Here is a 57671-nt window from a genome sequence, read left to right as displayed (position 1 = left end):
TGGAAAGATATTTGAAGGCGTCGAAAAACTGGCCGCTCTGAACCTGCAGGTCATCAGGGCCGCGTTGGCCGAGGCGCAGGAGAACATGGCGAAGGTGTCCGGCACGACGGAGCCGCCGCAATGGTTCACGCTGCAAGCAGGTTTCGCCGGACCTTTCGCGGAAAAATCGCTGTCCTACGGCCGGCAAGTGTTCGACATCGCATCGACCACCCAGGCTGAGATCGCGCAACTCGCACAGACGCAGTACGAGCGATATAACAACCGCGTGCAGGCACTCGTCGATGAAGCGGCGAAGAGCAGCCCCGCGGGTTCCGAAGCAGCGATCGCTGCGTGGAAATCCACGATTGCCGCCACCACGACCCTGTATGAAACGCTGCAGAAAACGGGGCAACAGGCCGTGCAGGCGGTCGAGAGTAATTTTGAAGCAGTCACAGCCACAGCATCAAAGGCCTTGCGAAGCAACGCCGAGCAAGCTCCCGTAGCCGGGGGCGCGAAGCGATAGAGCCGACGCGGGCAGCGATGCCCGTGGTGAGGTTCATGCACCATAGGTAGGATTCCTCATGTGGAAGGATTCGAGTTTCAAATTGGTGGACTGAACATAGTGTTGCTCCAGATGAGCATGGCGACGACTTTTTAGGAGGACGATTCGATGGCAAAGCAGATCGCGGTGGTGACGGGTGGAATGGGCGGACTTGGCGAAGCGATCAGCATCAAGCTGCATGACGCCGGGTATGCGGTCGTGGTCACCTGCTCGCCGGGCAACACCGGTGCGAACGAGTGGCTCGCCCGAATGGAAGCGCAGGGACGGCAATTCCTCGCCTACACGGTCGACGTCGCCGACTACGACTCGTGTGAAAAATGCATGGCGCAAATCAGAACTGAGGTCGGAGCGGTCGACATTCTGATCAACAACGCCGGCATCACGCGGGACGCCAGCTTCAAGAAGCTCGACAAGATCAATTGGGACGCGGTAATCCGCGCCAACCTCGATTCGGTGTTCAACATGACAAAGCCGGTGTGCGACAGCATGGTCGAGCGTGGCTGGGGTCGCATCATCAACGTCTCGTCGATCATCGGCTCCAAGGGCGGCTTCGGCCAGACCAACTATGCGGCGGCGAAGGCCGGCATGCATGGCTTCACGAAATCGCTGGCGCTCGAGGTGGCGAAGAAAGGCGTCACCGTCAACACGATCTCGCCGGGTTATATCGCAACGAAGATGGTGATGGCGGTGCCTGAGGACATCCGCGAGACGAAGATCATTCCGCAGATTCCGGTCGGCCGGCTCGGAGAGCCCGACGAAGTCGCCGCACTCGTGCTGTACCTGTGCTCGCGAGAAGCGGGTTTCGTGACTGGAGCCAACATTGCAATCAACGGGGGGCAGCACCTGCAGTGAAGCCGATGGTTCTGCAATGGAGGTTGCAATGAGTGAATCAGTGGGAATCGTTATGGGTTGGTTCGTGCTGGCGATGGCACCCGTGTTCGTCGCCGCTCATTATTATCTGGAGCAGATGCGTCGAAAGCGGCTTAGGCAGCTGGATCACCGTCACTACTGGCCGCACTGGCGCAACGCCCGGCATGGCGATGCGCCAGGCGAGTCCACGCACGCAAAGACTATTTAGCAGCGGTACTGATCGTGCGAGTCACGACGACAACCGACAGCCGGATCGCGTCGGTCAACGCACGCGCGGCAGGTGAGGGTGTGCCGGCTGCTCGCATGGTCAGTCTTATGTCGCGCCGGGTGTTGTGCAACTGCAGGGACTTGTCGTTCAACGCGGGTGTCTCACAGCGGCATGTCAGTTTTATCGAAAGCGGCCGCTGCGTGCCTATCCGGATGTGCAAGCTGACTCGAAGTCTTCTCAGTGCACCTTCCCGGACCCATCAGAACCGGTGTCGCAAGCCAATACTCACGATCGCCTGAGACTGTGTGTCCGACGAGTGGCTGTTGCCCTTGTCGCTGACTGACGCGGTCGCCGCGACCGGATTGCCGAGCGCATCCAGCGTGACGCCGGACGCGTGCTGATAGCCACCTATCAGATAGACCGTGGAGCGCTTCGAGACGTTGTACTGCGCGCCGAGCGTCACGTTGTGATATTGCGCGCGCTCATCCACACCCTCCACTTCGCCGCCACGTGTGTAGCTATAGCCCGCGAACAATTGCACGGACGGCCGGATCGTCCACTGGCCGAACACGCCCGCGATGTTGAACGTCGCATGTCCGTTGAACAACGAATCGGCGCCCGAGCGATATTGCACGTTGCTGTAGTTCACCCCGACGATAGCCGGACCGAAATCATACGTCGCGCCTGTGGCGATGATCTGCTGCGATTGCGCGCTCGCGTAGCCCTCATTGATCGACGAATTGAACACGCCATCGTCCGTGCCGTTCCATTTGCCGTATGTCGAGTCCTTCGTGCCGCTCTTGCTGTTGTCTGAACGCTCGTAGCCGACGCCCACATGCAGCGGCCCGTTGCCGTACGCCGCGCCCACACTCCACGTGTTCTGCTGCTTCAGGCTGCCCGGTTGACCACCGAAGCCATACAGCGCGCCGAACGTAAAGCCCGAGTAGTTCGCGCTCGTGTACTTGACCGAGTTGTTGACCCGCGCGGTCTGATCGAGATCGTCGATATCGCCCGGATGCGCACCGTAGCCGCCGACCACGGCGACCGGCGCAACCGGCGAGACGAAGTCGTTCAGCGAGGTGTACTGGCGGCCAAGCGTGACCGTGCCGTATTGCTGGCTGCCGATGCCGACGAACGCCTGACGGCCAAACAGCCCGCCGTTCTGGCCGGTCTTGCCGTTCGTGATGTCGAAACCGTCTTCAAGCAGGAACATCGCATTCCAGCCGCCGCCGAGGTCTTCCTGGCCCTTGATGCCAAAGCGGCTGCCGGAGAGGTTGCCGCTCGTCAACGCGACGTTCGAGTGGCCTGTGTAGGCGCCCGTGGTGCCGGTGCGCTCGTTGCTGCGATACGTGATACCCGCATCGACGATGCCGTACAGCACGACGGAACTCTGCGCGGACGCGATGCCGGCGAAAGACAACAGCAGGGGTGCAGCAATCAATTGCTTTTTCATCGTAGTTATAGCTTGGTTGAATCGTCTATCTCAGGTCGCCTGAATGGCGATCTCTCTTTGTTCCGCGTGCACGCAGTCCACTCCTGAACAACGGAGCAGACCGCGTGAAGCGGGGGAAGCGGCGTGCGCGATCCTTGCCACTCGCTCTGATTGCGGACGCGTTGCAAGGTGTTCTTTATCGCGAGATGGGAGCGCGCCATGGCGTCCACGGGCAGTCGTCGGATCGCGGCGCCATGGTAAATGGAACCGGTTCCGAAGTGTTTCTACTTTTTTACAAAAAGCCGTTTCATGAAGTGACGAAGTCTCGTTTTGCAAGAAATATCGCTTTTAAATCATAGGTATTTTTTAGGCGATGTGGCCCTCGGCGGGGTTGACGCCACGCAGATGAAACTGACGCGAAAAAGCGACGTTTCGGGATGCTCCCTCGAAGAGATGCCTTTTCGCCGACAGGCCCGGCGCCGCTCGCCGATACTCGGGGCTTTTCCGAACGGTGCTTTTGCGGATCACCCAAGGCACGTCACAATCGAGGTATTCACCGTCAGGCGACACCATGGAAAACCTCCTCAAGCGACTCGACCTCACCTCATTGCGCCTGTTCGTCGCCGTCTGCCAGGAGCAGAACATTGCGCGCGCCGCCGAGCGCGAGTTCATCGCGTCTTCCGCCGTGAGCCGGCGCATTGCGGAGATCGAGGCGCTGATCGGCTTGCCGGTGATTCAGCGCCAGTCGCGCGGCATTACGGTGACGCCGGTCGGCGAGACCGTGCTGCGCCATGCGCTGGCGATCATCGGCAACATCGAGCAGATGAGCGCCGAGTTGTCGCGCTTTTCGTCGGGGGCGAAGGGGCGGGTGCGGGTGGTCGCGAATCTTTCGTCGATCGTGCAGTTTTTGCCCGAAGACGTGGCGGCATTCGGGCGCGTGTTCCCGGAGGTGTCGATCGAACTCGAAGAGGAGAACAGCGCGGAGGTGCTGCGTATCGTCGACGAACACGGCGCGGACTTCGGCATCTGCAATCCGGTGGCGGGCAGTGAAGCCTTCGAGCAGGCGCCGTATCGGGAAGACCGCCTGGCGGTGCTGGTGCCGGGCGGCCATCGTCTGGCTTCCGCTTCACGCGTGGTCTTCGACGAGTTGCTCGGCGATAGCTTCGTCGGCCTGCGCAGCGAGAGCGCGCTGACGAAGCTGCTCGCGCAGCAGGCGGCCGGTGCGGGACGGCAGCTCGACGTCAAGATCCGCGTCAGCAGCCTCGATGCGCTGTGCCGGATGGTCCACGCTGGTCTGGGCATCGCGATCGTGCCCGAACAGGTGGGGCTGCTCTACGTGAATGCGCTCGACGTGCGGTTACTGTCCTTGAGCGACGCCTGGGCGGTGCGGCATCTCATCATGATCTTCAAGTCGCGCGATCAGTTAAGCGCCAGCGCGGCGGCGCTGGTGGGGTTCCTCGGCAGCAAGCCCTAGCGCGCGGGTCGCCTCGCATCGTTCTCCAAACAAGACGTCTGCGTTGCTGGACCGGCACTTCGGCATCGCCGGCGCGAGCCGTATAGTGAGCGCAAGGAGAGTGCATATGAGCGATACGATTCGTCTGGACGGCCGCGTGCTGTACCTGTCCCAGGACCCCGCGGTGATCGAGGCACAACTCGCCGGTGAAAATTTCACGCGCGCCACGGCAGGCCCGCTGCGCGATGACGTCTCCACCGACGAAATCACGCCGGTCACCGTCATGCTTACCTATGACGAACGCCTCGGCCAGTATCCGTACGTCGGTTTCAAGGCGGGCGAGCGTCTGCCGATCGGCCGCAATGCGGTCAAGGACGGCGGCTTCCAGGTGACGGTGGCGGGCAAGCGCTACGGCAAGGGTTCGTCGCGCGAATCGAGTCCGTTGGCGGAGTTGTCGGCGGGCATCCGCCTGATCGTTGCCGAGAGTTTCGAGCGGATCTATCAGCAGAATTGCGACAACATCGGCATTCTCACGACCACCGATTTCTCCGTGCTCGATCGTTTGATTGCGGGAGAGGCGGTGCCGATCGACGCGTTTCTCAAAGGCCGCGATGCGCTTACGCAGCAGATCATTCGCAGCGGCGGATTGCTCGCGTACAGCAAGTTCGCGGACTGGCCCGCGCCGCGTGTGCGGGAGATGGCTAACGCCGCGAATGCGGTAACCGCTGCAAGCGTCGCCGAGCCGAAGACGCTGGTCGAGAAGATCATCGAACGCCATCTTCATCCGGGCATTGACAGCGCGCGGCGCGGCGAAGGCGTCTTCATCGCCGCCGACTGGCGCTTTAGCCACGATTACTTCACCGGCATGTGCGCGCATCTGATGCATCGCGCGTTCGGCAAGCCCGCGCCGCTGCACGCGCCGGATCACATCATCGCGTTCCAGGATCACCTGGTACTCGCTTCGCAAAGTATTCCGCACGTCCGCGACGGATTGCTGCCGGGCGTTGCCAATCTGATGGAAGGGCACATGTCGTTCTCGCGCGACTATCCGGTGCGCTCGCATGGCGCGCTCGACAACGCGCCGGGTTCCGAAGGCATCTGTCATGCGCTGATGGCCGAGCAGTACGCGTTGCCGGGGCAGGTTGCGTGCGGCACCGATTCGCACACGCCGCATTCCGGCGCGCTTGGCTGCCTCGCATTCGGTGCGGGCGCAACGGAAATCGCCAATAGCTGGGTGACGGGCTACGTGCGCTGCAAAGTGCCAGAAACGTTGCGCATTGAAATCGACGGCGCGTTGCGCGATGGCGTCACCGCGAAGGACGTCGTGCTGCATCTGTTGCAGATGGACGCGATCCGCTCGGGTGGCGCAATCGGCCTCGTGTTCGAATACGGCGGCGCGGCAGTGCGCGCGATGTCGATCGACGAACGCGCCACGCTGACCAATATGGTCGCCGAGCTGGGCGGCTTCACGGGCATCGTGGCACCGGACGAACGCACGGTGGCGTTTCTGAAGGAGCGGCGCGGCGTCGATTTCGCCCTTGAAGACTGGATGAAAAGCGATTCCGGCGCCACGTATCGCGACACGATTCGCATCGATGCGAGCGCCATCGAACCGATGCTCGCGCGGCCGGGCGATCCGGGCAACGGCGTGCCGGCACCGCAACTGGAGCAGGACGTCGCGATCGATATTGCGTATGGCGGCTCATGTACGGCGGGCAAGCGCGAAGACTTCGACTTCTATCACGAGGTATTGCGCTGGGGCGTGGAGCAGGGCATGCGTGTGCCCGAGGGCACGCGTCTCTTCCTGCAATTCGGCACGATGGCGGTGCGCTCGTATTGCGAGGAGCAAGGCTATTTACCGGTCTTCGAGCGCGCGGGTGTGACGCTCGTGATGCCCGGTTGCGGTTCGTGTGCGAATTGCGGACCGGGCCAATCGGCCAATGCGAACGAGGTGACGATCAGCGCGATCAACCGTAATTTCCCCGGCCGTTCAGGCCCGGGCAAGGTGTGGCTCGCGAGTCCGTACACCGTTGCGGCGAGCGCGCTGGCCGGGAAAATCACCACCTTCGAACAATTGAAGCGCGCCCGCGGCTAGAATGCTGGCCGGACCTTGCGGCCCGGCATCTCAGTGCGCGTGACGCGCGAAAGTACCCAAGGCTGGCGCAAGACCGGCACCGGCGAGCATCATCGTGCATCGCCCGTATGACCCGCATCACCAGGAGACAAACCCTATGGCATCCCCCGATCACGCCGGGTCCGTCGCGCGCAATGCCGGCGGCGCGGCGTCTTCCGCAACAGCTGCGGCGTCCCCAGCGTCCGTTCTGCTCGACGCCGGCAGCATCTCCGCGCGCCTCGACCGGCTGCCCGCCACGCGTTCCATATGGAAGCTGGTGGTGCTGCTGAGCCTCGGCTTCTTCTTCGAACTGTACGACCTGCTGTACTCGGGCTACGTCGCGCCCGGCCTCGTCAAAAGCGGCCTGCTGACCGCGACGACGCACGGCCTGTTCGGCTCGACCGGCGTCGCGAGTTTCATCGCCGCGCTGTTTAGCGGGCTGTTCATCGGCACGATCGCGTGCGGCTTTCTGGCGGATCGCTTCGGACGCCGTGCCGTGTTCACGTATTCGCTGCTGTGGTACACGGCGGCCAACGTCGTGATGGCGTTTCAGGAAACGGCGACGGGTTTGAACTTCTGGCGCTTCGTGGCGTGTGCCAGTGGAATTAAGGGGGTTAATATTGGACCCTCTACCTTTACTGTCGGCCTCCTCGGGCGAAAAAACAGAATTCTTAACCTCTCGATGTTTCCGGGAAATCAGGCCTTTTGATTTCACAATGTGAAGTTTGGTGTTATGTTGCACCGCACTTTTAAATGAAAGTCGAAGACGAGCGGCATTGATTCCCCGCGCTCAATCGCAGTTCTCAAGCAGTGAATAGCGTCGGACATCCGACTATCTGGAAACTGATCAATTATGAGCACAACAAATTTGGACCCAAGCACCTGCATCGTCGATGCAGGTGCAATTTCGGCACGGTTAGATAGATTGCCGCCTACCCGGACCATTTGGAAGTTAGTTATCCTGTTGAGTCTGGGTTTTTTCTTTGAACTCTACGATCTTCTGTACACCGGTTACGTCGCGCCTGGGTTGGTGAAGAGTGGCCTCCTGACGTCCTCGACTCACGGCCTCTTTGGTTCTACCGGAATCGCGAGCTTTATTGCTGCACTGTTTGCTGGCTTATTCGTTGGGACTATTGCGTGCGGATTTCTCGCCGACAGATTTGGAAGGCGGTCTGTCTTTACGTATTCGTTGCTTTGGTACGTAGCGGCCAACGTCATTATGGCTTTTCAACAATCGGCTACCGGTCTGAATTTTTGGCGCTTCGTCGCCGGAGTCGGCATTGGCGTCGAGCTGGTGACGATCGGCACGTACATTTCCGAACTGGTGCCCAAGCAGATCCGAGGGCGCGCGTTCGCATGCGAGCAGGCCGTCGGTTTTACGGCGGTGCCGGTGGTGGCGTTCCTGTCGTATCTGCTGGTGCCGCGCACATTGCTTGGCTTGGACGGCTGGCGCTAGGTCGTGCTGATCGGCGCGCACGGTGCAGTGTTTGTCTGGTGGATCCGGCGCGCGTTGCCGGAAAGTCCGCGCTGGCTCGCACAGCAAGGACGCCTAGCGGAAGCGGATCGTGTGATGACCGAACTCGAAGCGAAAGTGCGTCGCGAGTACGGGCGCGAGTTGCCGCCGCCCGCGCCGCCGATGCCGGTCGCGCCGCGAGGGAGCTTTCGTGATATGTGGGTGCCCCCTTACCGCAGCCGAACGCTGATGATGACGATCTTCAACATCTTCCAGACGGTGGGCTTCTACGGCTTTGCGAACTGGGTACCGACGCTGCTCATCAAGCAGGGCATCACGATCACGACAAGCCTGATGTACTCGAGCGTGATCGCTTTGGCCGCGCCAGTAGGTCCGGTTATCGGGCTTTTCATCGGCGACCGGTTCGAGCGCAAGACTGTGATTGTGGTGATGGCTGCCGTGAATATTGTTTGTGGGCTGTGGTTCAGCCAGGCGTCCGGCGCGGTACTGCTGGTGAGCCTCGGTGTGTGTCTGACCCTGGCGGGCAATATCATTTCGTACAGCTTTCACGCGTATCAGACCGAACTCTTTCCGACCAGCATCCGCGCGCGCGCGGTGGGCTTCGTGTATTCGTGGAGCCGTTTTTCGGCGATCTTCACAGCGTTTCTGATTGCCGCCGTGTTGAAGCAGTTTGGCACCACTGGTGTTTTCGTCTTTATCGCTGGGGCGATGCTGATCGTAATGCTGGCAATCGGGTTGATGGGACCGCGTACGAAGGGTATTGAGCTGGAAAAAATATCTCAGTAGCTTGGAGAGACGAGTCTGTGAAGAGGCTGCTTACAGTGGCCGTAAAAATCGCTCCCGGTAATTGGCAGCGCAGTCTCCGCGAAACAATTGAACGACACGACATCCGGTTCGTACCATCGCCGAACATGGTCGATGCAAAAACCAACAGAAATCGTTCGAAGTGGCTGCTGCCTGGCTGGACCATCAACGTAGCGAGCTCAGTCAGCGGGCTTGGCACGGCCCTGCGAATGGCTGGAACTTTTAAAGATGGTGTGACCAAGCAGCATTTGCTTGGATGCTATGGGCGCACAACAAAGTCTGCACCAATCGCTAACGACGCGTTAACAGACAACAAAGTCTGCTCCAACGGCAAAATACGGGTTGCGGTGCAACATTCGACATAGGAAAGGACTATAAGGGTGCCCGATGTTCCCTGCACAAGGACGCAACGCCGGGTGCGTCGGACGGGGGAGTGGGCGCTGCTTTGAAAACTCTGCGGGCGGCGGATCGCTTCGTCCAGTTTTCTCGAATATGGGGGAGATGCCACGACGCCCGCTATGGTCGTGCGGCCGGCCGCGCCATCCCTTTTGCACCTGGCGTAATCTTGACTCTGGACTGGCAGAAGAGGGCGGCGGTGAGAGTCCTGCGGCATTGGCCGGCAGGGTCCGATTCGTATCGTACGTTCCTGGTTTCCACTTTCGAGCCTGATAAGGGCGGTTGAACATATCGCCCGCGTCCTGCAAACCACCACCTCGTGTGTTGGGAGGCGAAAATGACGAAGGTACCTGACGACTTTCCGCGTGATGTCGCGCCAGCCGCGCTCGCCGGAGCACAGCCGATGCTGGCGGCGCGCATGATCAACGGCCGCTTTGTCGTCGGACTGACCGAAGAAGAGCGATTGGAGCGATGGCAGATATGTGAGGACCTGGCACAGCAACTGATTGTGGCCGCCCGGAAGGACGCCGCAAAGTACCCGCAGAATTCTCACGATGTAGTGCTGGGGCGCATCGGGGACGCTATCGCGGGCAAGGACTGGTGCAGTGTAGTCGAAATGAACTGGATCATTGCCCGGTTGCGCGAACTGCTCAGATGGTGAGCCCTCATCAGCTACCGGGCGTGTGTCGAAAGCCGGGTTAGATTCACCGGACAGTCGCATCCATCTGGCCGCGAAGTAATCCGGCGACACTGATGTCTTCGTCGAGGGCGTCCCAATGCAGACCCGCGCCTGAGGCAGAGATGCGGAATGCGTCCCGTTGTTCAGGTGTCGCTGCTGCCAGTCGCGGGAAACACCGTAGTGGAATTTTGAGCCTGCGACCGTCGCCAAGTACGACGGTGAAGCTGGTGTCGTCAAACAGCAGGTCTGTTGCGAGCCGTGTCATCACGATACCTTCTGCAGTTTCGTCGCCCTGCTTGTGAACCCGCATCATCAGAGGATGGTCGTCGGTGTTCACCGTGAGTAGCGTGAGAGCGATCGAGGTGGTGAATCATAACGCCTGGCGGCGCAGCGATGGACGGCAGGCGTGGCTGCGGTCGGGCGCGCGGAAGGCAACAGCGTTCTCCGCTGGAATGTCCATCGCTCGAGTTTGCCGGAGGAAGGTGTGCCGTCTCGTGGCGGGCGTCAATGGTTCCGATCCGATGCGTCAGAACTGTTAACCGACATGCGCGGGTGCGGCCTTCGCAGGCCATGAATTCACGATATCGGGAGTAATGGTGAAAACGGCATCAGGTTAGAGCCTCGCCCGATTGCCATCCTTTTCAATATCGCCAAACGCAATGGTGGCAATACGACTTATCGCCATTGGAATTGACCCTTCAGCCCGGGGAAGCACCGTGACGAGCTGGGGCAAGTTAGGGTTCGTCTCACAGATGCAGCAGGCGCCCGGAAATGAAGGCCCGGATAGTCAGAGCTATCATACCCTTCATTTCAGGACACTGGCCCTTATAGGAACCGGATGACCGCTCACACAACGCAATCTGTTACCAGTTTTCAACTAATTTTGTGACTACCCGGGCACATTGCCATCCGGTGCACCGTGACGTGGCCGCGCCGCGTGAGTAGGTTCTCCACCTTGCCCATGGCGACCGTGCTGCGGCGCGCCACCGCTCATTGAGTGATAACTTTTGTTGAAACCGCGCATCGGGTTACAGCTTTAGTTGCCGGCGTCGACGCGATAGTTACGACATTAGTTGTGTGAGCGGATGCGCCGCCGGATTGTCGGGATGTGACCAAGAGCCGCGCGGGACGGGGGCGCAAGCAACAGAAGGCGTGGGGCAGACCGAGGCGTGGGCGATGGTCGCGGCAGGGCGATCCTCGGGGAACGCCGGGCCTCCGGCACAGAAATCTGGCCATTGACCTTTCGCGTTCAGCGTCGCTGCCCTTGCTTGTGCCAATTTCGTCAGGCGGCTTCAACACGCGCGCGCCGAGACGACAGGAGAAGACGGGCCGGTATCGGTCTGGACCGGGCGCGTGAAACCCGTCCAGTTGCGTGCCGATTGCGCGGAGGCGCGCCGATCGGGTAGGGTGACGCCATCATCATTCACTCAACGAGGAAAAGACAATGAACAAGCAGGATCTGGTGGATGCAGTCGCCGCGAAGACCGGCGCAACCAAGGCGGCTGCCGCTGACACGCTCGATGCGCTGATCGTCACCATTACGGCGGCCGTCACGAAAGGCGACACGGTGCAGCTGATCGGCTTCGGCTCGTTTTCGACGGGTGCGCGCGCCGCGCGGGTCGGTCGCAACCCGGCCACCGGCGCCGAGATCCAGATCCCTGCAGCGAGGACCGTGAAGTTCACGGCGGGCAAGGCATTCAAAGATGCGGTGAACGGCGGCTGAGACCGTGCACAAGCCCCTGCCGGCGGTACCCAGCCGGCCACATCGCCCCTACCGTTGCCCGACGACAGGGAGTGGACGTGATTGTGCATAGAGCCTGGACCTGGGCAAGTCGGCCTGGTAGCATCGGTGGCGAGATGCTGCGACGTGCCGCGGCCCCTTCGATTCGCTGCACATCAATATAGATAGCCGTATGGAAAAGAAACAATCGCGGAGCAGGCGGGAGCCGCTGTGTCCACCGATCGGTGCGCTGCTGCGCTACCGGACGCGCATCGTGCGCGTGATCGCAGAAGCGTGTGGGCAGCGCGCGATGATCGAGTCTCTCGATACGACGGGCAGGACCTTCATCAGCACCGTCAAGTGGAACAGCCTGCGCGAACTCGGCGCCCAGCTGTTCTGAGTCAGGACGCCGTCACTGGGCGGTCTGTTGGCTACCCCCATTCCCCAGCTGTTCGCTCGACCAGACTGTCCACTTTCAATATGGATACCGGCTTCGTGACCTGAGGGTGCGCCCCATATAAGATCGGAGTGGATGCAGAAATTCGCTGCTCGTATACTGCCGGTGACATCGGTAAAGGAAACAGTATGCGGCGCGTGATCGTTCGGCGGTCGTCAGTTCACGGCAGGGGCGTGTTCGCAATAAAACCGCTCGCGGCGGCCGAGCGCGTGCTGCAGTACAAAGGTGAAATCACGTCGTGGCGCAATGCGGTGCGCCGTCACCAACGTGAAGGCATCGAAGGACACACGTTTCTTTTCGGACTGTCGGATGGCCGCGTGATCGACGGCAGCCGCGGCGGCAACTGCGCACGCTGGCTCAATCACGCGTGCGCGCCCAACTGCGAGACCATTGAAGACGATGGCCGCATTTTCATCCACACGCTCCGGTCGATCGGGGCCGGTGAAGAACTGTTCATTGAATATCTGCTCGCCACTGACGATCCGCTGGATGAAGACGTCCGGGCGCAGTATGCATGCCGGTGCGCCGCGGCGGACTGTCATCACTCGATGCTGGCCGACGATGCGTGAACAGGGTGGCGGAGCAGGTAGTGGGCAGCGTCGCTATCCCGAAAAGCGCCGAGAGCCCGAAACGGGAGAGTGATGGCTTTCTCCAGATCGGCGTGGATGTGGTCTTTCATCTTGATGTGCTAAAACCCACGTTGCGAAAGGGAGTTGGGACGCACACGAAGAAACAGATGTCGCTGGATCTCGAAGATTTGTGATGCCGTCAACGCCAACGCGCGTCGTCGGCAGAATCAGGGGGCGGTCTTATGCAGAAGCGGAAGTTCTCGCGAACGAGCGCAGGGGAAGCGAGTCTGCCGGAGTTGCTGGACCGGCTTGAACTGGCATTGACGGGGATACCCCCTCGCACGTCTCTATGCAGAGCACTGTCGGATCTGAACCGCCGGCTCGGTTCGGCCAGCGAGAAAACTGCTGCACGGGCCCAGTCGATCTGCGTCGCCGCGGCGTCGGCGCCAAACCGTCGTCGAATCTTTGCCACTGTTTTCGTGAGCGTCGCTCGGACGCGCGACTGGCATTGAGCCCTGTGTCGGCAGGCTAGCCGATGTGCTTGACGCCATCCACCAGACCCGATGACGCATCCAGCCAACGCGCGCCTGCTTACGACCACCCAGAAAAGCCAAGCCCCATCATCAGCAAAAGAACTGGGCGTAGCACGTGGCACATGAAAAGAGTTTTGCAGATAGAACCAGTGCAGATGATAAAAGTATTGGATTCGCATCACTTCAATCCCAACCCTGATGCGGTCATGCTTTTCAGCATTCTTTCTTGTATGGCGCCCTGCGGCGGCCTATCTTTAAGTTGCTGCTCATTCAGGAGGCGACCATGGATTGCGGAGCGGTAAGCGTGCACTTTGACAGCCAGCACCTGTTTCTCGATCTGTCGGACGGTCGGGCCGTTCAGTTCCCATTGGACTGGTTTCCTGTCCTGCAGGCAGCCACATCAGCGGAGCGCGGGCATTTTGCAGTTTCTATGGACCGCCAGCAGTTGTTCTGGCCGGAAATCGACGAAGACATCAATGTCCCGGCGCTGCTTTCATACCGGCCCGAGAACGCCGGCTCCTAGCGTTCCACAGTTGAGCGTCTCCTGCCAGGACCTCCGGCGCAGCGTTGCCTTGTATGTCGCGATGTCCTTTCTGTCGACAGCAGCCCTGCGGCCTTGATGAAATCTCAAATGGCAATGGACTTGACGCTCCATTATTCGAAGGCATTGAATGTTCTACGACGCGGCCGATAGGGTCCATATAACGCGTTTTTTTCATTCTGTACACAATGATGGCGACCGGTACTGTGAAGTGGTTCAACGATTCGAAGGGCTTTGGCTTCATCACGCCTGACGATGGCGGCGAAGACCTGTTTGCTCATTTTTCGGAGGTGAAGGCAGAGGGCTTCAAGTCTCTTCAGGAAGGGCAAAAAGTGAGTTTCGAAGTGAAGCAAGGTCCGAAAGGTAAGCAAGCCGCTAACATCAAGCCAGTCTGATACCTTTGCACATTCGCTGTCACTTAAGGAATGGTCGCCGCGACGGACGACAGACTATTCTTGTTTTTCAGTTGTGTGCCCGTTGAGAACGTGGACTGAGGCGCGTCCTTGATTGACCGCGCACGCACAGGATAACAAAGCCACCGCTTTTGTTCGAGAGCACCGCCATGGACCTCGACAGGGTGCTTGCAGTGTTCCTCGAACCGTCACAACAGGTCGTTCCGTGTCAGTCTTTGTGGTGCACTGGTCGCCCTCGAAAAGGGACACCCGCAAAAAAACAAAGCGAGCAGCGCTCGCCTTGGACCTCTTCGTGCGATGGCCGTCGTCGGCCGGCTTATTTTTTCTCGACGGCTTCTACCTGTTCGATGGCTCGTTTAGTCGACTTGGCGGAGGCGGCAGACGCAGCGCTGACATTGTTTTCTGCGGTTTCGACCACCTGTTTTGTCGCCTCCTGGGCAGCGCGGTACGCCGAGCCGACGGTCTCGTTGGCGGTCGCGAAAGCGGACTTCCATGCGGACAAGACGGCTTCACTTCCTGCTGGCGCGTTCTTCGCCAGGCTGTCGACGAACGCTTGCGCGTCGCGCTGGCGCTGCTTGAGTTGCGCTTCAGCGGTCGCCGCGAATTCGGCTTGGGTGCTAGACACAATTTCGTAGACATGGCGCCAGTACGACTGTACTTTCTCTGCGGCCGGTTGCATCTGGCTCGCATGCAGCGCGAACAATTCCTGTGGGTCTTTGGCCGCTAACACCTTGGCCAGGATTTCCTGACTTTCGGCAAGGTTCGATTTGACCGCTTGCACACTCAGCTCGACCAGCTTTTCGGTGCCTTCAAGCGCTTTGGTCAAGAGACCAAACGTCGTTTCGAAACCGGCCTTCTGAATGGCGACCAATTGTTCCGGGGCAAGACTGCTCATCACTAACTCCGTAGGGTGAAGTGGCGAAAGTCCGGGAGACCATCGAACGGAATCACGAACGACGAGTCGCAGAGTTGGAAGCGCTGTTGCGACGCAGCAAAATGCCATTCTAGGGTAGAGCGTGCGAATGTCAATCGCATGTCGCGGTGTGGCGATGCGCGGCGTGTGCGAGCGGCGCCGAATGCCCCGGTGGCGTTGGAACACAATCGCGTTCAGGCGAAAACCCTGGTATCGGGTACGGCCTCACCTGGAGGCCGTACATGGACGCTTACTCTGGCGTGTGCAACGCCGCAGGGGGAAGTCAATCCTTCGAAGCCGTTTCGGAGCTTTGTGGAACGGCATGCGCAAGGTCGTTGCCGCAGGTGCACCCATGGGAGTTCGCTGACTGGGGCGCCACCACCATCGCACCGGCCAAACGCCGGCGCACGTGTTGCAAGCTGCTCGCGCGTTGATACAGAAACTGTGATGAACTACCCTGTGTCTCCGCCATAGCTTGCAAACGAAACCGTCCCGTGTGGGAAGCGCTTTCGACCGTGGTCTTTTGGCACAGTCCATTCAGAGAAATCCTGGCCGGGTCTTTCATTCACGCTGCGGGGTATTGACCGCTTCAAATCGGTAATGCATTTGGGCACGCTTGCCGACAGGGAAAACCGAGGCACGAGGCTTAATGTGGTACAACGATTTTCTGCGAATTATTTTTCGTTTGACACTGATGCTGACACGGAGGAATAGTGACGCAGCGAGCGCACGCCATTCGGGACTCTTACAGGTTGATGAGAGGGGGCAACATGGCGTCACGAGGCTGTCATGACGAACGCGTAGCTTCATCGGGCGCCGCGAATGAGCCGGCGCTGAATTACATAAAAAATATACGCTGAGAGACATTAAACAAGATGAACCGACATACCGAAAATATCGGCCACCTCGAGCGTAGCGTCGGGGACAATCGCCTCAGGCGAGCCCTCGCCGCACGCCTTGACAGGGCATTCAAACGCGCCGGCTTGAGCTCGGCCCAGGCAGCAAAGTGGTTAGGCGTGAGTGAAGACGAAGTGCAGTATTGGCGGCGCGGAATCACGGTTCCGCCGCTAAACGCCTGTACGCGTGTCGCCGCCGGCCTCCATCTCGACGTTCACTGGCTCTGCACGGGACAACCCCAGGTCGCCTAGTCTGCTTTCCTTGGGAATCGCACGGTAAGGAGTCGGTACGCCCTGTGAGTCCCAATAGGTCCAGATACTCACACCCTGGTCGGTAAGATACCGGCTGACGATGCGCCTGCGGGGTATTTCGAAGACCACTTACGAAGCGTTCGCCGCAAAACCGGAGGGTCGATATGACGGCAATTAAACACAATCCGGCGTCGGAGGAGGCGCAGTTCCTGAAAGAATGGGAAATGGAACTGGCGAGGGGCGCTTCGCATATCGCGAGCATGCTGTACGCAGAAAGCATTCACGCGGCGGTGAAAGAAACAGCCCTGCAGTTCGAGATTTCGCACGGGCGTGACGACTTGAAGCTCTTCCTGCGTGCACTTGCCGGGAAGCTGGAACAGCGTGGAAAGCCGGAGGCCGTCGCGGTGCTTCAGGATTTTATAGAGCGTGGGCGTTCATGTGGGACGGAAGAACACGGGGCAACGCCTTCGTCTGCCCGTCGGCCGCTTGCACAAAAGCCACCAGGTACTCGCTCGCAGAAGGGTAAGACGTCAGCAACGACGGATGTCGCAAAAAAGAGAAGCGGCGAGCGTAACTGAAACCGCGGACGAGGTTTGCGCTTAGCCGAGGGCGCAGACAAATTGTTACCTCAATGCGTTTAGCCGCGCGAGGGAGCGCGGCTTGGCACGCGGGCGTTCGGGGGACGCGGCGGCACCTATTTTATGGGATACATCATTGAGCGTAGAAGAATGGCGCAGTACATCCTTGCAACGAATCGGCCGAGTCGGCTGACTTGCACATTCGTTAGCATAACGTACTGGTATGCGGGCCATAGAGGCGACTAGCACTTTGACCTTGGCGCATTGGCAATCGTAGTCGCACTACCTGGCAGGAGTATTTTGTTCCTTGACCGTAACAAAAACTGAGGGCAGAACATGGCAAAGCGAATTGCGTACGTGACGGGCGGCATGGGTGGAATTGGAACAGCGATATGTCAGCGGCTCCATAAGGATGGGCTTACCGTCGTGGCGGGATGCGGACCGAACTCGCCACGACGGGAGCGATGGTTGGCCGAGCAGGCAGAGCTTGGATTCTCCTTCGTTGCGTCGGAGGGGAACGTCGGGGACTGGGAATCGACGGAGGCCGCTTTCGCGAAGGTAAAGAAAGAGGTCGGTGAGATTGACGTGCTGGTGAACAATGCCGGCATTACTCGGGACGGCGTGTTTCGCAAAATGTCGCGTGAGAACTGGAACGATGTCATTGACACGAATCTGACGAGCCTATTCAACGTAACCAAGCAGGTCATCGAAGGGATGGTCCGCAAGGAGTGGGGGCGGATAGTCAACATCTCGTCCGTAAACGGACAGAAGGGGCAGTTTGGCCAGACCAACTACTCAACGGCAAAGGCAGGCATTCACGGCTTTACGATGTCGCTTGCCCAGGAAGTGGCAACCAAGGGCATCACAGTGAACACGGTCTCACCTGGATACATCGGGACCGATATGGTTCGGGCTGTGCGCTCTGAGGTATTGGAAGCAATTGTCCAGAGCATTCCGGTACGCCGTCTCGGAGAAGCCACGGAGATTGCCTCGATTGTCTCGTGGCTTGCCAGCGACGAAGCGGGCTTCGCTACCGGGGCAGATTTTTCGCTGAATGGTGGCTTGCACATGGGTTAATAGTCGGCGCCCGGTGCGCGAAGGGAACCGCCCGAAAGCATATGACTCTAGCTCCGACGACAAGGCGCTAGAGCTTTCTGGCGACGGATGTTGATGGAAGCCGTTAAAAGGGTGGGAAGTTTCCTGCCAAGGCCAGGAAATGCGTCGGCCGCCTAGCCAAGGAGACAGGCGCTTCGATAGTGCATCGAGTTCCTGGATTAGGAGCGCTACTCGAACCTGGATGAGGCAGTGCGCACCTCGTCGACTCCAGCGCATCTGCTGACCCTTGCACATGCGGCGACCCACGATGCGGTTGATCGTGGATTCAACAAAACCTGTAGATATTCTTCGCCCCGCTCGCTGCCAGCTTCGATAGTCGATGAGAGAGTGGAGATTTGCCTGCAGGTAGTAGAAAAGATCCTTTCCTTTGTAGCGAGCCGCTTGAGCTCGCTTCCTCAGCGCAGTTGGGTCACGTTGCTCTCGCAAGGCGAGTAATTCGCAGAGCTTTTCACCCGGCACCTGCCAACGATCCGTTTCACCCGCCCATACCCAGCTTCGGAGGCGCACAAATAGGTCCCACAATTCGAAGACAGAGCCAGCCGGCGTGAGGCGACCGTATGCCAACGGTGCAATCGCCTGATCGACATACTGAAACATTCGGCCGATGTGGGCCCAATCCAGAACCCATTGACTAGCATGCGGAAGAGCCGTCGCAATGACTGCGAGATCCCTCGCTCCATCGGAGAGGACGCAGACACGGTTCGTCGGCTCGTAGCCGCTATCTTTCAGGAACTTGCACATCTCTATATGCAATTGCTTGTTACGCGGCAGAGCGGATGTCCATACTCGAGGTGGCTTACCGACCGGACCCACGGCAGCCACAACAATGGCGATGGACGAAGAGTCTTTGCCACCGTCGCCCCTTGAAACACTCTTGACCTGGCGAACGTAGCCGACATCGATACCGAGCTCAGCCTCTACCTCTGTGGCTTCAGAGGGGCGACTGGGCCGGCTGGCGTTTTGAATGTACCCGCCCACTGAAACAGGGTGATTGCGAAGGGTGACATGATTATCGCGGCCACTCGTCGGCAACAGCAACCGCATGAGTCGCATCACCTGACGATACAGCATCGAGGCCCCGAGGGTTGCGTGCAACCACCGCAGTTCGCCGGCATTTGAGTCAGGTAGGTAGTCCTTCAGCGGCGAGACGTAACATGACTCGTCGGCACCGCAATTGCAAGCCTTCCATCGCTCGCGGCAGTAGAAGACCTTCCCAAACGTGGTCTTCAACTCGGAGCAGTGACTGTCATGAAGTCGGCGCGACAGACACACCACAAACGCGGCATGTTCGCTGCAGCTCGCAGAATTGCTGGATCTGCGCCATTGCAAATTCCTGCTGAACTGTCTGTAGCAGCGTCTTCCCCTCGGCGAGAGACAGGCCCACGTCACCGGATTCGGCTTGCGCAGGATCTCGGTGCAGCCGCGTCAATTCGACTCGACGCAATGTGTTTCAATCGCCATCATCGAACAACGACGAGGCGAGTCCGCAAGTCTGCTTGTCGCAGGCGATGCCGACAATGATGGTCCCTCACCGTTCTTCCATGGTGGTGCCGCCCAGATCGTCAGCCGCCCGCGGCGTCGCATCAAGACCGGTGCCAGCCGTTACTCAGGTGCGTACCTGAACTCTGGCAATGCCTTCAGGGACTCCCTGGTCGCGTCCGGCAGCCGCATCTGCTTGTCGACGACCTGAAGGCTGCCAAACGGTATAGCGACGAGATGGGTTCCCATCCCGAGAAACCCGCCTACCGAGAGAATGACGTAGGGAACCCGATCGGTTGGGCTGACGATCAGATCGTCAATTGTTCCGATGTTGTCCTTGTTGCGGTTATAGACGGGCGATCCGTTGATCCTGGAGGCCCGGTATCCCGTCGCCAGCTGGACGACGTCAACGCGCTTCGTCGTGATGGATTGTGGCGTTCCCTGGGCCCACAGCGTTCCCGTGTTCAGGGCCGCTCCGAGCACAGCCACCGATACCAGCGTGATAACCCGTTTCATCGTGCACCCCCGCGGTTCGAAAGCATATGTTGAGAAAGGCGTCACGCGAGCACTTTGACCCACTACGTGGCGCCTCAAAACCTGTCGGCGCGAACAGCCTACGGCTGCTTCTTCAGTTGTTCTTTTGCATCGCCGTACGCGGCCCGTGTCTTGCCGGCGACCTGTTCGACCTTACCCTTCACCTGGGTCGTTTCGCTTCCCGTGGCTTTGCCGACAGCTTCGTTGATCTTTCCCTTTGCTTCCTCGACGCGGCCTTTCACCTGATCCTTGTTCATGACATTGCTCCTTGAAAATGACGGATGACCGACCTTCTCGACGCGTGCAGGGCACTCGTTTTTCTTATGGGACGGCCCGGCGACGGCTATCCGCGAAGGGATCATCCAGACAGGAATTTCGTGCTTATATCCGGCCCAGAAGCAGCAATACAAGCACAGCGACTAAAACAACGCCTAACAGTCCGCTGGGCATATAGCCCCACGAACGGCTGTGCGGCCAGGTCGGTATCGCACCGATCAACACCAGCACCAGCACGACTATCAATATTGTTCCCAACATGGAACTTCTCCTTCGGACTCCGTATTCAACACAGTCTGTCGCCGCTCTCTCGCCAGACGCACTGAATCTTCTGGCCTTTCGCGAGGTGTCTCCGCAAAATTAAAAGTGATGCTGACCGGCATCCGCACAACCCTGACGAGATCCGCCCTGTAGCGTGAGGCTGGCATTGATTTGCCACGCAGTCGGTACGGTGGTGGACATCGGGGTTTCTTTTTTCCGCCCGGAATTCAGACTGCCGCGTGCCGGGGTACGGCCGCCAGGAGGCATTCCCGGGTTGTCAGTCCGACTGCACTCTGGCCGGCCAGGAGATCGTTCGGCGCGATCCAGATGACGCTCTGCGATACATCAGGCAAAGCGCGGTATTCTGTTCAGCAGCGGTCCGGTCGCGGACGACAATCTCTCGCTTTCGCGTCAGGGTTCAATTGCGCGCCCGCCCTGGTATAGAGCGCAGCCGGATTCCCCGGGAGTGCTGCAGGGGACATTGCGCGTAGCCCGGCGCTGCTCGCCCGCGCAGGAATGATGCGCGTTTTATATCGCCTTCAGGTCAGGCAACAACCGGTCGAACTCCTGTTTCACCACGCTGTAGCATTCGCACACGCGCTTTCCGAGCCCCGGTCGATCCAGCACCTCGATGTGGCCATGACCGTAGCGGATCAGCCCCGCGTCCTGCAGTTTCAGCGCCGCTTCCGTCACGCCGGATCTGCGCACGCCAAGCATGTTGGCGATCAGTTCCTGTGTCATCTTCAGCTCGTGTGACGGCAGGCGGTCCATGCTGAGCAGCAGCCAGCGGCACGATTGCTGGTCGATCGAATGATGCCGGTTGCAGACGGCGGTCTGGGCCATCTGTGTGATCAATGCCTGGGTATAGCGCAGCAATAACCGCTGCACCGGGCCAGCGCGATGGAATTCCTCTTTCAGGATGAGCCGGTGCCTTTCGTGCCCGATCTGTACTGAAGGTGCTTCTTGACCGGGACCCGCAGCCGGATCTGGCCCGGCGGGTCAACGCGTATCCGGCAGGCGGCGCCGGCGAAGTCATTCTCGTCAGTCCCGATGGACAGCTTGAATTCTGGGGCGCGCGCGTGCCAGCAGCAGGCATCCCGTTTCGGAATCGCGCTGTCACTTGAGCGGATCTATTTCGACGCTCGGGACCGGCCCTCAGCCCGGCGCGTTGCATCCTGACGTTAGCCGCGTCCTGAGAAATGTCCGTCTGCGCGCTGGCGCTAGCGATCAGGGTAGGCGGCGCGACCGGCGATCCGGCCGGCGTCGGAAGCTTGGGCTGGATCTTCGCAGCGAAATGGCACCACGCGTGCGGGCGTCCCCGCGAACGACGCCTGGGCGACCTGAAGCGCCTGCTCCTGCGAACCGAAACGCAGCGGATGCGTGATACACCGGTCGCCGGAGGCCAGCACGAAACGCCAGTGCCCCGCGCTTTCCTCATAAACGGTAATGCCCTGGAACAGCATGATCCGATCCGCGCTAAAGAACCCGATCTTATTTTAGGTCAGATGGAGCGACCGATGGTGTCCGACGGAATGCAGCCCATTGCGCAGGCGAAATTACACGGGCTCGGGTAACGTTTGACCAACCGGCCGGCAGCCCAGCGTTGCCCGAACGGCCGTCAATCATCGTCGCGGCGTCCGCCAGTTGCGATGTAGCAGGGTAGAAGGGCCGGGAGCGCCCCTTGCGTCTTGCTGTGGATATAACCGTATTCTTGGGCGGGGGCGTTACCAGGATGAAGACTCTGCTGCTGGTCGATGAGCTGCCCGAATATACCGATGTGTGCCGACTGCTGCTGGAGCAGGAAGGCTTTCGCGGTGCTGGTGGCTCACAGCGCGGAAAATGCTTGGCAAAACCTGCTTGCTGAAACCATCGACCTGGTGCTGTCCGACCACACCGTGCCAGCGATGACGGGGGCGCGACCGCACGAAAGACTCAGGGCGACGCACACACTGGCCCATCTGCCCTTCATCCTGTGGTCGGGCAGCAGTCTCGAGGAGGGCATCTCATTTGACGGCGTGTTTTTTGCGGAACGGGCTCGCGTTCACGATGCGGGTCGCGCACATAAATCGCCGGCTGGATGGCATGCCGTAAGCGAGGCCCCGTTGTTGAATCCATTCGATCTCGGCGACGTCCCCGCTTTTATTGACAGGTCTGAATACGCGAACCCTTGCTGAACCCGCAGAACTGCGCCGAAAAAAAGCCCATCGTGGGGACGGGCTACATAAACGCCGTGCGGGAACCACACCGTACGAACCGTATTTACTGACAGTTTGCGGCAACGCGCCATAGGAAGCCGCGACGCCAACGTTTTGCTTTGCAGAATAAAAAAAAGGGGGCTCGACATAGCCCTTGATAATCACATCGCCCCCCGTTATCGGGAGCTGACCGGCACCCGATTGGCACGCCCTCACGCCTCGCCATCCGTTCTTTGACGTTTCTCCCCAGCTTCGGCCTGACTCGACAACACTTCGCGCTCAACCCTCCAGCCTTGCAACGGATTCGCAGGCCCCGTTGGTCGCTCTCTGGGCGTCAGCGCTACACCTGGCGCGTCACCCAGCCCGTCGGCGGCCTGCGTTCACTACCGTACAAACAGATCTGACGGGTCGCGATATGATAGCTTTAGGGACTGACAACGAGCCCTCTGAACAAGCCGTTAAGGTCGCCGCCAGCTTCTGCCGACCTATCGCAAAATCCAGGGAGGCGAGATGCTCAGGTTGACGCTGTGGGCCATATTTGCCGTGCCGATTTTCCTGGTTGGCCAGCTTGTCGTACTTGCCCTGCTTCTCATCTTCGTAACTCTGAACTGCCTCGATAGACTGACCACACCGCACGCTAAGCGGATCTCTGGCGCCGCCGCGAAGGAGTGACGCCGCGATAGACTGCCGCGCCATTCGCGGCACGGGCAACATGCCGCCATCGTCTATGTGGTAGAGGGATTGAGGTTACGCTTAGATCTGGCCGATGAACGCGCCCAATACCGTACAAACAGATTTGTTGCCCTCGCAGTATGACTGTCTTCAGGGCCGACAGTGGCTCCTGAGACATGCGTTCAGGCCGCCATCCACCCTTCGATGAGCGACCTTTTTTATACCGCAAAGCAGCATGAAAATGAATCCTTTCGGTCGCGCTTGCTGGCTCAGACCGGCTCTGCCTCTCGGCGATGCGCGTCACCAAAGCGACGACCAATCAGCGACGAGCCTTCGTCCCCAAGGTTGAGACCGGCCGGAAAAAGTGGATGCCAACGTTTCGCAAAACGCAGGAACGGCGGTATTGAAGATGAGCGTCCTGGGCATCCAGGACCTGCGCGCTGTCATGACTGATCGGTACCGCGCCACGAATGCCAGAGACAGGTCCTTCCATGTCCGCAATCAATACACGGTTCGGCGCGGTCGATGCTGCTGCTCGGCAAACGCTAGAATCGACGTTCGATACCACGTGACTCTCGGGAATCGGCTGTGGCTCGGTCACGAATCGATAGAAACAACACAGGTTTACCGGGACGCCAATCCCACGTTGAAGCAGGAGGCTCTCGACAGGCCGATACCCCCCAAAGGTACGGCCTCGGGCGGTATCGGCCGGGGGACCGATTGCTGGCGTCCCTGAAGGGCTTGTAGTCCGAGCCTATGTCCCGCGCTGCGCACGGCCAGCTGCGATTGTGCCATCGGTCTCGTGCCCGGCGGGACATAGTTCCGAGCGGGAGATAGTCCAGTCTGGTGTGACCGACTGGCAGTTGTAACGCCCACAGGTTCTTCGTGCGCCGGTAGATCAGTGATGCCTTGGTCCGACGCATGGTGTGTCTTCCGTACGCGGTGCCATCGAGCCGGGTCGACGCAATCCAGGAGTGGACGAGACGTGCATACTGCCTGATCGAGAGATGAGGCGAACTGTGAATGCGGCGACGAAAGAGAAAGTCTGCTGTCACCAGCCTCGCCGCCTTGCCCCGGGCTTCCACGCTATCACGTGTTTGCTCAGTGATTTCGAACTGGACTGGGCGTTGCGTTTTATGTTGCATAACCGTCGGCCACCCGGTCGGGTCCGATAGCGATCCGATCTTGATCTTTGTTACGCATTTAACGTATCCCCTTCAGTACGAGCGACACCAGGCTGCAGGTTTCTGAATGGGGAATGCCCCCACTTGAAAAGCCGACCTGAATGATGCCCCATGATGGCTACGTCCTTCGCTCTGAACTTACCGCAGAGCGCCCCCCCAGGACGTTCTGCCCTCCGATGTTCGGAGGGCTTTTTTCGTGAGCTACAGCACGACAAGCACTAACCCACTCGAACTGAAGGACGCTGAATGTATAGTTATAGTCGTCCGTGGCTTCAGGTGGCACAGTCGACCCCGCAGCAGCACATCACATCCGTCTCGGCCCTCTTCAACGCGAACCGCCGGATTGTATTCACGACCCGTGATGAGCACCCGGTCCCAGTTGCGTACTTACCTTGCGGCGTCATCGGAATCCTGCAGCCAGTCAAGGGGATGGTGCGCACTCGTAGAACACATTAAAACTGTCATCGTTGCGAAATTAAAAGTGTCACCTCACGACGATGCGACGTTCGCGTATCGGTCGAGCCTTGCTGGTCAGGCGTTTGGGCGCCGCAAATTAAATATGTCACCAGCTAAATAAGACGAGCTGACCTGTCACTCGCACAAATTCCGAGGTTTGATTAGCCAGCGCTCGGGGCGAGAGCGGGTAGCCAGCAGCCGGCTACAGCCTCTACGTGGGACAGCAGGCGGCCAACTTCAGCCATTCGTCCAATGCATTCAACGGACACCCGAACGTCGCCTCGTCCACGGCCGCGGACATTTGGGATCGATCGGGTCGTCGCAAGTCAGTATATGGCAAGTTTCCGTCGTAGACGGTTCCCCGCACCGTAGCTATCGGCAGTTGTGCAATGTCGTCACCCCTCGTTGGCTTCGCGCGTATCCCATTGGCAGCGTGCCGATATGGACACTCACGAAATCCGACGACTGATTGTCAACCTGATCCGCAAGGTCGTGATCACGAACGTTAGTCACAGCTGCGCACGCGCCTCGGCGTGCATCCGCTGCATCATCCAGCATGCGATGCTCATGCGATCGCGCGTGGCGGGCAGCACCTCGTGTTCAAACTGTGCCGAAAGAAACAACAGCAGCGTTCCTGCGCGCGGAAAGACGTCGTGATGCGACTGATCGGCAAGGTAGAGCCGCAGTGCGCCGCCCTCGGTGTCCCGCCACCCTTCGTTGAGGTAGAACACGGCGGAGATCACGCGACTGTCGTTGTTACGCAGGCAGTCGAGGTGGCGTGCATATCCGGCGCCTGGCCGATATACCGCGTAGTGCGATTCGCTATCGACCAGGCCGAGAAACAGGTCGCGGTTGAGCGCAATCCGTAGCGCTTCGATGCGATCGGCGAACGCCTGCTGCCGCGTGCTCAGCGCCTCAGGTTGGAACCAGCGCGTGCTATCGCCGCGCAAAAGCGTGGCAGCGCGATCGGCCCCTACACGGGCTGGCGTCAACAGCTGCGCGTCGTGCATGTCCATGCATTCGGTCGACAAGGCCTGCGTCTGGGTCCGCGACAAAAAGTTCGGCACGACACACCAGCCATTGCCGGCGAGCGCAGTCGTCGCGATGTCGAATTCGCTGGATCGAGAATTCACCGAGACATTCATCGCCTCTTCCGGAGCGGGGTCGCGGATCAGGCAGTCAACAAGCACTTCGATTTTCGTTTCAGTCAGCGGTCGTTCCAGAAACTCATCCCCTTTTACGTGCTCTCCCGATCGCGCCTCGCTCGGGTCTGCTACAAGCTTGCCAAAACCATCAGGCGTTGGTGGAGGCGCGTCGACTACAGGCATTGACACGCGCCGGAGCCTAAGAGAAAGGGTGGCGCTGAGGTACTCTATCTGTTTGGACATCGGCGCAGTCTACGCTAGCCGTACATACCGACAGCCGATGCTCGAACGAAGGCTTTGGCCGACCCTTGTACGCGTGAAAACGGCCATCAGGACAACGTCGGACCTAACGGCGGAAGCGGGTGTGCGCCGTGAAAAGGCGGCGCTTTCCAGCGGGTGTAAGTCCCGTCCGGCAACCGCTCCAGCCGGAAGCAACCGGAGCAGTCATGGAGGTAACGAAATGGCTGAAGCCTTCGGGTAAGCGTGTCACGAATTGGTGACAGCGCGAGTGTGCAGGCCGTAACGTGAGTGAACGCTGAGCAAGCCTCGAAAATGCCGATGCGCAGGCCGACCCGGCGACCCTTTCGGGGAAGGCTGATACGACTGGATGGATGAGCGAAGCAGTGCCGCCAGTCGCTGCGCCGGGGTAGTGGCGACAGCATGTACACAAGGAAAGCGCACGCAACACGGGAAGCCCCCTGGCGTGTTCAGGGATGAGCAACCGGACGCCCGTGAGGGACAGGCCGGGCGCCTTGGGGTGACGGAGAGGCCCGTAATACCGATGAAGCTGGTGTAATGCCGGTGGAGGGAAGGGGCCTCAGTTCAAGACAGACGCAATACGTAGTGAGGACGTGGAGATTGGGCAACCTATCAACTCCGATTCGTGTTCAGAAGCTGCAGATGGCGTTACACGCGAAAGCGAAGGCAGCAGCCGGGTATCGCTTTTATGCCTTGTACGACAAGATCTATCGCGAGGATGTGCTGGCACATGCGTACGCCCAGTGTCGCTCGAATAAGGGCGCGCCGGGTGTCGATCGGCAAGACTTCGCGGAGGTCGAGGCGTATGGGGTACAGAAGTGGCTCGGCGAACTGGCGCTTGCGCTCAGGCAGGAGAGTTACCGGCCGGACCCTATCAGAAGAGTGTTTATCCCGAAGGCCAATGGCAAGCTGAGGCCACTGGGCATCTCGACCTTGCGAGACCGGGTGTGCATGACAGCAGCGATGCTGGTGCTCGAACCGATCTTCGAAGCCGACCTTCCACCCGAGCAGTACGCCTACCGGCCGGGCCGCAACGCGCAGCAAGCGGCGGTCGAGGTGGAAGAACTGCTGTTTCGCGGTCACACGGACGTTGTTGACGCCGACCTCGCGGACTACTTCGGAAGTATTCCCCACGCCGAACTGATGTTGTCGCTGGCGCGACGCATCGTTGACCGGCGCGTTCTGCATCTGATCAGGATGTGGTTGGAGTGCTCCGTTGAAGAAACCGATAACCGTGGTCGGAAGATGCGGACGACTGAGGCCAGGGACAGCAGGCGCGGCATTCCGCAAGGCTCACCCATCTCACCATTACTCGCGAATATTTATATGCGCCGGTTTGTGTTGGCATGGAAGAAGCTCGGGCTTGAGCGCAGTCTTGGCAGTCGAATCGTGACCTACGCGGACGATCTGGTGATCCTGTGCAAGCGAGGTAACGCTGAGAAAGCGTTGTCGCAACTGCGCGCGATCATGGGCAAGCTGAAGCTGACGGTCAACGAGGAAAAGACACAAATCTGTTCGGTGCCGGAAGGCGAATTCGACTTCCTGGGTTTTACGTTTGGGCGAATGTACTCAGCGACAACTGGTCAGGCCCGTATGGGTTTGCGCCCGTCGAAGAAGAGTATCCGGCGCATGGTCGAAAAGATTCATGCGCTGACTGCCCTTAAGACGGCATGGCAAGAGACCACGGCGATGGTGGGCAAGTTGAACCGTTCGTTACGCGGCTGGGCGAACTACTTCCAGGTAGGGAGCGTTAGCCGCGCATATCGCGCGCTCGACAGCTACACCGCGACGCGGTTGCGCCGGTGGCTACGCAACAAGCATAAGCTCAGGCGACGCAGGGGCGGGGGCTATCCACTCCCGCACCTCTACGGGCACTTCGGGCTCGTACGTCTGAGCGCCCGCGGGGGCGTAGCCTGGCGTGTGTGAAGGCGTGATGTCTTGTCCGAGAGCCCAGTGCGGGAGATCTGCACGCTGGGTTCGATGAGCGGGGTGTGGAAACGGGGTTAGGGCTAGGTTATTCGGGCACCGCCAAACGAAAGGGGCGGCAACAGACAAACCGAACCTAATGCGACCGCGAGAGGGTAGCCCCACTGCCTCTCGACAGCAGGGCCCCCGAAGAACCGTGCATGCGACTTTCGCCGCACACGGCTCGCGCACAGCATGAAACGTCACACTGACGCCGGTCTTGTCAATCTGCACAAGCCCTTCGCACGCGTCACCTCGTCGATTCATCTCATTGCTGAGACGAGGGCGCTGAACCGCAAACAGCCGGTCTCTCTCAAGCTGCCCCACGGCGAATCTAAAAAGTGGACCTGCGACAGCTGCACCACACGGAAGTCTGCACCCTTTCAGGTCGAGGCAAATCTTGAACCTCTATGCAGCCCGTTACAGGCCGCCATTCGCTTTCTCCGCGTTCTCACACCCGCTTCGTCAACAGCGCTCCTCACGGTTTGCCTGCCTTGATGGCTGTGTTCCGGAATCAAGGCGATGAATCGGGCTTACCACGTTCCCAGTCTTGCCGATTCGATTGTTCCCGAATCTATCCGTTTAGCGCCCGCCTCTTCCTCGGTAGCGATGATGACGACGTGCACCCAATGTGGAAGGGAGCAACCTGCTACGCACCGTTTGGTCAGGGCCTGACAGCAGCTTTGGCCCATCAGTCGTGACGAGGTTTATCGGCAGTTCACTTAAGTTGCGCATGCGGAACTTGCCTCGTCCCTATACCGCGTCGCTGCTCGCAGTGTCGGTTCCTTGTCACCAAGGTGGACCGTCCGTCGGAAGGGTACTTTGTCCCCGGAGCTTCACACCCGACGGTCTCCCGTCGCGCATGTCCAGGTAGGCAACTGTTGGTCGTACAACAGGTCACGGCTTCAACCTCCAAACTTCGACTGCTGAATGTGACAAGGCAAAACAGAGCTTTACCATCTACAGCATGCCGCATAACGCGCGGCTGACGGCGACACGTGTCGCACCCACATCTCGACTCTACCGACATGAGTCCGTCGGCACACGCTCGGGACTCTGAATCTTGCGACGCAGCACAAAACGCTAATATCGGCCGGGGGTACGGATACCTTTTCCAGCTTGCGCGCATCGAAATGCAGCAGATTGCTGCACTCGAAATCTTCCTGAGACCCGCACGGCAAGGCTCCAAAAGTCCAGCATGGAGGGCGACAATTACAGTGTCCGGGCGCGCATTGACTCATCAGAATTGCAACTCGCGCTGATCTGTTGCCTCACGTAGTTTGCTACCCGTCGGATTTGCCGGCCACCGCGATGAGTTGGGCCGACTTACCTCTCCGGAACTTCGCCGTTTCGCCGTGCGTCAGTGGCAGATCCGTTCCCAATGGTGGTGATGCCAAACCCGATGGCAATGATGCCAGTGGTGCCAGTGGTGATCATGGTAGTAATCGGCGAATGCCGGTGCTGTGCAAAGCGTTGTCACAGCAACGACGATGGCCATGGCGATCTTCTTCATAGGTTCGCTCCGTGAGGGATGAGGTAACCGTGGATCTCGCGAGCGTCACACTGCGTAACGTCAAAATCTTTAGCAAGCCTGATCATTCACCTTTCATGTCCGCCGTGACCGCCGTGTCCGCCGCCGTAGTAGCCACCAAAACCGATCCCAACATCGATGGCCGGTGCGGCGTAATAGCCAGGCGCATATCCGTAGTAGCCTGGCCCAGATTCATATGCGGGCGCGGGGGCATAACCGTAGCCAGTAGCGTACGGCGGAGCGACGATGCAGCCTGTAAGGCCCGCCGCAAGCGCGAAAATGCAGAATAGTCGGATCATGATGGTCCTCCTGTTCAACGTTGGAGGGACCGGCGGTGGCTCAGTTCGGCCGGCTGATGACGGCGCATTGCAGCCCCGCGTGCCTCAGATCCTCGCATCGAATGAGCGGTGGTGTCTGTACGCTGGCGGTCCGTTGGTAGCGCCTGGTTGCGTCTATCGGGGCCGCGCCCGCGATCGCTAATTATGACGAGAGCGCCACCAGGCGCCGTATCGACGCGAGCATAGTCTCAACGGACACGGGCTTTTGCCAAAACTCATCCCAAACGGGTGCGCCGAATGCAAATTCATGTTCAGCACTGGCTAGCACCACAGGGACCCCCGCCAACTTTAGCTCGCGCCGGAGTCGATGGCAAAACTCGATACCATCCATACCGGGTATCGATCGGTCCGCGGTAATGAGGACGGGTTGCACCCTGTTGGCGGTGTCCAGGCCCGCGTCCCCATCACTGGCCGTCTCGACACGATAGCCTTCGAGTTGCAAGATACGTTTCCAGGCAATCCGGATACTGCGATCGTCATCCACTAGAAGAATCGTCTGCATTTTGCTTACCGAACAGTTGTCGTCCGTCATCAGGCGGCAGTTCGTTTGTCGGCGGCGCGGAGGAACCGCACTGGTTTCGATCAGCGGTCCGCCAGCGCGACGTGGCCGCTTGCTCAATGACGACGCATATCGTCCCAAGCGTTACGTCAGTGAACGTTCTCGTGCCTGGGAGGCGGCGCGGCATGATGGTGGGAGTGGTGATGTTGCGGATGACGCGGCGGCGGACGCATGTCATGGTGATCGTGGTTGTCGCTATAAGATTGCTCCGCAAAGGTGAGCCTTGGCATCAAGGCAGTCATCACGATTGCACATGCAAGAATGATTTGCTTGATTTATACTGCGCCGGAAACCCATTTCGGCCAATTTTTACTTGCCAACGGCCATTGCGTTGGCTGAAAGTTGCCATTTTTCCCTCTGAGTTGCAATTGAGTTGCAAGAGGGTAAGTTCTGGCAATTGAAAAAGCTAGAAAGCCTGTATGGACGGTGCGCATCAAAATTAGTTAGGAAGGCCAATTGATGCACTTATTGCTCAGATACACGTTTCGAAGCGGCGTTAGTTACTTATAGAGGACGGCGCTACGACGGTGTTGGCGAGAAAATCCACGAACGCGTTGATGCGACGGGATCCCCGGTGATTGGGCATGTACAAGGCACTGATGGAGGAGCGGGCGTTGTTCGGATTGGTCTCGTGCTTTTCGAAGAGTCTGGGCAATCTGCCAGCCTGAATATCTCCGTCGACGAGCCAACTGGGCTGCAGCCCAAACCCCAGCGCAGCCCGTCATTGATGAAGGCATCCACATTTGACCCCCTTGATGTCGCGTCACCGAACCGGGAAGCGCACGTGATCGAACGAGACTACGGTTCAATACGACAGCAAACCAGCGCTTTCGCATGACTATGCTCTCGCGCTTCAACGCCCACTGACGGATGCCAAATACAATACGCCCAAGTTCGTTGGGGCAGCGCCTTAAATGTGCTGAATTTAGAGTTATCGAAGATGCTCGCTTCGATGCCTGAGGATGCACGCCGAATCTCTCTTCGCCCAGTATGTTGGGGGGCGACGGGCCAAGCCATCGCTTCTCCGAATATCGTCGGCCAGTCCCGTTGAGATCGCCGGGAAGCAGGTTAATTGCTGGGACCAATCGTAGAGCATTCGCCCAGCTTTGGCATGCTTTCGGCGCTCACGTACTCACCGTCGACGTGCGGCAGCTGACCAGCGCACGGTAGACGCTATGCCAAGGGTCGGCGGGGCCTCACATGCATAAAAGAGGGCGGCAGCTTGCCTAGTTCGCTCAATGCCTTTCCACGAAAAAGACAATGCGGTTAGCTGGGGAATTCCATCTCAGAGCTGCGTTCATTCTGAGGCAGCCTCACCGTTACTTCGGTTATGGAACGTGCAGGCGGCACGCTGCACTAGAACACCACCAAAGACGTCACGCGTGAACCGGTCAATAACAGGTACTACATATAGAGGCAACATTGGGCGGAGGGCGTTCGGAAAACTAACCAGGTTAGTCATCCCGACGCTCCTTTGCCACGATCATCGCATGGCCGAAAGCTCGAAGTTAAGAACAATTAAGCGGCCCTTCGGGACTTTTTTTCTGCGGGCAGCATAGACTTTAACTCGCCTGGACCCATAGTAGGGCCGGCGGCTGGAACTACCAGATGTCGATTCGGGGCCGCCGGTGCCCTGTCAGCCCGCAGATGTCGCAATGCAACGAATGCTTCGACATCTTGCCTGGCGGAACTTGTCGATTGAACTATCGCGGGCATCTATTACGTTTGTGCCCACGATCCACACTTTGCCGCAACGGAGATCCTCATGCCCTACGAACTGCTAACGCCTGATACATGCGCCCTCGCACTGATCGACTTCCAGCCGCAGATGTTTTTTGGCGTCCATTCGCACGATCGCACGACGGTCCAGCAAAACGCACAGATCCTTGCGAAGACGGGAAAACTGTTCAAGGTGCCGACGATTCTGTCGACCATTGCTGCCAAATCATTCAGTGGGGAAATGGTGCAGGAGGTGCAGGCAGTGTTTCCCGAGCAGACGCCTATCGACCGCACTTTCATGAACTCCTGGGAGGACCTGAACTTCCGCGCGGCGATCGAGAAGACCGGGCGCAAGAAGATCGTGGTTGCGGGACTGTGGACTGAGGTCTGCGTCGCGTTTCCGACCATCCAGATGCGTGCCGCAGGCTACGAGATCTACGTGGCGACCGACGCGTGCGGCGACATCACGGAAGAGGCGCACGAACGGGCAGTGCAGCGGATGGTCCAGGTTGGCGCGGTGCCGATGACTTCGCTGCAGTTCATGTGTGAACTCCAGCGAGACTGGGCACGCACCGAAACCTATGAGGGGTGCATGGATATCTTCAAGCAGCACAGCCCGTACGGCATCGGGGTGCGCTATGCAAAGCAGATTCTCGGCGAACATGCGAGCGAAGGCGGCGCCTGAGCACACTTGCAGCTCGTCGCGAACGCCGGTCACGTTGCGTCGCCAGTTCAGTGACAAGGAACAGATCGCGGCATCGACTCAAGCGCTTCGGCGGGCTAGTCTTGGCCGTCGTTGAAATTAAGGTTCTTCGTTCGACGACGGAAAGCTCACGGTTCTCTGGAACGCACACCGTGCACGACTCTGTTCACTTAGGTAAGCGAGGATGAAGGCGAACTGTCCGGCAACGCTGTTTCAGAGCGTGTTTGAAACAACGGTTCGCCGCTCTCGGTGCCTGGTGGCCTGGCTGGCCGGTCGGTCGGTTTGGCTTCATTTGTGTTTCGGCGGTTACGCTGCCTCGCGCAAATTAAATTGTGTGCGGCGCGGCGCGGCGCGGCGCGGCTCTGCTCTGCGCCTTGTCAATGCAGTTGTTGCCTGACGTCATAACTGAGCCTGACAAGTCGATAAGTTTTGGCATCCGAGAGTGACAGCCGGTGTAGGATCCGTGCACTCTCACAAAGCGTCGCCCTTAAAATACGCATACGTCACCGCCAAGTATGCGCTGCTTGGGTTCGTGCACGTCCTTGCAATTGAGGGCGCAGCGCACAAGGTCCGTTCGCATTGTGGTATGCCCAGGATTTGTACGGACACCGCTCGTCGATAACAAATACTTGAGCAGGCTGATCTCTCGGCATCAGCGACAATGAGGACGTCAAGTGGGTAACGTTGAGCGGGACTGTGGATGGCGTATTTACCACCGTCGAAGATGTCACCAATGCCATGGCAATCCTTGCGGTGTTTCCGCCCCACGCCGCATTCACCAGGCAGTCGTTCAAAGTGAGGCATGGCGTGGTTCACGCATTGAATACAAGTCAATCGCCAAGAGCATGGTGCCCGCTTAAGCTTCCCCGAGTCGATGGGTACGGTCGCATCTCGCGAAAAAGGATCGTATTTTGCGTATACCGTTGCAGCGTTCGACCACGCGCAACAACTGGAGGCCCTGGCATGATCGACGTTTACTATTGGCCCACACCGAATGGCCTTAAGATTATGATCTTTCTGGAAGAGTCGGGACTTCCCTACCAGACCATCCTCGTTGATCTCCTGGCGGGTGAACAACATGAACAGGAATTCGTTAAAATCTCGCCTAGCGGAAAAATGCCCGCTATCGTCGACAATGAACCGGCAGACGGCGGCAAGGCGGTAGCGATTTTTGAGTCAGGGGCAATCCTCCTTTACCTCGCGGAAAAGTCTGGCCTTTTCATACCAACTGACGTGCGCGGACGAAGGGAAGTCGTCCAATGGTTGTTTTGGCAGGTGGGAGGGCTCGGACCTGCTGGAGGGCTATATCACCACTTCATTGCCACTATGCAGGATAGTCAAATCCATACGGAGGACTATTTCCACCAGGAAGTGGCGCGCCTCTACGGGGTGCTGGACCACCGGCTGGAAATTAGTCACTTCGTCGCCGGCGATACGTACACGATTGCTGATATGGCTATATTTCCTTGGGTTACCGTTTGGAGAAAGCAGAAACAGGAACTGACTGCCTTCCCAAACCTGCTACGGTGGGAAGAAGAGGTCAGGCGGCGGCCTGCAACCATCCGAACCTATCTTAACGCGTCTCATTTGCCCGGCGGTAGGAGGCATTAAACAACAAAGCCACGCGGACTCGAGGTTCCGACGCGACCACGACGAGGGGGAGGTTCGTATGCGAATTCATACCGTTGATAGGCCTTCTTAAAGCACGCCGATGCAATCTTTTGTCCCCGACGCCGCCAAAACCGCCGTCCGGACGACGCCCTGTCCGGGCCAGAGTCGTGTAAAAATGTCTTCCGGACTTTGGTTCGCAAGAAGGTACGCGCGATAGTTGTCGTGCGAGCCGGAGCACTCAGCGCGACATGCGCACCGCGTTCGGGCGCACATTTAAACATTAATGTCCTGACGGCGCCACACCATCGATCTTGCGATGATGTCGCAGAACAATAGGCGATGGCGCCTTCGTAGCGCGAACAAGCGAGCCTGAAATCCGTCGGCTGGTTTCTGAGCGCGTATCACGCCTGCCGGCGTTTCGTCTCACTCTCGGCAAGTTGGCAGCGCCTCCGCAGCCTCTCCGGGTCGACTAGGGTGGACAGCCGTCCGCTACCCATTTGGCGAAAAGATCAATGCGGGATTGAGTCCAGGGACCTTCTCCTTTGGGCGGCGGCGGCGGCATGACAGCGCCACCAATCCCGCGAATTCGGTCGAAAATTTCAACCGCGTGAGTTTTGACGTCATCATAACTTGCCAGGTTGAATGCCTTGCTCATCGCCTGAATATCTCGCTGCGTAAAAAGCGGGCGGATGTCGGCTTCGAAGCTGCTCAACTTGTTCATTGCGCCTCCTTACTCTACCCGGGACCTAGGTAGCTTTTAAGACTAAAAGCCGGAAGGGAGCTCTTTCTTCCCGACCGCCTCCCCAATAGATCTCGACGACGGCCTGATCTCACCTACAGGCTGATACTATACGCCGCCCCCAAGTTAGAGCACCTCAAAGATATCGTAGATCGACCCATTGTCGCCCCGGCCGCTCGTATCAAACACGATGATGTGGTTTATCGGACCGTAGCCTGAAGACCTCGGCCTTCGAGCCGGGGATGAGGGGCTGTTGTCGCCAGCGAAGCGCGATTGGGACGAAAGCGTGCCTATACGGAGAAACAACCGTATCGACACATGCAGCACACGACCTGCGTTCTTCCCCTCCGACTGAAAGACAGCCGTGCACGGCTTCCGCAAGCGCTCTCGCGCGACGTCAATTTCGTCTGGGACTACTGCATGAGCCTCTGGTCAAGATGTGGGAACGTGAGCAACGGTTCCTCTCGGGATGCGACTTCCATCCGTATACGAAATGCGTCGGCAAGGTGGGCCTTGGCCTTCACTCGGGTACGATCCAGGCCGTTGCCGAGGAATACGCCATGCGGAGAAAGCAGGCCCGGGAAGTGAAGGTGCGCTGCGGACGTCGCATGGTGTACGTCCGCTCACTTGGCCGGATCCCGTTTTGAAATGACGCTATCCATTATTGCAACGGCCAACTGTTCATCGGCAGGATGACCCTGTCGCTGTGGAACAGCTACGGTCTCGCAGACTGCGACGTTGGCGCCGGCAATATCAGTGAGGACTTTCGTGGCAGGTGGTACATCGACATCTGCGTGAGGCTGAATCCGCAGCAAGGGTTGCGTCGCAGTGCGATGCCCGGCTTGTTCGGGCAGGATGGGGACACCAGTAGCCATGCGCGAGCAAGAGCGACGTCAGCGCGAAGATACCGGTGTGCGCTTTGATAGGCCGCATTCGTGATGAGTCTGCAACTCGCGTGTAACGTATAGCGTTTGCAGCGGCGGGGATGCGTTGCGCGTACCTGCGCATCAGCACCGAGGCAACGAGCGCGACCCGGAAGTATGATCTTCTCGGGCGGCATTTTGGTCAGCAGAAACTCGCCGTTTGACGTCGCCGGCCATCAACTTCCCATACACCAGACTTGACGTTATCTCGTTGCTTCGATTGCGGGACTGACACCGTCAGCGCGCAACCAACAAGTTGTGGATACGATAGGGCTGGCGCGTTGCTTCTAAGCTTGGATCGTCACGGTCCGATTTCCGTTGCTTGCAATCAATTCCGATTGCAAGCAACGCTGCTTTTCTCGGCCTACTTGGAGACGTTGCACAAACGTGGTCGCTATGTCGGCGGACGAAATCCGCGCGGCTCTTGCAAAGGGCTGCAATGACTGTGGCGCGGTCTTAAGGCGCTAGGCATTATCGGGATGTCTTTATGGCAAAACTGGACACGAAGCGGTGGCCGTGTATGTCGCGGAACGATGCTTGTTGGGCGCGGGGTCCGTTAGCTTTTGTGCGGAGGTAGCTTCGTTCGTCGAGGTTGCTTCGGCCCCTCGCGACGTCGCGTAGCAGCAGCACCGGATTGCGCCCTTGCGGCGCCGGCGTGTCACGGCCTACTTGTGCAGAGCAGGTCGTGAAGTGAACCTTTCGCTCCCTGCCTCAATGACCGCGAGATGATTCAAAGCTGCCGGCCCGCAACGTCGACCATCAAGTTCCGCGTACTCGAGGTTGAGCGCTTCATTGCGCCGCTCAAGCTCTGCGCAAATCCAGGCCGATCCAATCTCAATCTCAGCGAATGGGGCGACGCCTTCCCCGACAACCGGGTTCTCGGCGCAGCCACGCTCGACCGGCTACGCCGCGGCGCCTACCGCATCGTCTTCGAGGGCGAGAGCTTCCGCAAGTCCAAACCGATGCCTGAAAACGGCGAAACCTCCGTTGCAAAATCCATTAAAAAGCCGCATTCTTGAGGCCGTTCGAATTCGCGTTCGACACCACGTCGAACTGGCGCCACTACGGCGATCACCACCGACGCCTTTACGCCGATCCGTGACAACGTGCGCGGTTTTCGCGACCCGAAATGCACGCAGGCATTCTTCTCCGGCTTCGGGCCGATCCAGCAACTTTTCGCACTCAAACGGCATCCGCTGTAACCGTCACGATATCGCAAACAGCTTGCAGCAAGGTTCGATGCCTGGCTCGAATTCATCGAACAAGCCCAAAAACCGTCGACTGGTTTCTGAACCCGTGTCACACCTGCTGCCGTTTCGTCCCGCTCCCGGCAAGTCGACACCGCCCTCAGAATGAGTGGCGGATGGCCAGGCGGTAAGCCAGTTGCGTTGGGCCGCTTGATGCAGCGAAGTTCGCGCCCGCGCTGATGTTGGCGGTCGTGTTGCCGTGCGCGCGCATGTACTCCGTCGATGCGTAAAGTGTTGTGCTCTTCGACAGTGAGTAAGTCAGACCGACCACGGCCTCATACCAGTCGGAACCTTCAAACCACGAGTGCCCTACGTCGACTGCGCCAGTGAAGGAAGGCGTGAAGTTGTACATAAGGCCTGTATCGATAGTCTGCAACGTCGAAACTTCCCCAAATCCCTTAAAGATCGTTCCGTTGTAGACAGCGCTGACCCGAACTTTGCCCGTCGTGTATGTGGCGCCGACCCCGAAGGTCTGCGACGAATCGACGAGGAACGGCTTCGTCAAATAGAGGTCAGTCACGGCCCCGGACACGGGGGCGACGGAGACGGTCGGTTGGCCCAGGAAAGTTTTCAGACCAGCTACGTAATACGGGTCAAGGCTGAGTGGATTGTAGACCTTTGTGTACGCCGTGCCGAGTGAGAATCCGCCGTCGCTATAGTGCATTCCTGCGCTGAACGAACTGCTCGTCTGCATGCTGCCGGGGACTCCGCCGAACGAATACATCGCGCCAATTTTGATGTGATTACCAATCGATCCAAGATATTTGACCGAATTCGGTAGGCGCGCCCAGGACATTCTGTCGTAGCCGCCGATATGGATGCCAGCGTAGCCTCCGGAGATCTGCGCGCCGACGCCAAATTCGGACAGGTATTCATATACGAAATCGTACTGGTTGCCCAACGTAATTGAGCCCCAGCTGTCATTGCTCAATCCGACAAAGGCTTGTCGTCCGAAAAGAGCGCCTCCTTGAAGCGATTTTCCAGAACTCATGGTAAATCCGCTCTCGAGAGTGAAAATGGCGAAAGTTCCGCCGCCCAGATTTTCCTTGCCGGTCAAACCCCATCGGTTTCCTGCCTCAACCCCCGAGTCGAGCATGGCGACCGGACCGCCGCCAATGTTGGAAATGTATGACACACCATCATTCAGGCGCCCATACAGGGTTACGCTGTTTTGTGCGTGGGCGGTGCATCCTGCTCCGAGAGAGGCAAAAAGAAGTGCTTTGATGGGGCATATTTTTAGCGTCATGTCGGATTTTATTTGAGAAGTTTAACTGGTCCATGGTTGAGAATTTTTTACTGTCTCGAACCACTTAAATTAGGATTGCAAAATATATATAAAAAATTGTTGACTATAATCTGATTTTGCTTGTCTATAAACAACCTGCATAGACGAAAGGCCGTCTACTTGATCCAGCTTTTTTTAGTAGCAACGTACATCGACACGATTGCGTCCAAGGCTGTAATGCACCAGTTCCCACGAGCCAGCCGTGGCAATTGCTAATCGGACATATCCCCGGGTCCTGGGGGCGACGGTTAGGTCGCGCGTTTTTTTCGCGGTTGTACGCGTAGAAATACTATTTAAAGTGGACGTGGCTTCATTCCAGGCGACGTAGTGATTGAACACGGAAATGTCGGAGATTTTTCCCTTGAGTATGTTCGATTTCAAAACGGAACCGATGAGCAGCCATGTTGCCCTCGCAAACCAAGATTGTGGGGTGAGGGTCGGCTTTATACGTTTCGTTTTCGCAGATTCTCCCGAACAAGGATGCCGTCGATAATCCAGGTGTCGTGCCAGCCTTGAACTACTTTTTTTCGAGTCATTTTCCAGTTCCTATCGGTGAGTAATGCTGAAAAAAGTGGGATAGTGGTGCGCCCGATTTCCTCAGGCGCTAAATAGCCAATATTGAATAGGGCGGGCGAGCCCGTTACGTGGCCGTGGTTGTTCCGATTCCGGTCCCCACAGCGCTATGCCTCGCATTGCTATACCGAGGGAGAAACAGGAATGACGTGGCTGCGAGCATCGCCACGATTCCGTTCAAATTCAGATTGACGGCATATCCATGGGTAGCATCTGCGATCCAGCCGTTAATGAATGGGCTAACTCCTGCGCAAATGAGAAAGGCGCTGTACTGCCACGCATACACGCGTATAAAGATGTCGAAATTGAAGTAACGAGTCACCATGTAGCCGATCAGATCGACTTCGCACCCGAATGCCCATCCCAGGGAGAATACAAAGATAGGTGCGTACGTCAGTCCACCGTAGGCAAGCAGGAAATGTCCAAGCGCTGCGACAACGCAAGAGAAAGTCATCAAATACGGTGCGTGGACATAGTCGGACAACCAGCCCAACGCTAATCGCGCACAAATCGATCCAATCCCAATCAGGCCCAAAAACGCGGCAGCGACTTTCGGCGTTGCGCCGAACTCCTGCAGCATTGGAACCAGATGCTGCAAGCTTCCGGACAAGGCCAGCCCCGTTGCGCCAACCCCGAAGGTGAGAATCCAGAAATTCCGGGATTTCCTGGCAGCACCGAACAGCGCCGTGAGTTCTGCCGTATCGAGACGTTGATCGTTGCCTTTCTTTGCACCATGACCGCCGTCGTTTAAGTCGGGCATGCGCACGAGGAGCAATGCCAGCGGCGCACCGAGGAGGGAAAGTCCGGCTAGGGCAAGATAGCCGGCATGCCAGCCATGCACACGAATGACGCCCGCAATGATCGGTGGGAAAATTGCGCCTGCACCGCCCACGCCGAGCTGCGTGACACCGAGTGCGAGGCCGCGCCCCTTGTCAAACCATGCACTGATCGTTTGAGTGAACATCATCGCACTCGTACCGCTGCCCACTATGCCGAGACAAGTGACGAAGAATAAATATGCTGCGGGAGTTCTCGTGAGATACCCGAGTCCCAGAAACGAAAGTGCGAGACCGACAGCGCTAATTGCGATTCCGCGTTGCACGCCGATACGCGTGATGATGCGAGCCCAGAGTAGCAGCCCGACGGTCACGCCGAACGTGAATCCGGTGTATCCGAAACCATACACGGTCTTCGTCAGGCCGATTGATTGCGCCAGGCTATTCGCGAAGATGCTCAGATTATAGGTGGCGAGGCCGATGATACCTATGCCCAGTCCCAGGAACGCGGCGAGAAGTTGAGACCATCCTCTCCTGAACTCATCCAGTTTTGTCATACGTGTCCTTGGTAGATGTGTGCAAGACGCCTGAGAGATCGGGTTAGCGCCCCGGTCGTGTCGCACAAGTTGAATTCTTTGCCTGGCCACTTGGATATCTTCATGACCAAATTGGATACAGTCTATGCGCGACTTGTACGTACTTATAGTGAAAAAAATAAGGAGTTAACGGATGGCGCGTGCGTTTGTACTAAAGGCCCGTATTAAGGTCGTCCCTTCTCTGGCGGTGTCACGTAATGCAAGCGCGTCTGTACACAAAGCATTCGATACAACAGGCTTGGCGGCATCCTTGATGCCCGGTTTCGCGAGACGTAACCCGTAAAGCTTGCACCACACACCATACGGAAGGCCATATAACCCGAAACCTCATACACTTTTCAATCGTCAAGGTTAGTAAAATTTTTGAGCGGTGCCGCCACTGCTTTCATGATTCAAATCGGTTCCAACAAGCAATGCCAAAGTTCAGTGACCTTTTCAATAGTTGCTTGTTCATTCATCCGGGTGCTAGCTGGTGCATCATCCGATCGGACGCGGTCAATGGCCATCTCAAACACCTTGCTGATACGAGGCCAACGTCGCGTCATGAAGGATTCCATCGCTTGGCTCCAACCATCCTCCGAGATGAGGCATTGCGCCAGCACGAATCCATCCTCGATGGCCATTGCCGCACCACTCGATACGTGAGGAGGCATAGCGTGCACCGCGTCGCCAATGAGAACAATACGCCCCTTGTGCCAAGGACCGGGCATCAACAGAGCCGGATAGCGCGTGAAGTGAATTGCACTAGCCAGCGGTAAGTCCGCCATAACATCCTTCGCGAAGGGACCATCGAACTGCGCGGAGATTCGATCGAGGAGATCCCTGCGTCGCGTCTCTGGAGGACTTTGAAAAATATCAATCGCAGATTCCTGAAGAAATGCGTAGGCAAGACCTCCGGGGAGCGGGAACAGTCCAAGGCTCGTGGTTCCCGACCCGAGATAGAACGCGCCGCGCTTGATCGACGGTCGTAGGGGTGTCAGCCAACGCCAACCAACCTCGTTCACAGTTTGGGTGGCAATATTTCCCCATACGAGTCGTCGGACTGTAGAGCCAATACCATCGGCGCCAATAACCGCATCGTATAGATCTTCCGAACCGTCTGAGAATCGAACTGCAACGTGAGTCGACTTGTCGACGATCCCCACTATGTGCCGATCAAGGAGAAACTGAATACCTTTTTCACGGGCCAGATTGGTCAGAATTCGGCTTAGTTCGCTTCGTGCGATGACCACGTTGACCGGGAAATCGATGGATTCTGGCTGTGGCCGCTTCAAATCGAGAACCGTCTGTCCGGCGGAGTTGCAGACGTGCATGTAAAGATTGGGCGTGCTGTGAGCCAGGATTTCATCCAATACGCCGAGTTCGCGCAGCGGCAGCAACGCATTGGATGAAAGTCCGAGTGCGGCACCGCGCGTGGTGTCGAGATTTATTTCAGAGATCTCAACTTGGATGCCTGCGCGGCTCAGAAACGACGCAATAGTAAGTCCGGCTGAGCCGGCTCCGACGACGAGTACCTTGTTCAAGAACGCCACATCTTTCCCCTTCTGCCGTGACCCGGCTCAGTGATCCATGCAGCGATTTTTAGTGAAGACTCGATGAATCGCGAGACCTCCCTGCTTATCAGTCCATAACTCGTCCTCGTTCGGACTAGATCAACTTTGCTTCATGTGGTTTTGCGATGCACTTGGAGGTGCGCGAAGCCGACCTGCCTTTGTACGTTGAACCACCCACGGTTTTGAGGAGATTGCAACTTTTAAGAGAATGGAACCGTGAACAAGACGAGAAATTTCTCACCCAGGGTCCTTCTCTAGCTGACACTACATGAGCGATACCGAGCATGGACGTGCTTCGACTGGAATGTGCTGAACCGACTCTATGAACAAGTCTTCATCGAGGACCTAGTCAACAAGACGAAGTCCGTAGTCTCTACAAAAGAAGATCGGACACAGGAACCAGGTCAGGGCGCTCGACACGAGTACGTACCAATGGCGCGGGGCCACTTTTGTCGGGTTCCAGTGGTCGACTGGGCAAGCCGCCGTGTGCTGGTCCGCTCCCCGGCTGAGCTGATAGCTCACCAGCCCCTCCGCCTCAAGCTGCCGCGACGTCTCGCGCACCGGAATCTTGCTCGTCCCGAAGCGCTCGGCGAGCGCTATCCTGGCGGTGCTGCGCCCCCGGAGGGAGCATTCTGCGCAGGATTTCATCGCAGAGTTGACCGTGAATGGTTTGCGGAAACGACCGCTGGCCCGCCTTGGCCTTCACTTTCGTGAGCTAAAGCCGGCCTTGAGCCAACCAACGAAAAGGGTTGTTGTCAAATTTTTGGCCCGCTAATATGGATCCCAATTTATGCCGATCGTATAAAACTATCGAACGATTTCAACCGAATAGGTAACCGGTCCAAGGTTTACATGCCGATGCTCGATGCTCCAAAAAAAGAGCGAACCAATTTTAGTTATTTACCCGGATCACCTGAGCGCACCAACCTCGGGCTAGCGCTTAGCCGGCAGACCGCGCGGGTGGATCAGATTCCGGTAGTGGCCGGCGGCCGGCGCCTGGAGGGTGCCGCGACTCAGCAGGTAATGTATCCGCCGACCATGTGCTGGCGCGGGTCCGTCAGGCGAGTTGCAACGATGTCGCTGCCGCGATTAGTGCAGCGGGCGACGCTCAGTGTGATCGGTCACAGCGGTCGTTCGAGTATGGCGCTGCAGTCTTCCTCAAGGGGGCCGATCTGCTCGCGGGACCGTGGCGGCAGGAGCGGAACGCGGCGACGATACCGGGCCCGACCAGCCAGTACACGTACCCATACATGCGCTAATGGCGCGCTCGGCCAATACGTGGCGAAAGGTTTGTACATCGAGTGCTTTAACCGCCTCGACGACAGCAAAACGTCGGGTCAGGAAAGTCGACGAAGAATTCGCGAAGGCGGTGAAGTCGTGGGTAATACCGTGCTTGGGCAGGAATCGTCAACGATAAGGTCACCGATTTCCGTTCGATCCTGACCCAAGTCGCCGGATGTGGACGCGATCTCTACTGCGGCGCCGATACCCAGGAGGCGCCGGTCCACAAGCAGAGCACGCGCTCGCGATGGCACTTGTGCAAATAGCGAGGGCGAATCGGTTAGAGCGGTACAGGCAAATAGGCTGGTGGATCGTATTGAGCAAGAAGCGTTTGGACGGGTTGTTCGATGGGGGGCATCTCGATTGGGAGATCATCATTCTGGAAGCGGTGGCTTCTTTGTGTCTTCATTCTTACTGTCTTGTCCAACCGCAGCATTGCCGTCGATGCGATGTTGTGATGCCAGGGGCAATGCGAAACAGATTGTTCAGGCCGGACTACTAAGATGCGGGAGAACATCCGAAATCAAGTAACATGTGGGAGAACATTCGAAATCAAATCGACTCCGCAATCGCGGCATTGGCGTCGAGAGTGGTGCACATTCTTTCTAATGCTTTCGTTGAGTTGGGCTCGTGCGAGCAAAATACAGAAGGACCAGCAGTTGTCCCTCTCCACCGTCTAATGGCGATTTGCGCCGCAAATTGATGACTCTCTGCCATGGACACCCGTCGGATTGAAATCTTTTTGGCAGTGTGCGAGGAAATGAACCTTCGTGAGGCCGCTCGACGACTAGGCATCAGCCAGCCCGCTGTCACGTTTCAGTTGCAGGCATTAGAGGCAGAGTTGGGCTTTTCGCTCCTCCAGCGAGTTCAGCAACGCATCGTGGGTGTCACCCCTTCCGGTGCGCACTATCGTCGCATTGCGCGGGCTCTTCTGTCGGAGCTTCAGGCGGCCCAACGTTCTGCACTCAGCATCTCGGGTGGAAAGACAGTGGCTTTTCGCATTGGCATAGCCGAGGAAGTCGCGACTGACAGCCCCTACTGGGCGGCTTTCCTCGCCTTGCAACGAGAATTCGATCAAATCGCGTTCCTCTACGTTGAGATGCCTATCTTCGAACTTGAGACTGCGGTACGCGACGGGTCCGTTGATCTGGCGTTGACTGTGCTGGAGCCTGCATCGAACGGGTTGGAAACAACGGAGCTATGGTCGCAGAATTGGGTAGCCGTTCTTCCAAAAGGACATGCCCTAGGTAGCTTCAATCGTCTTACGCCTGAAGATTTCGCAAATGTTCCCCTGGTACTTGGAGATCCGACGAAGAGCGCCGGTGGGCACGTCCTTATCGAGCAATCGTTTTTGCAGGCGAATATCACTCCGCAGATCGCAATGCGGGTAACACGGCGGTCGACTATGCTAATTTTGGTTGCTGCAGGAGGGTGGGCGACGTTTATGCCTGAATACCTGTCGACTATACGCCTTCCCGATCTGGATATGGTTCCATTTGACGCCGAACCACAACGCATCCGAGCCCTTTCGCTTGGTCCACGAGCGCCTTCATGGATTCAGCAGTTCTGGAGTGATCTGCGTGAACGGACTCAAAATTTCACGTATGCGTGATCATGAACTTGAAGCGCCTTGAGTATTTCCTCGACTACGCCCAGCGCCATGATGCCGAGGAGACATGGCAGGATTGGAGCTTTCTGCGTCCGCACATTTCTTCGCTGGAAAAGGAATTGGGGTTTGCGCTTGTGCAATGGAGTGGGCGATGTGCAGTCGGACTCACTGCAGCGGGGCAGCACTACAGTGAACACGCCGAAAGAATTCTCGCTGCCCATCGCCGTGCAGTGAGGTTTGGGTATGATCGGGAGATTGGTGTCGCGGGCCTCCTGAAGATCGGCTTGTGCGAGGAGGCATCCACTACACGTTTCGCCGCAGCCGTCGCGGGCTTTTGCACTCGATACCCTGATGTGAATCTCGAAGTTTCGGAAGGAAACTCGTTTGATCTCGTGCGTGCAACGAAGCGTCGTGAGGTAGATATCGCCCTCGTTCTTCCAGTTCAACCGGAGCCTGGCCTAATTTTCCAAGACCTCTGGCAGGACCATTGGGTTGCCGTTCTCCCGAAAGGGCACGCGCTGGCATCGAAGCAACTCCTGGATGCGGGCGACCTGATTGCAGAGCCCCTAGTCCTTGCTGATCCTCTTTTGCCGATGAGTGGCCATCGCTATATTTGGGAGGCGTTCGAAGGCGCACAGGTGACGCCTAGGATCGGCGCACTGGCTGTCAATCGGACCACAATGTTGGTGCTGGCGACGACCGGTATAGGCGTTACGTTCGTTCCGCACACAGTGATTCGCGTGCCGATCTCGCCAAAGTTGGAGACCTCGCTTCACTTCCGGCGGTTTGAAGCGCCTCCGCTGCAGATAGGTGCCGTCTTCTCCGTCTCGGAGTCCCCGCGCGCTGCGATTCACTTCCTGCAGGCCATCGAGGAGACTATACGTGCAGATCCTTCGGGATCGAGGCAGCCCTAGCTGCGCGTCTGTTGGGCATTTGCGCGCGCATTCTGTTGGTTACAGGGGCTAGGCTGGCGGGTTGCCAGCAGAAACCAGATGAAAAGCTTTTGAATGCCTGCTGGAATCCCGGCACAAAGCAAACGGTCCAGTCGATTGTGAGCGGGGTTGTTTCCAGGCACATCGTTAGTTCACTCGAGGCCGTGGACAATGCGAAGCATACGCGGGCACAAATTGACGCATGACTGAAGGGACGCATAAATATAACGCTGTCGAATTTCTATCGGACGAGCGCGGACGCGTTGGCCGGCAGCGTGACTTGCGGCGCCGATGCGGCGATGACGTTCAAGCGGGGGGATAACAATACCGTCACGGCAGATGGTGCGTCTTTCTCCTTTGCCGCATACCGATCCGAAGGAGATGGCTCGATGTATGTCATCCCGTCGAGCCTTGCGCTAAAGCAAATGATTGATGGCGCGACTGTTGTTGACGATGGCAAGGACGCTGAATCGTCGAGTCAACCGCCCGCTTCGGCGCCAGTGATCGCCGCGAATCCAGCCGCAAGACTCACAGGCGTAGCTAACCGGCGTGGGGCCGACGCGTAAAACCCGCAATTCGCGGCGTCGCTTTAATCTTTGGCCAGTCGATGGATCTACGGGTCGGAGTCTGTAACTCCGAGCGCTGGATGGCTACGGAATGAGCCACAGGGCGACGGCATAGACGAAAAGAGAAACGACGAACGTCACGGCCGTGTAGCCCATCACTCTCTGGATTCGAATCCCGGCGATAGCCACGACAGGAACCGCCCAGAACGGTTGAAGCATGTTGGAGACGTTTTCCGCCATCGCCACACCCATCGCCACCCGCGCGACCGGCGCATGAAGGCTCAGTGCTGCCGGCAGCACAAATGGACCTTGAACTGCCCAGTGGCCACCCGCGCTCGGGATGAGAAGGGTGATGATTAGCGAGCTCAGATAGCTCCACAGAGCAAGCGTTGATACCGACGCAACGGCAACAAACGTCTTCGCGATGACGGCTGCCAGCCCAGTGCCACTCATGATCCCCATTACTCCGCCATACATCGGGTACTGAAGGAGCATTGATCCCGTCTGGCGCGCAGCACGGTGGATTGCATCGGCGTATGCGATAGGCCGGCGCTGAAGAGCCAAGCCGACCAGCAGGAAAATCAGGATCGTGGTGTTAATGTCCAGCTCGAATCCCTTCGAGCTCCACTGGACTGCGAGATATCCGATGCCGAGCGCCAGCAGGAACAGGGTGCCGATCATCGACTGCTCCAGTCTCGAAGCAAGCGAATCCGAACCAGCAGATCTGGCGTGAGGATCGTCTGTCGCCGCCGGAGCTTCCGTCTCGCGAATGAGCGTTATGTCTGCCTCCTGCGGATGCATTTTGATGAATATGATGGTCATCAAAACTACGACGGTGATTGTTGGGACAAACACGAATGACGCGAAAACGGTCTGGCTCAATGGAATCACATGGCCGGTTGCCTTTTCGACAAGATTCAGCGCATTCCCGTGCGACGCCTGCGAGAGCGCAATCGAACTGGAGAGTCCACTATTGCAAATGGACCAGGCGGAGTAGCTTCCTGCGACCAGCCACGCAAAATCAACCTTTACACGCTTGGCAATTTCTCTTGCAAGCAGCGCGCCGACGACCAGGCCCAATCCCCAATTTAGCCAGGCTGCAACCGCGACCATAGGAAATATAACCAAGGCCGCCTTTGTCGGCGTCTGCACGCGCGAGGCCAATGCGCGGAGGCCGCGCTGGACAACTGGTGCATCAGCGATTGCATAGCCTGTGACAAGAATCAGGATCATCTGCAACGCAAAGCCCAGAATTCCGAATGCACCTCCATACCAGGTGGTCACGATGTTTCCAAAGCTCGACTTGGGTGCAAGGAAAACCGACAGCAGAATGACAACGAACGTCAAACCTATTGAAAGAACGAATGGGTCCGGCATCAGCCGTTCGAACATGTAGACCAGCGCGGTCACTATGTTCCTTCGCTCGGGTTCAGCCGGTGTGGGGGATGGTCTCGTGTTCATCATTGCTCTCGTGCGTTCGTGCGACTTCTCTACTGTAAGCCTGCGGTCCGTGTGGTGTATTTGTCGACGCCATGCGCATGGCGGAGGCGATCAGGAGGGGGAACATACAGGAATTCGCGGTTGCATGCGTTCAAGCCGGGCAGCAGCGATTGCCCCTCGCATTCGTAAGCTGCTTATGAATAGTCACGAAGCGTGCTCACCGCGACAGACGGCAAAAATCCGCTGGCTCCTGGCGAAATTGCGATTGGTGATTGAGCCTCAGGCGCAAGCAATTCTTATCTGCCGCCTCCGACGAAGTAGCAACGAGCCGACGGCGGTTCATTTACTCATTCTTGAGTGGACCAAGGGGCGATGGGCTGCCGGCAACGCAGGCTTTCGACACACGGAGCACCGCGTGAATGGAACTAGGAATAGGGCGTCTCGAGGAATCGACGCCCTGTCTCTCACATATGTTACTAGATATTACGCGGTTCGAATCTCGATCAGAGAGCGTGAGCGATGTGTCGACAGTCTGATCTGGTTCGGCCCAAACGACTATTGTCCGTATCCATGCGACCTATCTGCGGATCGCAGTAACGTTGCAATCGTAGAAACAGGCTGCGAAAGCCAATCCCGTTCGCACGCGCGAGGCGCTTCTTCAGATTGACGAGGCCGGGATTGTTTGCCGGCAATGAGAGTTGCCGGCTCGCGAAGCCATTGGGCCTCATCGAGCCGGGATTCTTCGTTACTTCTTTGCGGGACCAGCGTGCCGTGGGTTCTCCGTTGCCCAACCATGGCTGCACGTCAAGCCGCAATTGCAAACCGTGGCGGAAACGACACGCCTGACATACAAGGGACGCTGCACGTTGCCAAAGCTCCTTGGCAATGTCTGCCCGCCGTCTCCATTTCAAAAACTGCGTCAACGCAACGTGGTGCCGGTCGGTGCGTTTGTGGCGGCTACTCTCAAAAGCGTTTACCTCAGGCTGCTGGAGCCCGGCGTGCGACGTTTCGCGGACGTAAGCACAAAATTGTGGCGCGCTCTCGCGCGCACATCAATCTTGACAGTGGGCTAACACGCGTTTAAATTATCATTAGCTAAATAATGCAATTTGTAGGGTGCCTTGCAAACTGATGACGGTCACGGTTCCAGAGCCACTGCAAGCTGTATCGCTACCGGACGAGGTGGACGACACTAGCACCTGTACCGTTCGGATTAGACGTCGCAAAAAATCAGTCCGTGTTGTTGAGCACAGTTCCGTTCGCATTTCATGCATGCGTGATGCAAGGACAACATCGTGGCTTCACAATAAAACAATTTAGTATTTCTAAGTAAAAACGTGCTTTCAAACTTCTCGATAAAAACTCGTATTAGCGTCTCCATGCTGCTGTTGTCCGTGCTTCTTCTTACGGTCGGCACGATGGGGATTTTGGGGATGACTGTAAGCAACGGGGTAAGTCGCGACAATTTTGTCGTCCAGTTGCCTGGGGCAATTTTAATCGGCGACACGCAGATTTTCATGCTTCGTCAACGAGTGGCACTCGACCGGGCTGCTCTGGCTAAGGACCACGAGTCGGAGCGGCGACTGCTGGACCTGGCAGCGGATGTGAGCAAGCGGGCCGATCAGGCGTGGAATCTTTACTATTCGTTGCCAAAGTCGGCTGACGAGGAGCGTGCCAGCGCCGACGTTGCCAGTCGCCTGGCGAAGGTGCAACAAGTCTATCGGGACTTGGCCGTCGTTCTCCTGACTCCGGATCAGGGGCGGCTCATAGAGCTGTCCAATGATGGATTTGCGGCTTACGTCGCGTTTCAGAAAAGCTGTGACAATCTCAACGAAACTCGAACGCGAGTTGCGCAAGCGAAATTTGCTGACGCCCAGTCGACGTTCAGTATGTTTCGTGCGCTTACAGCGGCGGCGCTGCTGTGTGGTCTTATCGCTGCAGGCGTTACCTATTTGAGCATTCGGGCGTCGGTCGGTGCACCGTTGCAGGCCGCCCTCGAACAATGCAAAGCCATTGCCCTTGGGGATTTGCGTCATGACGACATGCCGGGCGCTGGCGACGAAATCGGTTCGCTGGTGAATGCCCTAGCCGAGATGCGTCTTGGCCTGGTTGACACAGTTACGCTTGTGAGAAACGGTAGCGGGGCGATTGCTACGGCCGCGCAGCAGATTGCGGCCGGTAACATAAGCCTTTCTGCGCGGACCGAGGAGCAAGCTGCCTCGCTTGAGGAAACTACCGCCGGCATGGGCGAGCTCACGGGCACCGTCCAATCAAACGCAGAGAATGCTCAAAAGGCAAGCTTGCTGGCGACCGAGGCGATGCATTCGGCAGAGCGTGGTCATCTCACCGTCCTGCGAGTCACCGAGACGATGAAAGAAATCAGCGAGAGATCCGTTCGGATGGCTGACATCATTGCCATGATTGACGGGATTGCCTTCCAGACGAACATCCTGGCTTTGAACGCAGCGGTTGAAGCTGCTCGAGCTGGTGAGCAGGGACGAGGCTTCGCCGTCGTTGCAGGGGAAGTCCGTTCACTGGCACAGCGTTCGGCGAGCGCCGCAAAGGATGTGAAAGAGCTCATTCAGGCGTCGGTCGAGCTCGTTGAAACGGGCGCATCGCTCGTGTCGGAGGCTGGTCGTAATATGACTGCAATTTCGTCGGACGTTCAACGCGTCACCGGTATCGTCGCGGAGATTTCCGATGCATCTACGGCTCAGTCCGGCGGAATTCAGGAGATAGCCGGTGCGATGTCCCAAATGGACACCGTGACACAGCAGAACGCCGCGCTCGTGGAACAGGTCGCCGCAGCAGCACAGTCACTCGAGGACCAGACCCAGCACTTGTGGCTGTCGGTCAAATCCTTCCAGCTGCCGCCCGACGGCAGCGTGAAACACGTCGCAGCTTGAACCAGAACGACTGCGGCTGATTTGAAAAGTGTTCTACGACACGGCGTCTCACTGACGCCGTGTTTTTTTTAGACGCTCAAATTGGGCGGATTCAACCGATCGATGCAATCCACTAGAAGCTGCGTGAGCAGTGAGAGTGTTGCAAATGAAACAACGACGCCGGATCTACTATAGTGAGACCCAGAAAGCGATGACGTGGGAGCGCTGGCAGAAGGGCGAATCCCTCCAGCATATTGCCCAGTTCTTTGACCGGAACCACTCCTCCGTGCAACGGATTCTGGCTGAAACGGGTGGCATCCGGCCGGCACAGCGACATTGCTCGCGGCTGGCGCTAACATTGGCCGAGCGCGAGGAGATATCTCGGGCGCTCGTTGCTGGCGATTCGATCCAGTCAATAGCCAGGCGACTTTCACGGGCCCCCTCCACCATCTACCGCGAGATCAAACGTAAGAGTGGACAGGACGACTATCGGGCAAGCCGCGCTGAGCAGCTTTCCTGGGATCGGGCGCAGCGTCCCAAAGTCTGTAAACTGGTTGAACACCGGATGTTGGCGCACATCGTAGCAGGCAAGCGTCAGCTGCGGTGGTCACCTCAGCAGATCGTCGGATGGCTCAAGCACGCGTACCCGGACCGCTGTAGTAGCCTCGATCAACTAGCACCTTCAGCCCCGACTTGCCCATCGCCTTCTTTGCTGACACGGCCATCTTGCTGAGTTGCCCGTGGTCGTTTCCAACATTGGTCACCTCGTGCTCAACTATCAGGTGATGCTTCGTGTCCACGGCGGCTGCACGTTGTAGCCGACCGTTCCGGTTCTTTTGCCATCACTGGTCACGGAACGGGAATTCTGATCCGTGACCGACAACTGTTTGTCCGGTTGCTTCACCAACTGCTTTCTGATCTGCTCGAGTCCGCGCATCTGTTGGCGCAAACGGACGATCTTCTCGTAAAGCCGCACGGTCTTCACATCGAAACCCGTCGGACTGGTTCGGTCGGCGGATTCAATCGCATCAAGCCGGCTTGAAGGTGCCCGATTCAGGTAGCCGTAGTAGACCTTGAGCATTACGCCCGGATGGTAGGAGGGGGCGACCTGTGACTGCTGGCGTGGCGCCGTTGAGGCCGAGTTCGGCAAGCCCCAGTTCCTCGCCGGAGACATCTATGATTCTGACCGGGTTATCCTGTTCGATGTAGTCGTCGACGCATTCGGGAATTAATGCGACCTGCTTGCCGTCATCGCCTTCAACGAATCGCTTCATGAGTCACCCAGTCGCAATGCGTTGATTCAGTTCAAACGATGAGCGCGTTTTAACCCAGGCTCGGCCGGACCAGGACGCAATCAACTCCGTTTCCTTTTCTCACGTTACTGGTCTCAATCCACCTCTAAACTGCTTACAGGCTTAAGAAGGCTTAAGAAGGCTTAAGAGTTTGGCACAGATGCGCTGCACTAAGATGAGTGAGTCGAGATCAGCAATTAGGTCCGACAAATCGTTTGGTTAGCGTCTGGCAAACCGCGTTCGAAGGTCCGTGACGAGCCTTTTAGTTATGGAGATAGAGATGAATAATCTGGTCAAGTTGATTGGTGTTACGGTTTGTATTGCCCTGTTTTCTCCACCAACGTTTGCGCAGCAGGATGATTCGACGAGCCAGTCGCAAGTCAACGTCAAGAAGCAGGTGAGAACTCTGAATCGACAAACTGAGTATGCTGTACGAAAACAGCTCGCAGCCACGAAAGGGCTGAGTTCGAACGGCATTACCGTCGTCGCGCGAGGCGGCGTCGTCACATTGAGCGGGTCGGTGACTGACGCGCCACAAATCCAGATGGCGGAAGATGCCGCGCACAGGGCGCCGCAAGTGAAGTCGGTCGCGAACCACATCGTGATCAGAGAGCATGGAAGTTGAACGTGCGAACTGGGATCGTGATTGATCGTCGAGACGCCACTCGCGGATGCATGATGGTATCGCTGTTGGGTTTGGGTCCTTGACCACTGCTGAAAAGTTCTGAGATTTCACTCTTGTTGACATGTCCCCGACATCTGATGGACGCAGTCGGGAACGTGTCAGGATGACAAGCGCGCTGGCAACTTTGGTGACAATTCTTTCGTCGGTACCGATTCGCCGAGGCGTTGTCCCGCACTGGTTTTGACTCAAGCAGCGCCAATACACCTCAAAACGACACAAACGAACGAATAAGCCGGTTAAATTCGCCAGCATGGGAAACGTTCATGCCGTGGGACGCCCCGGAGATGGTATGGCGTTCGGCCAAGTCAATCCATTCGGATAGTTTTTGAACGTTGTTCCGGAACATCTTTGGACTGGTCGCGCCTTCGATTAGCAGGGTTCTGCACTTGATGTCCCGCATCGTCTCGTAAGAAAGCGTCGGAAGCGTCTCCTGAAACTGAAGGGGAAGCGTCTTTGCATTGTCGACGGCCATCGCGCGGAAGCTGGCACTGCTTTTGTTCCACACGCCGGGCATGCTCACAGAGTCGACAAACAACTCAAGTCCGGCGGCTACATCCCCGCTTTCGATCATGCACGCTATCTTGGCGCGGAGGGTATTGGTCGCAGCTGGCAACGAAGTGATCGGGCTCTCGCCGATTTGCAACGGGCCAGCCGGATCAGCAACTGTGAGGGTTTTCACCAGACGGGGGTGTCGACGGGCGAGCTCCAAGGCGATGCCGCCGCCTCTGGAATGACCGACGAGATGGACCGGCTCAATATCGAGCGCGACAATAAATTCAGCAAGCTCTGTGACGTGGTTTTCCCAGCCAAAGTCGTTTTGAATCCAAGCCTCTGCTGCAGGCCAGTAATGACTCAAGCTCGGTGCAATACTGCGGAACCCCTCGGACAACGCGGAAACCTGAGGTGCCCAATAGCGGTAATCGCACAGTGAGCCGTGAACGAAGAGCAGCGGTTCCCCGGATCCCACGTCGACGTAAGGTACCGAAATAGCGGACTGAACGGTCTCAAAGGACAGTTGCGGCTCTTCCAGAGCGGCCGGTTCGATTCTCATATTCATGAATTGGTAATCCTCGCAAATACAGCCACTCGCCGTGACGGCGCAGAGCCAGCTGCAGTGGAATCGCCGGCGCCGGTTACCCGACGTTTAACTCCCGGTCGTTGCCGTGTGCTTAGCTCCAAAATCAGCGTGGCGGGTTGACTGACGCTTGATTTGCGGAAGACTTACTTGCCACGCTTCAACATGCATCAAGTATAGATGATCGAATGATAAATAAAGGGGTGGCCTTTTTCCAAAAAACAGTTCTGTCGGGTGTCAATCGGCGCGAAGCCCTGCCAGATGGGCGTTGCACGAGGGCGGGTCGCAGGTCAAGTCACGACGCAAATGTGTATTGCGCTGACAACAAGACTCACGCGGTTGTGTGCGGCTTGGCGCCACGTGCGGAGGGGTGGCGTGGGCCGGAGGTTCATCAGAGCAATGGAGTGGAGCTTGTCGATCGCTGGCGGTGCTGGAACGGCGTCCTGCTGCGTGTAAGCACGTGCACAAGCATCGACTCGTCACCTTGGAGCGAATCGACGCCCGTGAAGTGAGAACAGGTAAGGAGCGCGCCTACACCGTCGATCTGGGTTGCGGCGACCACTCCTGTTGGTCAGATGTTGAGTGCCCGCTTGTTGACGGCCAGTGCAGCCTCACGCACGACCTCTGAGAGAGACGGGTGGGGGTGGCTGATCATCCCGATATCCTCGGCAGCCGCCTTGAACTCCAGCGCTACAACGGCTTCTGCTATGAGGTCCGACGCATTGACCGAGATGATGTGCACTCCAAGGAGTTCATCGGTCTTAGCATCGGCAATGATCTTCACGAAACCTTCGGTCTGACCGATGCCCAGGGCGCGGCCGTTCGCCAGCATCGGGAATTGTCCAACCTTGATAGCGCGACCTTCAGCTTTCAGGTGCTGCTCGGTCTTGCCCACCCAGGCAATCTCCGGTTCCGTATAGATGACCGAAGGGATGCAGTTGTAGTCGATATGCGGCTTCTGCCCATCGATGATTTCGGCAACCATGACCCCCTCGTCTTCGGCTTTGTGGGCCAGCATGGGGCCGCGCACGACATCGCCGACTGCGTAGATATGAGGGTCGTTGGTACAGCAGTGCTCGCCAACCGGAATACAGCCACGTTCATCCACGAACAGGCCAACCGAGTCGAGACCAAGATTGTCGGTGTTTGGGATGCGTCCAACGGAAACGATGAGCCGGTCGGCGTCGAGTGTCTGATCTGCGCCGTCTTTGTCGGAGAAGGCGATTGACACGCCCGTCGCGCTCGTCGTCACATTCCCGAGCGTTACGCCCAGATGGATCTTCAGACCTTGTTTGGTGAATTGCCTCGCTGCTTCCTTGGCGACGGTTTCGTCCGTAGCGCCTAAGAAAGTCGGCAGGGCTTCCAGTAACGTAACGTCCGAACCCAACCGACGCCACACTGAGCCCAGTTCGAGTCCAATGACTCCCGCGCCAATCACGGCCAGTTTTTTGGGTATGGAGTCGAAGGACAGGGCGCCCTCGTTATCGGAGACAATGACGTTGTCGACAGGAACGTCGTCGAGATGCCTGGCCTTGGACCCCGTTGCGATGATGACGTCGGTTGCCCAATAGGCCTTTGTTTCATCGTCGCCACTTACCTCGACGCCAATACCCCTGCCAGACTTGCCGGTAAGCTTGCCGTGTCCCTTTAGCCAGGTAATCTTGTTCTTGCGGAAAAGGAATTCCACGCCGCCCGTGATCTTTTCGACGATTGCTTCTTTGCGACCTACCATCTTGGACAGATCGAGTGTGACGTTCTCGACGCCGATTCCGTGGTCGCGCAAGTGATGCAGTGTGTTCTCGTACTCTTCCGACGAAGCAAGGAGCGCCTTCGAGGGAATGCACCCTACATTCAGACAGGTCCCTCCGAGTTTCGGCTTTCCTGCCGGGTTCTTCCATTGTTCGACACAGGCAACCGTCCGTCCCAGCTGGGCGGCGCGGATTGCCGCTATGTAGCCCCCTGGCCCGGACCCGATGACGATTACGTCAAACTGTGCGTTGTCAGCAGTCTGGGCCTGGCTTACGGCGGCGCGGGCTGAGACCCCGGCTGTTTTAGCGGCCGCAGGTGCGGTAGCAGCACCCGCAGCCGAGTCGATAACGGCAATAACGTCTCCTGCATGTACCACGTCACCTTGTTGATGGAGCAATGCCTGCAAAACTCCCGCTGCCGGCGCCGGCACCTCGAGCACGACCTTATCTGTCTCCAGTTCGATAAGGATCTCATCTTCCGCAACGGCCTCCCCAGCCTTCTTCTTCCACTGGAGGAGCGTAGCGTCCGTAACCGACTCTGAGAGCTGCGGTACCTTGACTTCTGTCGTTGCCATTTTGATCTTCCTGATGTACGAGGCGGCTTTTGGTGGAAGGCTGTTTGTGAGCCGGTCGCGGCTCCACATTTCAGCGCAAAATCCCTAGACGTTGATGCCGCGTTCTAAATCCGCGCCGTCCTTGTCGCTCGTGACGATCAGTTCATGGTCGTTCTTCTCGAGGTAGCTGCGCAGACCCAGTTCGCCCGACACGCAACCCACCAGGTCGCCCGGTTTGAAGCCAAGCGGCTCTTTGGGCGACGGCACCGTCTGGCCACCCGGATACTGGGTGATTACAGGAATATCGTCGCGAGCATACTTCGGCGAGTACCCAGTGACCGGATCGGGATAAAGCACACACAAGATCTTTGCCATGCGGAACTCCTTGAAGGGGTGGGTAGAAAGAGCAAATGCGTTGCAGTTTCGACACATTGACGAATCGTCCTGATCGGTATGCGGACCGCTCTCCTGCTGCCTAAGAGACCATTTTCTTCAGCTTGCCGATCAGCCCTGGTGGTGATCTGCCCGTGCCAACCCAATAACGCGTTAAAGCCGAACGTCGTTAGTCGCTCCTCAGGTGGAATCACCGCGCCCTTTCCTTGGCTGCATTTCGGTCTCGCATCCAGGCGTTGCACCGGCGTGAACCTCAGAGGTGTTCGGTCGGTTCGGTCTATTTAGAGTATGGCCGCGAGCTCGGAGATAAGCGGTCGCTTCAGGACAATTAATACCTGCCGAAAAGCGGGAGGCTTTCACTGTCAGAATGAGAAACCTCGTTCGAATCGGCGTTCATGTCTGGAGCGCCGTCGAATTGGTTGGGACCATCGGAGCGATGAGGCATAGCCTTTTCCGGCGGATGACGAACCGGCTGACGAGGTCGAGATAGCACGACTTTCGTTGTTGTGTTTTGGGGGCGTGCAGACGACACATCCAGGTTGCGGACGTTGCATCGTCGCGAAGGAAGGGCCCCCTTTGCTGAGGGCCCCTCAGACAGTCGGCGCGGAGTTGACCGGCGAAGTTCTAAGGCTTGACTGCCAGCTTCACCACACCATCGCGTTGGTGGCCGAACAG

General features: G+C 57.9%; 46 protein-coding genes and 13 pseudogenes (2 of these 59 running past the window's edge). 32 read left to right on the top strand and 27 right to left on the bottom strand.

What is annotated here, in order from left to right; translation table 11 throughout:
• The 3 genes from phaP (AYM40_RS30725) to AYM40_RS30715 form a co-directional block, all read left to right on the top strand.
• Positions 1-502 carry the 3' portion of a TIGR01841 family phasin gene (gene phaP / locus AYM40_RS30725; RefSeq protein WP_063499783.1) on the top strand. Its footprint begins 68 nt before the window's first position, so the window shows 502 of its 570 coding nt (coding positions 69-570); the start codon falls outside the window, past its left edge; its stop codon occupies positions 500-502.
• A 147-nt stretch (positions 503-649) separates the two neighbouring features.
• Positions 650-1393: an acetoacetyl-CoA reductase gene (phbB, locus tag AYM40_RS30720; RefSeq protein WP_063499782.1), complete on the top strand. Its 744-nt coding sequence runs from the start codon at positions 650-652 to the stop codon at positions 1391-1393.
• A 28-nt stretch (positions 1394-1421) separates the two neighbouring features.
• Positions 1422-1619, top strand: coding sequence for a hypothetical protein (locus AYM40_RS30715; protein WP_063499781.1), 198 nt, complete (start codon positions 1422-1424; stop codon positions 1617-1619).
• Here the strand turns inward: AYM40_RS30715 and AYM40_RS42900 are convergent.
• Positions 1612-1749, bottom strand: a pseudogene (locus tag AYM40_RS42900) (LysR family transcriptional regulator); the annotation flags it as partial. The gene AYM40_RS30715 and the pseudogene AYM40_RS42900 overlap by 8 nt on opposite strands.
• 7 nt (positions 1750-1756) lie before the next feature.
• Between AYM40_RS42900 and AYM40_RS43910 the strand changes: the two are divergent.
• Positions 1757-1846 (top strand): annotated as a pseudogene (locus AYM40_RS43910) (transcriptional regulator); the annotation flags it as partial.
• A 32-nt stretch (positions 1847-1878) separates the two neighbouring features.
• On the opposite strand, the gene AYM40_RS30710 reads toward AYM40_RS43910, so the two are convergent.
• Complete coding sequence (locus AYM40_RS30710) at positions 1879-3072, bottom strand: porin (protein ID WP_063499780.1); 1194 nt, start codon at positions 3070-3072, stop codon at positions 1879-1881.
• 345 nt (positions 3073-3417) lie between these two features.
• Positions 3418-3624, bottom strand: a complete 207-nt coding sequence (locus tag AYM40_RS41605) for a hypothetical protein (protein WP_063499779.1) — start codon at positions 3622-3624, stop codon at positions 3418-3420.
• On the opposite strand from AYM40_RS41605, the gene AYM40_RS30700 reads away from it, so the two are divergent.
• The 6 genes and pseudogenes from AYM40_RS30700 (at position 3623) to AYM40_RS30680 (ending at position 9952) form a co-directional block, all read left to right on the top strand.
• Positions 3623-4525, top strand: coding sequence for a LysR family transcriptional regulator (locus tag AYM40_RS30700; protein ID WP_063499778.1), 903 nt, complete (start codon positions 3623-3625; stop codon positions 4523-4525). The genes AYM40_RS41605 and AYM40_RS30700 overlap by 2 nt on opposite strands.
• Positions 4526-4631: 106 nt before the next feature.
• On the top strand, positions 4632-6599 hold the full coding sequence (locus AYM40_RS30695; protein ID WP_063499777.1) for an aconitase family protein: 1968 nt from the start codon (positions 4632-4634) through the stop codon (positions 6597-6599).
• 136 nt (positions 6600-6735) lie between these two features.
• Positions 6736-7263: pseudogene (locus AYM40_RS30690) on the top strand (MFS transporter); the annotation flags it as partial.
• Between the two features lie 207 nt (positions 7264-7470).
• Positions 7471-8877: pseudogene (locus AYM40_RS30685) on the top strand (MFS transporter).
• Positions 8878-8894: 17 nt separating this feature from the next.
• Positions 8895-9260: a hypothetical protein gene (locus AYM40_RS40875; RefSeq protein WP_148662362.1), complete on the top strand. Its 366-nt coding sequence runs from the start codon at positions 8895-8897 to the stop codon at positions 9258-9260.
• Between the two features lie 368 nt (positions 9261-9628).
• Positions 9629-9952 (top strand): hypothetical protein, encoded by a 324-nt coding sequence (locus AYM40_RS30680; RefSeq protein ID WP_063499776.1) that lies wholly within the window; start codon positions 9629-9631, stop codon positions 9950-9952.
• 43 nt (positions 9953-9995) lie between these two features.
• On the opposite strand, the gene AYM40_RS30675 is transcribed toward AYM40_RS30680, so the two are convergent.
• A complete protein-coding gene (locus tag AYM40_RS30675) occupies positions 9996-10307 on the bottom strand; it encodes a DUF2442 domain-containing protein (protein ID WP_236721001.1) in 312 nt (103 codons plus the stop codon).
• Between the two features lie 1095 nt (positions 10308-11402).
• Here AYM40_RS30675 and AYM40_RS30670 point away from each other — a divergent pair.
• The 6 genes and pseudogenes from AYM40_RS30670 to AYM40_RS30645 form a co-directional block, all read left to right on the top strand.
• Positions 11403-11693 (top strand): annotated as a pseudogene (locus AYM40_RS30670) (HU family DNA-binding protein); the annotation flags it as partial.
• A 190-nt stretch (positions 11694-11883) separates the two neighbouring features.
• Positions 11884-12090: a hypothetical protein gene (locus AYM40_RS30665; protein ID WP_063499774.1), complete on the top strand. Its 207-nt coding sequence runs from the start codon at positions 11884-11886 to the stop codon at positions 12088-12090.
• Positions 12091-12275: 185 nt separating this feature from the next.
• Positions 12276-12716, top strand: coding sequence for an SET domain-containing protein (locus AYM40_RS30660; protein WP_063499773.1), 441 nt, complete (start codon positions 12276-12278; stop codon positions 12714-12716).
• Between the two features lie 20 nt (positions 12717-12736).
• Positions 12737-12910, top strand: a complete 174-nt coding sequence (locus AYM40_RS41600; RefSeq protein ID WP_158515361.1) for a hypothetical protein — start codon at positions 12737-12739, stop codon at positions 12908-12910.
• Positions 12911-13475: 565 nt separating this feature from the next.
• The gene (locus tag AYM40_RS30650; protein WP_236721000.1) at positions 13476-13772 is read left to right on the top strand and encodes a DUF2442 domain-containing protein; all 297 of its coding nucleotides are present in this window, start codon (positions 13476-13478) and stop codon (positions 13770-13772) included.
• 209 nt (positions 13773-13981) lie between these two features.
• Entirely contained in the window at positions 13982-14185 is a 204-nt protein-coding gene (locus tag AYM40_RS30645; RefSeq protein WP_063500815.1) for a cold-shock protein, read from the top strand.
• Between the two features lie 334 nt (positions 14186-14519).
• Here AYM40_RS30645 and phaP (AYM40_RS30640) read toward each other — a convergent pair whose 3' ends face one another.
• Positions 14520-15098: a phasin family protein gene (gene phaP, locus AYM40_RS30640; protein WP_063499770.1), complete on the bottom strand. Its 579-nt coding sequence runs from the start codon at positions 15096-15098 to the stop codon at positions 14520-14522.
• Between the two features lie 893 nt (positions 15099-15991).
• On the opposite strand from phaP (AYM40_RS30640), the gene AYM40_RS39370 reads away from it, so the two are divergent.
• The 3 genes from AYM40_RS39370 to AYM40_RS30630 all read left to right on the top strand — a co-directional run bounded on the left by AYM40_RS39370 (position 15992) and on the right by AYM40_RS30630 (position 17919).
• Positions 15992-16264, top strand: a complete 273-nt coding sequence (locus tag AYM40_RS39370; RefSeq protein WP_082855407.1) for a helix-turn-helix domain-containing protein — start codon at positions 15992-15994, stop codon at positions 16262-16264.
• Between the two features lie 164 nt (positions 16265-16428).
• Positions 16429-16842, top strand: a complete 414-nt coding sequence (locus AYM40_RS42025; protein ID WP_063499769.1) for a hypothetical protein — start codon at positions 16429-16431, stop codon at positions 16840-16842.
• A gap of 336 nt (positions 16843-17178) precedes the next feature.
• Positions 17179-17919, top strand: coding sequence for a 3-ketoacyl-ACP reductase (locus tag AYM40_RS30630; RefSeq protein WP_063499768.1), 741 nt, complete (start codon positions 17179-17181; stop codon positions 17917-17919).
• A gap of 105 nt (positions 17920-18024) precedes the next feature.
• On the opposite strand, the pseudogene AYM40_RS39360 reads toward AYM40_RS30630, so the two are convergent.
• The 6 genes and pseudogenes from AYM40_RS39360 to AYM40_RS30610 all read right to left on the bottom strand — a co-directional run.
• Positions 18025-19402 (bottom strand): annotated as a pseudogene (locus tag AYM40_RS39360) (ISKra4 family transposase); the annotation flags it as partial.
• Between the two features lie 158 nt (positions 19403-19560).
• The gene (locus AYM40_RS30625) at positions 19561-19953 is read right to left on the bottom strand and encodes a PRC-barrel domain-containing protein (RefSeq protein WP_148662361.1); all 393 of its coding nucleotides are present in this window, start codon (positions 19951-19953) and stop codon (positions 19561-19563) included.
• Positions 19954-20051: 98 nt separating this feature from the next.
• Complete coding sequence (locus AYM40_RS30620) at positions 20052-20228, bottom strand: CsbD family protein (RefSeq protein WP_063499766.1); 177 nt, start codon at positions 20226-20228, stop codon at positions 20052-20054.
• 124 nt (positions 20229-20352) lie between these two features.
• Positions 20353-20508, bottom strand: coding sequence for a DUF3309 family protein (locus AYM40_RS39355; protein ID WP_082855406.1), 156 nt, complete (start codon positions 20506-20508; stop codon positions 20353-20355).
• A gap of 528 nt (positions 20509-21036) precedes the next feature.
• A pseudogene (locus AYM40_RS30615) lies at positions 21037-21435 on the bottom strand (Crp/Fnr family transcriptional regulator); the annotation flags it as partial.
• A gap of 293 nt (positions 21436-21728) precedes the next feature.
• Entirely contained in the window at positions 21729-21971 is a 243-nt protein-coding gene (locus AYM40_RS30610) for a hypothetical protein (RefSeq protein WP_063499765.1), read from the bottom strand.
• Positions 21972-22322: 351 nt separating this feature from the next.
• On the opposite strand from AYM40_RS30610, the gene AYM40_RS30605 reads away from it, so the two are divergent.
• Positions 22323-22682, top strand: coding sequence for a hypothetical protein (locus AYM40_RS30605; protein ID WP_158515360.1), 360 nt, complete (start codon positions 22323-22325; stop codon positions 22680-22682).
• A 1529-nt stretch (positions 22683-24211) separates the two neighbouring features.
• Here AYM40_RS30605 and AYM40_RS42895 read toward each other — a convergent pair.
• Together AYM40_RS42895 and AYM40_RS30600 are read right to left on the bottom strand one after the other, a co-directional pair.
• Positions 24212-24526: pseudogene (locus AYM40_RS42895) on the bottom strand (integrase); the annotation flags it as partial.
• A gap of 998 nt (positions 24527-25524) precedes the next feature.
• Positions 25525-26205: a 2OG-Fe(II) oxygenase gene (locus AYM40_RS30600; protein ID WP_201788173.1), complete on the bottom strand. Its 681-nt coding sequence runs from the start codon at positions 26203-26205 to the stop codon at positions 25525-25527.
• Positions 26206-27060: 855 nt separating this feature from the next.
• Here AYM40_RS30600 and ltrA point away from each other — a divergent pair.
• A complete protein-coding gene (gene ltrA / locus AYM40_RS30595) occupies positions 27061-28344 on the top strand; it encodes a group II intron reverse transcriptase/maturase (protein WP_063497941.1) in 1284 nt (427 codons plus the stop codon).
• 1399 nt (positions 28345-29743) lie between these two features.
• Here ltrA and AYM40_RS42020 read toward each other — a convergent pair.
• The 3 genes from AYM40_RS42020 to AYM40_RS30585 all read right to left on the bottom strand — a co-directional run bounded on the left by AYM40_RS42020 (position 29744) and on the right by AYM40_RS30585 (position 30784).
• The gene (locus tag AYM40_RS42020; protein WP_181448442.1) at positions 29744-29896 is read right to left on the bottom strand and encodes a hypothetical protein; all 153 of its coding nucleotides are present in this window, start codon (positions 29894-29896) and stop codon (positions 29744-29746) included.
• A gap of 86 nt (positions 29897-29982) precedes the next feature.
• Positions 29983-30213 (bottom strand): hypothetical protein, encoded by a 231-nt coding sequence (locus AYM40_RS30590; RefSeq protein ID WP_063499763.1) that lies wholly within the window; start codon positions 30211-30213, stop codon positions 29983-29985.
• 181 nt (positions 30214-30394) lie between these two features.
• Positions 30395-30784: a response regulator transcription factor gene (locus AYM40_RS30585; protein ID WP_082855405.1), complete on the bottom strand. Its 390-nt coding sequence runs from the start codon at positions 30782-30784 to the stop codon at positions 30395-30397.
• 1792 nt (positions 30785-32576) lie between these two features.
• Here AYM40_RS30585 and AYM40_RS30580 point away from each other — a divergent pair.
• The 3 genes and pseudogenes from AYM40_RS30580 to AYM40_RS30575 all read left to right on the top strand — a co-directional run bounded on the left by AYM40_RS30580 (position 32577) and on the right by AYM40_RS30575 (position 34844).
• Positions 32577-33215, top strand: coding sequence for a hydrolase (locus AYM40_RS30580; protein WP_063499762.1), 639 nt, complete (start codon positions 32577-32579; stop codon positions 33213-33215).
• 472 nt (positions 33216-33687) lie between these two features.
• Positions 33688-34040 (top strand): annotated as a pseudogene (locus AYM40_RS42890) (SDR family NAD(P)-dependent oxidoreductase); the annotation flags it as partial.
• A 156-nt stretch (positions 34041-34196) separates the two neighbouring features.
• A complete protein-coding gene (locus AYM40_RS30575; RefSeq protein ID WP_063499761.1) occupies positions 34197-34844 on the top strand; it encodes a glutathione binding-like protein in 648 nt (215 codons plus the stop codon).
• A 469-nt stretch (positions 34845-35313) separates the two neighbouring features.
• On the opposite strand, the gene AYM40_RS30570 is transcribed toward AYM40_RS30575, so the two are convergent.
• Positions 35314-35565 (bottom strand): hypothetical protein, encoded by a 252-nt coding sequence (locus tag AYM40_RS30570; RefSeq protein ID WP_063499760.1) that lies wholly within the window; start codon positions 35563-35565, stop codon positions 35314-35316.
• A gap of 1666 nt (positions 35566-37231) precedes the next feature.
• Here AYM40_RS30570 and AYM40_RS30560 point away from each other — a divergent pair.
• Positions 37232-37525 carry a hypothetical protein gene (locus tag AYM40_RS30560; protein ID WP_063499758.1) on the top strand — a complete coding sequence of 98 codons (294 nt, stop codon included), beginning with the start codon at positions 37232-37234 and terminating at the stop codon, positions 37523-37525.
• 87 nt (positions 37526-37612) lie between these two features.
• Positions 37613-37798: pseudogene (locus AYM40_RS42885) on the top strand (IS6 family transposase); the annotation flags it as partial.
• Between the two features lie 55 nt (positions 37799-37853).
• On the opposite strand, the gene AYM40_RS30555 reads toward AYM40_RS42885, so the two are convergent.
• From AYM40_RS30555 to AYM40_RS30540, 4 genes are all read right to left on the bottom strand, one after another.
• The gene (locus tag AYM40_RS30555; RefSeq protein ID WP_082855404.1) at positions 37854-38999 is read right to left on the bottom strand and encodes a porin; all 1146 of its coding nucleotides are present in this window, start codon (positions 38997-38999) and stop codon (positions 37854-37856) included.
• Positions 39000-39678: 679 nt separating this feature from the next.
• Positions 39679-40944 carry an MFS transporter gene (locus AYM40_RS30550; protein WP_063499757.1) on the bottom strand — a complete coding sequence of 422 codons (1266 nt, stop codon included), beginning with the start codon at positions 40942-40944 and terminating at the stop codon, positions 39679-39681.
• Positions 40945-41375: 431 nt separating this feature from the next.
• Positions 41376-42506 carry an FAD-dependent monooxygenase gene (locus tag AYM40_RS30545; protein ID WP_158515359.1) on the bottom strand — a complete coding sequence of 377 codons (1131 nt, stop codon included), beginning with the start codon at positions 42504-42506 and terminating at the stop codon, positions 41376-41378.
• 375 nt (positions 42507-42881) lie between these two features.
• Positions 42882-43184 (bottom strand): GntR family transcriptional regulator, encoded by a 303-nt coding sequence (locus AYM40_RS30540; protein WP_063499755.1) that lies wholly within the window; start codon positions 43182-43184, stop codon positions 42882-42884.
• A gap of 1348 nt (positions 43185-44532) precedes the next feature.
• Here AYM40_RS30540 and AYM40_RS30530 point away from each other — a divergent pair.
• The 3 genes from AYM40_RS30530 to AYM40_RS30520 all read left to right on the top strand — a co-directional run bounded on the left by AYM40_RS30530 (position 44533) and on the right by AYM40_RS30520 (position 46924).
• Positions 44533-45429: a LysR family transcriptional regulator gene (locus AYM40_RS30530; protein WP_063499753.1), complete on the top strand. Its 897-nt coding sequence runs from the start codon at positions 44533-44535 to the stop codon at positions 45427-45429.
• Positions 45430-45431: 2 nt separating this feature from the next.
• The gene (locus AYM40_RS30525; protein WP_063499752.1) at positions 45432-46340 is read left to right on the top strand and encodes a LysR substrate-binding domain-containing protein; all 909 of its coding nucleotides are present in this window, start codon (positions 45432-45434) and stop codon (positions 46338-46340) included.
• Between the two features lie 281 nt (positions 46341-46621).
• Entirely contained in the window at positions 46622-46924 is a 303-nt protein-coding gene (locus tag AYM40_RS30520; RefSeq protein WP_063499751.1) for a hypothetical protein, read from the top strand.
• Positions 46925-47008: 84 nt separating this feature from the next.
• Here AYM40_RS30520 and AYM40_RS30515 read toward each other — a convergent pair whose 3' ends face one another.
• Positions 47009-48385 (bottom strand): short-chain fatty acid transporter, encoded by a 1377-nt coding sequence (locus tag AYM40_RS30515; RefSeq protein WP_063500811.1) that lies wholly within the window; start codon positions 48383-48385, stop codon positions 47009-47011.
• A 1316-nt stretch (positions 48386-49701) separates the two neighbouring features.
• Here AYM40_RS30515 and AYM40_RS43405 point away from each other — a divergent pair.
• On the top strand, positions 49702-51270 hold the full coding sequence (locus AYM40_RS43405) for a methyl-accepting chemotaxis protein (protein ID WP_269465778.1): 1569 nt from the start codon (positions 49702-49704) through the stop codon (positions 51268-51270).
• A gap of 145 nt (positions 51271-51415) precedes the next feature.
• A pseudogene (locus AYM40_RS39340) lies at positions 51416-51898 on the top strand (transposase); the annotation flags it as partial.
• On the opposite strand, the pseudogene AYM40_RS39335 reads toward AYM40_RS39340, so the two are convergent.
• A pseudogene (locus AYM40_RS39335) lies at positions 51888-52523 on the bottom strand (hypothetical protein); the annotation flags it as partial. The pseudogenes AYM40_RS39340 and AYM40_RS39335 overlap by 11 nt on opposite strands.
• Before the next feature lie 298 nt (positions 52524-52821).
• Here AYM40_RS39335 and AYM40_RS30500 point away from each other — a divergent pair.
• Positions 52822-53166 (top strand): BON domain-containing protein, encoded by a 345-nt coding sequence (locus AYM40_RS30500; RefSeq protein ID WP_063499748.1) that lies wholly within the window; start codon positions 52822-52824, stop codon positions 53164-53166.
• Positions 53167-53431: 265 nt separating this feature from the next.
• Here AYM40_RS30500 and AYM40_RS30495 read toward each other — a convergent pair whose 3' ends face one another.
• The 4 genes and pseudogenes from AYM40_RS30495 to AYM40_RS30480 all read right to left on the bottom strand — a co-directional run.
• The gene (locus tag AYM40_RS30495; protein ID WP_063499747.1) at positions 53432-54283 is read right to left on the bottom strand and encodes an alpha/beta fold hydrolase; all 852 of its coding nucleotides are present in this window, start codon (positions 54281-54283) and stop codon (positions 53432-53434) included.
• A gap of 589 nt (positions 54284-54872) precedes the next feature.
• Positions 54873-56624: a dihydrolipoyl dehydrogenase gene (gene lpdA / locus AYM40_RS30490; protein ID WP_082855520.1), complete on the bottom strand. Its 1752-nt coding sequence runs from the start codon at positions 56622-56624 to the stop codon at positions 54873-54875.
• A 108-nt stretch (positions 56625-56732) separates the two neighbouring features.
• Positions 56733-56978: pseudogene (locus AYM40_RS30485) on the bottom strand (NAD-dependent formate dehydrogenase); the annotation flags it as partial.
• Positions 56979-57620: 642 nt separating this feature from the next.
• Positions 57621-57671, bottom strand: the 3' portion of a protein-coding gene (locus tag AYM40_RS30480; protein WP_063499745.1) for a zinc-binding dehydrogenase. 1023 nt of this gene lie beyond the right edge of the window; 51 of the gene's 1074 nt are visible here — the last part of the coding sequence; the start codon falls outside the window, past its right edge; its stop codon occupies positions 57621-57623.

Origin of the sequence: Paraburkholderia phytofirmans OLGA172 (assembly GCF_001634365.1) — a bacterium.
GTDB lineage: Bacteria > Pseudomonadota > Gammaproteobacteria > Burkholderiales > Burkholderiaceae > Paraburkholderia.
This window is presented reverse-complemented; position numbering and strand designations above follow the sequence as displayed.

Excerpts from the sequence above, each read along its gene's own strand:
- AYM40_RS30585 (WP_082855405.1), bottom strand. The coding sequence starts at position 30,784 with ATGACGGACGACAACTGTTCGGTAAGCAAAATGCAGACGATTCTTCTA.
- AYM40_RS30540 (WP_063499755.1), bottom strand. The coding sequence starts at position 43,184 with ATGAAATCCTGCGCAGAATGCTCCCTCCGGGGGCGCAGCACCGCCAGG.
- AYM40_RS30660 (WP_063499773.1), top strand. The coding sequence starts at position 12,276 with ATGCGGCGCGTGATCGTTCGGCGGTCGTCAGTTCACGGCAGGGGCGTG.
- AYM40_RS30680 (WP_063499776.1), top strand. The coding sequence starts at position 9,629 with ATGACGAAGGTACCTGACGACTTTCCGCGTGATGTCGCGCCAGCCGCG.
- AYM40_RS30580 (WP_063499762.1), top strand. The coding sequence starts at position 32,577 with ATGCCCTACGAACTGCTAACGCCTGATACATGCGCCCTCGCACTGATC.
- AYM40_RS39355 (WP_082855406.1), bottom strand. The coding sequence starts at position 20,508 with ATGTTGGGAACAATATTGATAGTCGTGCTGGTGCTGGTGTTGATCGGT.
- AYM40_RS30665 (WP_063499774.1), top strand. The coding sequence starts at position 11,884 with ATGGAAAAGAAACAATCGCGGAGCAGGCGGGAGCCGCTGTGTCCACCG.
- AYM40_RS30560 (WP_063499758.1), top strand. The coding sequence starts at position 37,232 with ATGATTCAAAGCTGCCGGCCCGCAACGTCGACCATCAAGTTCCGCGTA.
- AYM40_RS30495 (WP_063499747.1), bottom strand. The coding sequence starts at position 54,283 with ATGAATATGAGAATCGAACCGGCCGCTCTGGAAGAGCCGCAACTGTCC.
- ltrA (WP_063497941.1), top strand. The coding sequence starts at position 27,061 with ATGGCGTTACACGCGAAAGCGAAGGCAGCAGCCGGGTATCGCTTTTAT.
- AYM40_RS30525 (WP_063499752.1), top strand. The coding sequence starts at position 45,432 with ATGAACTTGAAGCGCCTTGAGTATTTCCTCGACTACGCCCAGCGCCAT.
- AYM40_RS39370 (WP_082855407.1), top strand. The coding sequence starts at position 15,992 with ATGAACCGACATACCGAAAATATCGGCCACCTCGAGCGTAGCGTCGGG.
- AYM40_RS30590 (WP_063499763.1), bottom strand. The coding sequence starts at position 30,213 with ATGATCCGACTATTCTGCATTTTCGCGCTTGCGGCGGGCCTTACAGGC.
- AYM40_RS30620 (WP_063499766.1), bottom strand. The coding sequence starts at position 20,228 with ATGAACAAGGATCAGGTGAAAGGCCGCGTCGAGGAAGCAAAGGGAAAG.
- AYM40_RS30710 (WP_063499780.1), bottom strand. The coding sequence starts at position 3,072 with ATGAAAAAGCAATTGATTGCTGCACCCCTGCTGTTGTCTTTCGCCGGC.
- AYM40_RS30695 (WP_063499777.1), top strand. The coding sequence starts at position 4,632 with ATGAGCGATACGATTCGTCTGGACGGCCGCGTGCTGTACCTGTCCCAG.
- AYM40_RS30550 (WP_063499757.1), bottom strand. The coding sequence starts at position 40,944 with ATGACAAAACTGGATGAGTTCAGGAGAGGATGGTCTCAACTTCTCGCC.
- AYM40_RS30500 (WP_063499748.1), top strand. The coding sequence starts at position 52,822 with ATGAATAATCTGGTCAAGTTGATTGGTGTTACGGTTTGTATTGCCCTG.
- phaP (WP_063499770.1), bottom strand. The coding sequence starts at position 15,098 with ATGAGCAGTCTTGCCCCGGAACAATTGGTCGCCATTCAGAAGGCCGGT.
- AYM40_RS30700 (WP_063499778.1), top strand. The coding sequence starts at position 3,623 with ATGGAAAACCTCCTCAAGCGACTCGACCTCACCTCATTGCGCCTGTTC.
- lpdA (WP_082855520.1), bottom strand. The coding sequence starts at position 56,624 with ATGGCAACGACAGAAGTCAAGGTACCGCAGCTCTCAGAGTCGGTTACG.
- AYM40_RS30625 (WP_148662361.1), bottom strand. The coding sequence starts at position 19,953 with ATGAAACGGGTTATCACGCTGGTATCGGTGGCTGTGCTCGGAGCGGCC.
- AYM40_RS30610 (WP_063499765.1), bottom strand. The coding sequence starts at position 21,971 with ATGCTGTTCCAGGGCATTACCGTTTATGAGGAAAGCGCGGGGCACTGG.
- AYM40_RS30630 (WP_063499768.1), top strand. The coding sequence starts at position 17,179 with ATGGCAAAGCGAATTGCGTACGTGACGGGCGGCATGGGTGGAATTGGA.
- AYM40_RS41605 (WP_063499779.1), bottom strand. The coding sequence starts at position 3,624 with ATGGTGTCGCCTGACGGTGAATACCTCGATTGTGACGTGCCTTGGGTG.
- AYM40_RS30555 (WP_082855404.1), bottom strand. The coding sequence starts at position 38,999 with ATGACGCTAAAAATATGCCCCATCAAAGCACTTCTTTTTGCCTCTCTC.
- AYM40_RS42025 (WP_063499769.1), top strand. The coding sequence starts at position 16,429 with ATGACGGCAATTAAACACAATCCGGCGTCGGAGGAGGCGCAGTTCCTG.
- AYM40_RS30715 (WP_063499781.1), top strand. The coding sequence starts at position 1,422 with ATGAGTGAATCAGTGGGAATCGTTATGGGTTGGTTCGTGCTGGCGATG.
- AYM40_RS30575 (WP_063499761.1), top strand. The coding sequence starts at position 34,197 with ATGATCGACGTTTACTATTGGCCCACACCGAATGGCCTTAAGATTATG.
- AYM40_RS42020 (WP_181448442.1), bottom strand. The coding sequence starts at position 29,896 with ATGAAGAAGATCGCCATGGCCATCGTCGTTGCTGTGACAACGCTTTGC.
- phbB (WP_063499782.1), top strand. The coding sequence starts at position 650 with ATGGCAAAGCAGATCGCGGTGGTGACGGGTGGAATGGGCGGACTTGGC.
- AYM40_RS30515 (WP_063500811.1), bottom strand. The coding sequence starts at position 48,385 with ATGAACACGAGACCATCCCCCACACCGGCTGAACCCGAGCGAAGGAAC.
- AYM40_RS30530 (WP_063499753.1), top strand. The coding sequence starts at position 44,533 with ATGGACACCCGTCGGATTGAAATCTTTTTGGCAGTGTGCGAGGAAATG.
- AYM40_RS30645 (WP_063500815.1), top strand. The coding sequence starts at position 13,982 with ATGGCGACCGGTACTGTGAAGTGGTTCAACGATTCGAAGGGCTTTGGC.
- AYM40_RS30570 (WP_063499760.1), bottom strand. The coding sequence starts at position 35,565 with ATGAACAAGTTGAGCAGCTTCGAAGCCGACATCCGCCCGCTTTTTACG.